Genomic DNA, 56,635 nt, shown 5'->3' with positions numbered 1-56,635 from the left:
ATGCTGTTGATGGCAGTGGCCATCAGCGAGCCCAGCAGGATCCCGGTGGTCAAGCCGCAGGTCAGCGTGCCGCAGGCATAGCCGACGTTGCGCCCCGGCACGTGCTCTGAGACGAACACCCAGGCCCCGGGTACTTCGCCGCCGATGGCCGCGCCCTGGATCACCCGCATCAACAGCAACAGGATGGGCGCAAAGATGCCGATCTGTGCGTAAGTGGGCAGTAGGCCCATGATCAGGGTGGGCACGGCCATCATGAAGATGCTCAACGTGAACATCTTCTTGCGCCCCAACAGGTCACCGAAGTGCGCCATGATGATGCCGCCCAGCGGCCGCGCCAGATAGCCAGCGGCGAAGATGCCGAAGGTTTGCATCAGCCGCAGCCACTCGGGCATGTCGGCAGGAAAGAACAACTTGCCCACCACCGCCGCAAAGAACACGAAGATGATGAAGTCGTAGAACTCAAGTGCACCGCCCAGGGCGGACAACGAAAGTGTCTTGTAATCACTGCGGGTCAGCGGACGCGAAGGCGGAGCGATACTCGAAGGCGCGGCGGTCATGTGATGTTCTCTTATATACAAATCCACAGCTTTGTTGCTGTTTTGGGTTTGGCAGTGCAGGCACGATAGCAAATTGCTAGAAAAAGCACATGGCCTGTATTGGCAATCGCAGTAATTGGACAGCGAACGGTCGTTATGGCGGTTCTGCGCCTATATACTGGCCTTAATTAAAGGGTCTTGTGCGAAAACGCAGCTAGCGTTGTAGCCGATTTCGCAGAGGTACCCTGTGTGCGCCAGTTGAAAGAAAAGCCGTGTAGGCTTTTGTCATTGGCGCCGATCAATGCGCCACTCCAATAAAGCGTCACGGGTCAGAGGCCCCCCCGGCATGATTGAACTCGAACAAGAAGATCCCATTCCCCAAGGCGACCTGGCCTTGCAGATCACCGCGCTGCCACGCGAAACCAACGGCTTTGGCGATATTTTCGGCGGCTGGCTGGTCGCCCAGATGGATCTGGCCGGAACGGCCATGGCCAGCAAGGTCGCCGGTGGACGGGTGGCGACGGTAGCCATCGATCGCATGGCGTTCCTGGTCCCGGTTGCCGTCGGCGCGCAATTGTCCTTCTATACCCAGACCCTGGAGATCGGCCGCAGCTCGATCCAGATGATGGTCGAGGTATGGAGCGACGATCCACTGTCGAGCGAATGGCGCAAGGTCACCGAGGCCGTCTTCGTGTTCGTCGCCATCGACGGCAGCGGCCGCACACGCGCGGTACCACCGCGGCGCTGATGCACCACCGGCGCATCAGCCGACTTTTTGAACCCATAGCGAGAACTCTTCATGTCTGAGCCGCAGGTCGAATCGGTCAAGCTCGATGAACTCAATTGCTGGCGCATCAGCACCGATCAGGCTGAGCTGCTGATCGCGCAACAGGGCGCCCAGGTAATCAGCTATCAGCGTCACGGTCAGCAGCCGCTGATCTGGCCCAACCCGGCCGCCCTCTACAAGCCGGGCAAGGCCGTTCGCACCGGCGTGCCGGTGTGTTGGCCATGGTTCGGCAACCTTGGGCGCAATCCCGAGGCGGTACAGGCCATGCGCACCGCCAGCGACGAGGCACCTGCCCACGGCCTGGTGCGGACGCTGGACTGGGAGTTGCTGGGTATCGACCAGCTCGAATCGGGCATTAAGGTCGAATTGAGCGTGCCGCAGGCAGCTCGCGGTGAATTGCCAGGGTGGCCGCACAAGGTCGAGGTCAGGCTGTGCGTGGTACTTGGCGAGGCGCTGGAGATCACCTTGCACAGTCGCAACCTGGACGACCATCCCGTCAGCCTGAGCCAGGCGCTGCACAGTTACTTTGCGGTGAGCGACGTGCGTCAGGCCACCGTCGAGTGCCTAGGCGGCCTGACCTACATCGAAACCCTGGACGGCTGGCAGCCCCGCCAGCAGGCTGGCGTGCTCGGGTTTGCCGGCGAAACCGACCGGATCTACCTGAATACTCCAGCGCAGCTGAGTTTCGTCGACCCGGGCTGGCAACGGCGGGTGACCCTCGCCTCCACCGGCTCGCGCAGCGCAGTGGTGTGGAACCCGTGGGTCGAGCGCGCCACGGCCTTGCCGGACATGGCCGACGACGGTTGGCAGGGCATGCTGTGCATCGAGACGGCGAACGTCTGGGATGACGTAGTGACGCTGGCACCCGGTGCGGCCTGTGCCATGGGCGTCAGGTTTACAGCTTCAGAGCTTTGATATTTGCAGGCAGGTCCGGCCTCTTCGCGGGCAGAGCCCGCTCCCACATGGACGCTGTATGCCCCACTGTGGGAGCGGGGCGGGCGGCGAGCCTTCTACCCGCGAAGAGGCCAGACCTGCAGAATCACAAATCCGACTCCTCTACCACCCGCACTTTCTGCGCATCCAGCGCATAAGCCGCATCGGCCAGGTCGTTGCTGACCTTCTCCACCTTGACCTTGCCCGTGACCCACAACGGCGTGTAGATATCGGCCAGCTTCAGCCCCTTGGGGTAGCGCACCAGGATCAACTGGTTCGGCGGCGGCGGCGGAACGTGAATGCACGCGCCTGGGTATGGCACCAGGAAGAACAGCGTGCTGTTGCCCTTGGCATCGCTTTCCAGCGGAACGGGGTAGCCACCGATGCGAATGTCCTTGCCGTTCATGGCCGCCACGGTCTTGGTGGAATACATCACCGCCGGCAGACCCTTGGCTTGCTTCATGCCACCCTTTTCGGTGAACGTGCCCTGCGCCTCGGGTGAGTCGTGGTCGATTTCGGGCATCCGCTCCAAAGCCTGCTGGTCGGCCTTGGGCATCAGCTGCAGCCAGTCGGTTTCCGGCAGTTCAGCATGCGCAGTGGCTGCGGCGAACATGAAGCAGAGCAGTAGAAGTCGGCGCATGGCAGGGCCCAGAGTGGAAAGTCGGCCATTCTAACCACAGCCCAGACGTGACGCAGCCCCCACCGAGGCAAGCTCGAGGGGGGCTGCGGTGCGACCAGTCAGGTACCTGCAGGGCTGCCGCAGGTATCAGGCGCGTTGAATCAACGCTTCTTGCTGACCATGCCGTAGATCACCAGCAGGATGATCGCGCCGACCAGCGCGCCGAGGAAGCCGGCACCTTCGCCAGCTCGGTAGATACCCAGCGCCTGACCACCGTAGGTCGCAGCCAGGGAGCCGGCGATACCCAGCAGAATGGTCATGATCCAACCCATGCTGTCATCGCCAGGCTTCAGAAAACGCGCCAGCAGACCAACGATCAAGCCGATGAAGATAGTCCCGATGATTCCCATGATATTCCCTCTGATATGAACAGGCTTGATGCCAAGCTGCGATAGCAGCCTTGGCGTACAGCCATCAGAGGGTTGATGGTCGGCAATGGTTCCTCAACCCTGGATAAGGGCCTGCACTTCGGCGATCTGGCGTTGCAACGTGGCGCGATCGGCACAGCGCACGGTGGCATGACCGACCTTGCGCCCGACCTTGAACGCCTTGCCGTAGTGGTGCAGATGGCAGTCGTCGATGGCCGCGACCTGCGCCACTGCCGGCACTTCGCCGATGAAGTTGAGCATGGCGCTTTCGCCGACCTTGGCGGTCGAACCCAATGGCAGCCCGGCCACGGCGCGCAGGTGGTTTTCGAACTGGCTGCACTCGGCGCCTTCGATGGTCCAGTGCCCGGAGTTGTGCACGCGGGGCGCGATTTCATTGGCCTTCAAGCCACCGTCCACTTCGAAGAACTCGAACGCCAGTACGCCAACGTAGTCGAGCTTTTGCAGCACACGACCAGCGTAGTCTTCGGCCAGCCCCTGCAGTGGATGCGCGGTGCTTGCCACCGACAGGCGCAGGATGCCGGCCTCGTGGGTGTTGTGCACCAGCGGGTAGAAGCGGGTCTCGCCATCGCGTGCGCGCACGGCGATCAGCGACACTTCGCCGGTAAAGGGCACGAAGCCTTCGAGCAGGCACGGCACGCTGCCCAGTTCGGCGAAGGTCCCGGCCACGTCGGTGGCGCTGCGCAGGACCTTCTGGCCTTTGCCGTCATAGCCCAGGGTACGGGTTTTCAGCACGGCGGGCAGGCCGATGCTGGCCACCGCGGCGTCGAGATCGGCCTGGGACTGGATGTCGGCGAACGTCGGCGTCGGCACGCCCAGGTCCTTGAACATGCTTTTTTCGAACCAGCGGTCACGGGCGATGCGCAGCGCGTCGGCGCTGGGATACACCGGTACGAATTGCGACAGGAACGCCACGGTCTCGGCCGGAACGCTTTCGAACTCGAAGGTGACCAGGTCGACTTCGTCGGCCAACTGGCGCAGGTGATCCTGGTCGCCATAGTCGGCCCGCAGGTGCTCGCCCAGGGGGGCGGCACAGGCATCGGGCGCCGGGTCCAGGAACGCGAAATTCATCCCCAGGGGGGTACCGGCCAAGGCCAGCATGCGGCCCAGTTGGCCGCCACCGATTACACCGATCTTCATGTCAAAGAACCTCAGGCCTGGCGCGGGTCGGGATTGTCCAGAACGTTGTCTGTCTGCTCGGCGCGGAACGTTTTCAGCGCAGTGTGGAACTGCGGGTGCTTGGCGCCCAGGATGCTGGCCGACAGCAGCGCGGCGTTGATCGCGCCGGCCTTGCCGATGGCCAGTGTGGCGACCGGAATGCCCGCCGGCATCTGCACGATGGACAGCAGCGAGTCGACGCCCGACAGCATGGACGACTGCACCGGCACACCCAGAACCGGCAGGTGCGTCTTGGCCGCGCACATGCCTGGCAGATGCGCCGCGCCGCCGGCGCCGGCGATGATCACCTCGATGCCGCGGCTTTCGGCCTCGTCGGCATACTGGAACAGCAGGTCCGGGGTGCGGTGGGCGGAAACCACCTTGACCTCGAAGGGAATACCGAGCTTTTCCAGCATATCGGCGGTGTGGCTAAGGGTGGACCAATCGGACTTGGAGCCCATGATCACGCCAACCAATGCACTCATCGTCGAGCCTCTTCTCTTGGGCGCCCGCAGGCGCGTCAAAAAACAACGAGCCACGCAGGAAGACCGGCGTGGCTCGTTATGCGAATAATGGCCGGAACAGACCGGCCGAAGGCCGCGCAGTATACCGTAAGAATGAAGATTTATTGCAGCCATCTCGACCGACCGTCAAATGGCTGCGAAGCGCGGGTTTGTTGACTTTCAGGTCAGTGAAATCGGCGGTGAACGCTTCGCGGCCACTGGCCGCTCCTACACGAAACACGATGGCTTTGCGTAGGAGCGGCCAGTGGCCGCGAAGGCAGCACCGCCGAATCGAGTCAGGCGCTGCCCGCCGCCGCACCCTCCAACCGCTTCCACAACAGCCGCACATTGGCCTTGCGCACCAACGCACAGCGATACACGCGAATCTCCAACGGCACGTGCCACTGCTGCCCGCCACACACCACCAGCTCGCCGCGAGCCAGCTCGGCGCGTACGCTCAGGCGCGGCACCCAGGCGATCCCCAGGCCTTCGAGCGCCATGCTTTTCAGGCTGTCGGCCATGGCGGTTTCGTACACCGTGGTATAGCGCAGGCTGCGCTGACGCAGCAGCAGGTTCACCGAGCGCCCGAGAAATGCGCCTGCGGTGTAAGCCAGCAGTGGAATGCTGCCCTCGCCTTCCAGGTCGAACAACGGCTGGCCCTGGGCGTCGCTGGCGCAGATGGGCAGCATCTCGGTGGTGCCCAGGTGCAGCGACGGAAATATCTCCGGGTCCATCTGCATCGCCGAATCGGGGTCGTAGAACGCCAGCATCAGGTCACAGCCGCCCTCGCGCAACGCATGCACGGCATCGCCGACGTTGGTGGCCACCAGGCGGGTCGCGATGGGCAGGCCATCATTGCGCAGTTTCGCGATCCAGCCCGGAAAGAACCCCAATGCCAGCGAGTGCGCTGCAGCCACCTGCATGACCTCGCCCTGCCCGCCCTCCAAGTGATGCAGATGACGCAACACCTCGCCCAGTTGGTCGACCACCGTGCGCGCCGTGACCAGAAACAACTGACCGGCCTCGGTCAACTCGACCGGCGTGCGCGATCGATTCACCAACGTCAGGCCCAGCGCAGCTTCCAGGCTGCGGATACGCCGGCTGAACGCAGGCTGGGTGACGAAGCGGCGTTCAGCCGCTTGTGAAAAGCTGCGGGTGGCCGCCAGTGCGCTGAAATCTTCCAGCCATTTGCTTTCCAGGTTCATGTCGGTTCTCGGTACGTTGATTCGGGCAGCGTGTAACAGCCGGACGCGGCTCGCGCCGCTGCTACAGGGATCCCTTGTAGCAGCGGCGCAAGCCGCGTCGGCGGACAACACCGACGTCATTGGAATACGCCGGATCACCCTTGCGCGTCACATGCGCCATTATGCCGATTATGCATACCCCAGCAAGCATCAGCATTAGCCGCAAATCTGCTACAGGCCTAGCATTGCAAGCATTCCGGCACTTGCCGGGCCTCTACAGAGATTATCTCTATCATGTCCTCCGCTGCATCACTGCGCACTGAAAAAGACCTGCTCGGCGTTCTCGAAGTCCCGGCTGAAGCCTACTACGGCATTCAAACCCTGCGCGCCGTGCACAACTTCCGCCTCTCCGGCGTGCCGTTGTCGCACTACCCCAAGCTGGTCGTGGCCCTGGCCATGGTCAAGCAGGCCGCCGCCGATGCCAACCACCAGTTGGGGCATCTGAACACAGCAAAGCATGCGGCAATCAGTGAAGCGTGTGCCCGCCTGGTGCGCGGCGATTTCCACGATCAGTTCGTGGTCGACATGATTCAGGGTGGCGCCGGTACGTCCACCAACATGAATGCCAACGAGGTGATCGCCAACATCGCCCTGGAAGTCATGGGCCATCAGAAAGGCGAATACCAGTACCTGCACCCCAACAACGACGTGAACATGGCGCAGTCGACCAACGACGCCTACCCGACGGCCATTCGCCTGGGTCTGCTGCTGGGCCATGACGCCCTGCTGGCCAGCCTCGACAGCCTCATCCAGGCATTTGCCGCCAAGGGCGTGGAATTCGCTCACGTGCTGAAGATGGGTCGGACCCAGCTGCAGGACGCCGTGCCGATGACTCTGGGCCAGGAATTCAAGGCCTTCGCCACCACGTTGACCGAAGACCTCAACCGCCTGCGCAGCCTGGCTCCGGAACTGCTGACCGAAGTCAACCTGGGTGGCACCGCCATCGGCACCGGCATCAACGCCGACCCGGGCTATCAGGCCCTGGCCGTGTCGCGCCTGGCCACCATCAGCGGCCAGCCGCTGGTGCCCGCCGCCGACCTGATCGAAGCAACCTCCGACATGGGTGCCTTCGTGCTGTTCTCCGGCATGCTCAAGCGCACTGCGGTCAAGCTGTCGAAGATCTGCAACGACCTGCGCCTGCTGTCCAGCGGCCCGCGTACCGGCATCAACGAGATCAACCTGCCGGCGCGCCAGCCGGGTAGCTCGATCATGCCGGGCAAGGTCAATCCGGTGATTCCCGAAGCGGTCAACATGTGCGCCTTTGAGATCATGGGCAACGACCTCGCCTTGACCATCGCCGCCGAGGGCGGGCAGTTGCAGCTCAACGTCATGGAACCGCTGATCGCCTACAAGATCTTCGACTCCATCCGCCTGCTGCAGCGCGCCATGGACATGCTGCGTGAACACTGCATCGTCGGCATCACCGCCAACGAACAGCGCTGCCGCGAGCTGGTGGAGCACTCCATCGGCCTGGTCACCGCGCTGAACCCCTACATTGGCTATGAAAACGCCACCCGTATCGCTCGCATCGCCCTGCAGACAGGTCGCGGCGTGCTGGAGCTGGTACGTGAGGAAGGCCTGCTCGACGACGCCATGCTGGCCGACATCCTGCGCCCGGAAAACATGATCGCGCCGCGCCTCGTGCCCCTCAAGGCCTGAGCCGGCCGTACGCTCACCAGGTCGAGGGACTAGACACCTCTCACCTTTTGAGGGCTCCGAGAGCAATTTCGGAGCCCTTTTTTTGTGCCGCTGTAACGCCCTGGGTCAAACATCCCACAAGATGAATATGCCCAGTCCTATGCACCAAAAAGCTGCGCGGCCTAACACCTATGGGTATAGTGCCGCCCTTTTGAACTTGACGAGGTAACCCCCATGCTTGAAGTCATCAACGACTTCCTCTCGGGAAAAGTCCTGATCGTGCTTATCGTCGGCCTCGGTGGCTATTTCACCGTGCGCTCGCGCTTCGTCCAACTGCGCCACTTCCTGCACATGTTCAGTGTGTTCCGCGACAGCCTGCGCAACAGTTCAGACCAGCTCAGCTCGTTTCAGGCACTGATGCTCAGCCTGGCCGGGCGAGTCGGCGCCGGTAACATTGCAGGCGTCGGCATTGCCGTGACCCTGGGTGGCCCGGGCGCGGTGTTCTGGATGTGGGTCACCGCCCTGGTGGGCATGGCCAGCAGCTTCTTCGAATGTACCCTGGCGCAGGCCTACAAGCGCTGCGACCCCGACGGCCAATACCGCGGCGGTCCTTCGTTCTACATTCAGCACGGCCTGGGCAAGCGCTGGCTGGGGATGGTCATGGCGGTGCTGTTGCTGCTGACCTTCGGCTTTGCCTTCAACGGCTTGCAATCGCATGCGGTCACCAGTTCGCTGAACGATGCCTTCGGCCTGTCCACCACTTGGACCGGCGTCGGCCTGGCCGCGTTGCTGGGCCTGGTGTTCTTCGGTGGTATCAAGCGAATCGCGGCGGTCGCCGACCTGCTGGTGCCGGTCAAGACCCTGGCCTACATCGCCGTCAGCCTCTATGTGATCGTGCTGCAGTTCGATCAGGTTCCGGAAATGCTGGCGACCATCGTGCGCAGCGCGTTCGGCCTGGACCCGGTATTCGGCGGCCTGCTCGGCAGCGCCATCGTCATGGGCGTGAAACGTGGTGTGTTCGCCAACGAAGCGGGCCTGGGCAGTGCGCCCAACGTAGCCGCCGTGGCACAGGTCGAGCACCCGGTTGCACAGGGCGTGGTGCAGGCGTTCAGCGTCTTCCTCGACACTTTCGTGATCTGTACCTGTACCGCACTGGTGATCCTGCTGTCGGGCTTCTACACGCCGGGCTTCGAGGGCGATGGCATTGCTCTGACGCAGAACTCGCTGGCCAACGTGGTGGGTGAATGGGGCCGGGTGTTCATCAGTGTCGCCTTGTCGCTGTTCGTATTCACCTCGATCCTCTACAACTATTATCTGGGCGAGAACAGCCTGCGCTTCCTCATCGGCGACAACCGCAAGGCGGTGCTGGTGTACCGCGCGATCGTGCTGTTGCTGATCTTCTGGGGCGCCATCGAAAACCTGGAAACGGTGTTTGCCTTCGCCGACATCACCATGACCCTGCTGGCCTTCGTCAACCTGATCGCTTTGGCCATGCTGTTCAAGACCGGCCTGCGCCTGCTGCGCGACTATGATGCGCAGCGCAGTGCCGGGATCAAGGTACCGGTGTTCGATTCGCGGCAGTTCGCCGACCTCGACCTGGACCTCAAGGCCTGGCCGGTGCCAAATCCGGCGGCAGCCGATGAAAAGGCCCAGGCACCCCTGCCCGTCCAGCGTTAAGGAGGCTTCTGCATGAGCATTGCATCCCCTGCCCGTCACGTACGGGTGCTGTACACCGGCGGCACCATCGGCATGCAGGCCAGTGCCAATGGCCTGGCTCCGGCTTCGGGCTTCGAGGCGCGCATGCGCGAACAGCTCGCCGCCCAGCCTGAACGGGTGGTGCCGCACTTCAGCTTCGAGGAACTGCTGCCGCTGATCGACAGCGCCAACATGACGCCGGCCTACTGGCAGCGTCTGCGCGAAGCCGTGGTTCGAGCGGTGGATGAGCAGGGTTGCGATGCCGTACTGATTCTGCATGGCACCGACACGCTGGCGTACAGCGCGGCGGCCATGAGCTTCCAGTTGCTGGGGCTCCAGGCACCGGTGCTGTTCACCGGTTCCATGCTGCCTGCCGGGGTGCCCGGCAGCGATGCCTGGGAAAACGTCAACGGCGCCCTGGCAGATCTCGCTCGGGGCCTGGAGCCGGGTGTGCACCTGCATTTCCACGGTGCGTTGCTGCCGCCGACCCGCTGCGCCAAGGTGCGCAGCTCGGGGCGCAATCCGTTTGCCGCATTGCGGCGCACGGGTGGCGCCGCCAGGGTCGCACCGATGCCGGCGGCGCTGGATTATCGCCAGCCACGTCAGCCTGCCAGCATCGGTGTATTGCCGCTGTACCCCGGCCTCGGTGTGCCGCTGTTGCAGGCGGTCGTGGACAGCGGGGTGCAGGCCTTGCTGCTCGAATGCTACGGCAGCGGCACCGGGCCGTCCGACAACGCGGCGTTCCTCGACGCGCTGCGGGCAGCTCAGGCGCGGGGCATCGTGGTCGTGGCGCTGACGCAATGCCAGGAAGGCGGCGTCGAACTGGATGTGTATGAAGCCGGTAGCCGCCTGCGCGATGCAGGCGTGCTCTCCGGCGGCGGCATGACCCGCGAGACGGCACTGGGCAAGCTGCACGCATTGCTGGGTGCAGGCTTGCCGGTGGAAGAAGTCCGCCGCCTGGTAGAACTCGACCTGTGCGGCGAACTGGCCTGATCGAAACCGCGGCGCGCCCTTCGCGCTGCTCCAAGGGTTGCGCACATCCGTAGGAGCGGTCAGCGGCCGCGAAACAGACGCTGCGGTGCATCAGACAGACTGCGGCGCGCCCTTCGCGGCCACGGACCGCTCCTACGAAGCTTGCACGATCCCGTAGGAGCGGTCATCGGCCGCGAAACAGGCGCTGCGGTGCATCAGACAGACTGCGGCGCGCCCTTCGCGGCCACGGGCCGCTCCTGCGAAGCTTGCACGATCCCGTAGGAGCGGTCAGCGGCCGCGAAACAGGCGCTGCGGTGCATCAGACAGACTGCGGCGCGCCCTTCGCGGCCACGGGCCGCTCCTGCGAAGCTTGCACGATCCCGTAGGAGCGGTCAGCGGCCGCGAAACAGGCGCCGCGGTGTCACTGTCACTCAGCAGCCGGTCAGGCGTTCCACGCGCGCTTCGTTGGGAAAGAACAACGGACGCAGGCGAACGCCAACGCTGTTGCCGATGAAGGCGGCGACCAGCCACAGCCAGCCATGCAGGCTGCCAGAGGCAATGCCGCTGAAATACGCACCGATGTTGCAGCCATAAGCCAGGCGCGACCCATAGCCCAGTAACAACCCGCCAATCACGGCCGCGATCAGTGACCGGCGCGGGATCTTCAAGCTGGGCGCGAAATGTCCGGCCAACCCCGCCGCCAGCAGTGCACCCAGCACGATACCGATGTCCATGACGCTGGTGATGTCCTCCCACACCGGCGCAGCCAGCGCCTTGGCGTTGGATGCGGTTTGCCAGAACGCCCAACTGCCCACGTCCACGCCCAACCCACTGGCCACTTTCGCCCCCCACAGCGCAAACGCCGAAGTGATGCCCCAAGGCCGCCCGGCCAGCGCCAACGTGGCGAAGTTCAGCAGCGCCAGCGCGACTGCTCCCCACACCAAGGGCCACGGCCCGCGCAGGAACCTGTTCGAACCAGGCGTCGCCCGCACGTCGGGTGTTTCCAGCGCACCATGCCGACGCCGTTCCAGGCCCACCGTCACCCACGCGATCAGCGCGAACACGCCCAAGCTCAGCAACAGCGCCGGCACCACGCCCAGGCTCTTGACGATCGAGATCGCCGGCAACGATGGCAAGGCAAACCACCAGTCCACATGGTGGGTCGCGATCAGTGAGCCACAGATGAAGAACAGCAGGGTCACCAGCATGCGTGCGTTGCCACCACCGACGGTGAACAGCGTCCCCGACGCGCAACCGCCACCCAGCTGCATGCCGATGCCGAAAATGAAGGCACCGAACACCACCGACAAACCGGCGGGCGCGACCAGCCCCACCACCGGCTGGCCGAACAGGCTGCCTACACCCAGAACCGGAAAGAACAGCAGCACCGCCAGCGCCAGCATGACCATCTGCGCCCGCAGCCCTGCGCCTCGGCGATCACTGATGAAAACCCGCCAGGCAGACGTGAAGCCGAACGCTGCGTGATAAAGCGTCAGACCCAGGGCCGCACCGACCGCCCACAACAGCACCTGGCGCGAACCCACCGCAGCGGCGAGAAACACCCCGCCGAGCACCAGCAGAGAGATCGCCACCAGCGGCGCACCCAGTGCACGCCGTGGGGCAACAGAAAAAGTCGAACTCATGGCAGCATCCGAATAGAGAGACAAGACAGCGCAGCAGTATAAAACCTAAAGCCAGGTGTTGATGCGTCTCTGCGACCAGAGCGACTTCAGGCCGCAGGTGATCGGTGCCAGGCACCCGCAGGATTTTGTGAACAACCTTCTTGCAACGTTCCCTCGACGCGCCGGTCAGAAACTGTCCAACCGAGGCTGAGCTAGCCATTTCACTGTATGTAATACCAGACGCTTAGCGCGATCTGTGGATAAACCTGTGTGTAACCTTGGGTATAACCCTGTGGATACTTGTGTGGATAATCTTCCGAGTGCTGTTGGATGCACTCGCTCGCACAAGATGCCAAGATGACCGTCACGACCCACCGGAGCACCACCATGTCCGACCTCGCCATTCGTCCTGTTACCGCAGCCGACCATCTTGCCTGGCTGAACCTCTGGCGGGCCTACCAGCTTTTCTACCAGACCGAGATCCCCGAAGCCGTGACCCAGGTCACCTGGCAACGCATGCTCGACGACGCCGAACCCATGCACGCGGCGCTTGCCTGGCGCGACGGCGTGGCCATCGGCATGGTTCACTACATCTATCACCGCTCGTGCTGGACCATTGAAAACTCCTGCTACCTGCAGGATCTGCTGGTGGATGCTTCGGTACGCGGTGGGGGCGTGGGTCGCCGGTTGATCGAGTTCGTCTACGCAACCGCCAAGACCGCCGGTTGCGCCAAGGTCCACTGGCTCACCCATGAAACCAACAGCACCGCCATCGGGCTGTACCGGAATATCGCCGAGCAGCCCGGTTTCATCCAATTTCGCAAGCCACTCTAGGAGCTGCCATGCCCACATCCGCCTCCGCATCCGACTGGAAGCCCGTCAAGGCACCCGTGGCGACCACCATGAACGGTCGCTTCATCCGCCTGGAGAAACTCGATCCCAAGCGCCATGGTGAAGACCTCTGGGAAGCCCTGCAGGGGCCGCAGTCCGACGCGCAGCTGTGGGACTACCTGCCCTACGGTCCCTTCAACGACCTGGAGCTGTTCTACATCTGGCTCGACGGCTATGCCATCAGCAACGATCCGCTGGGCTTCTGCGTGGTCGACCAGCACACCGGCAAAGCCGAGGGCATCCTCAGCCTGATGTCCATCGTGCCGGCGCACGGACGCCTGGAAGTGGGCCACGTGGCCTTTGCCGCCTCCATGCAGCGCACCCCCAAGGGCACCGAGGCGATCTACCTGGCGCTCAAGCTGGCATTCGGTCAGGGCTATCGCCGGGTCGAATGGAAGTGCGACAACGCCAACAAACGTTCGCGCCGCGCCGCCGAACGCGTCGGTTTCAGCCTCGAAGGTGTGTTCCGCCAGCACATGGTGGTCAAGGGTCGCAACCGTGACACGGCGTACTTTTCCATCACCCACAGCGAGTGGCCGGCAATCGAGGCAGCGTTCGAGGGCTGGCTGGCGGTAGACAACCAGCCTTCTTCCGGCCAGCGCAAACCCTTGGAACAGTTTCGCGTCGGCGTTTAAATAATTCTGTAAAGACCAGGGGCTATACAGGACGACCTCACTGCAATCAGGTCGTCCGCTCATGCCGTACTCTCCGCACCGCCTCGCCCTTGCCATCGCTCTGCTCGCCCCGGGCACGCCGATGTCGGCGGCCTTCGCCAAAGACCTGCAGATCGATACCGCCATTCAGGCGACGCAAAGCCTGAGCGATACCGATCGCCTGACGGTGAGCAAGGCTGGGAGCATCACGGCCAGTGCCGAGGCGATCAAGCTCAAGGGTTCGGCAGCGGGTACTGGCGTGGTTGTGGATAACTCGGGCCGGCTGATCTCCACTGCCGATCGAGCCATCGACAGCTCCAGTAGCGGCGCAGTGCGCAACTACACCCTGATCAATCGCGCGGGTGCGCTGATTCAAGGCTCGTCCGATGCCTTTCGCATCAAGGACGATTTCAGTCGTGGCGCCATCGTCATCGACAACAGTGGCACGCTGCGCTCGCTGAACAAGCGCGCTATCGATCTGGAAGCCCTGGAAAGCGCCGGCATTGCCACCACCCTCGACAACCGCGCCGGCGGGTTGATCCGCAGCGAAAAGAACGACGCGATGAAAACCGGCATCAATGCCACGATTATCAACCACGGCGAGATATCCACAGGCGACACCTTCAGCCTCGACGACAAGTACGACGGTATCGACATGGCAGCGGCCACTGGCGTGTCCGTGTACAACCATGGCTTGATCAGCGGCGGCCGCCACGGCCTGACCACGGACGAAGGTGTGCTGCTGTACAACGAAGGCACGCTGATCGGCCGCAATGGCTCGGGCTACGGTTCGGACGGCAACGGCACGGTCATCAACCACGGCCTGATCTCCGGCGATGTGTCCGGCCTGCAGGCCGTGGGTGACGGCGACGGTGTGGACATCGACTACATCGGCCATATCGAGAACTACGGCACCATTCGCGGCACCGGTGCATCCGGTGCCAAGCCAGGCGATCCCCTCAATGCCAGCGAAGGCATCGCCATGGGCGGCGGTTATATTTTCAATGCGGCAGGCGCCACCATCAGCGGCGCCGACAATGCCATCCTGATCGACGATGGCAGCAATGGCTCGGCCCATGGCGCCACCTATCTGGAGAACCATGGCAGCATCAGCGGGCTCAACGGCTTCGGCGTGCAGCTCAATGGCGCCTTCGCCGACACCGTCATCAACGCTGGCTCCATCGGCGGCAGCAATGGACAGGCCCTGCAAATGGGCGCAGGCGATGACCGTTTGACCGTACTTAGCGGTGGTCGCTTCAACGGTGTGGTCGACGGCGGCAGCGGCCGCGATCGTGTGATCCTGGAGGGCAATGCCGGCGGCAGTTTCGGCAACAGCCGCCACTTCGAAACCCTGGAAGTGCAGAGCGGCACCTGGACCCTCACCAGCATCGGCGACTTCAGCGCCGACAGTCGCATTGCCAACGGCGCCACGCTGATCAACCAGGGCAGTATTGCCGGCAACCTCAGCGTTGACCCGGGCGGCGTCTACGCCGGCGGTGGCGCAGTGGGCAACCTGCTCGTCAACGGCACCTTGTCGAGCAACAGCCAGCTGGGCACTGCCTTGGTCAACGGCGACCTGACACTGGCACGCGGCGCAACCCTGGCGTATGGGGTGAACGCCGATGGCAGCAGTGCGCCGCTGCAGGTGGCAGGCGCGGCCAATCTCGACGGCGCCACCCTGGCCGTTGTCCCGAGCAGTGGCGAATACCCCTGGCAAAGCCGCTACACCGTGCTGCAGGCGGGCAGCGTGAACGGTCGCTTCGGTACGGTGACGAGCGACTACGCCTTTCTGACCCCGACCCTGAGCTACGGCGCGACCGCGGTCGACCTCGACTACACCCGCAACGACATCGCCTTCGCCGACTTCGCCAGCACCACCAATGGCGGCAATGCGGCCCGCAGCCTGGCTGCCGCAAGCAGCGGCACCTTGTACAACGCCCTGCTCGGCACCAGTACCGCCAGCGCAGGGGCGGCCATCGAGCAACTGGCTGGCAGCAGCAACGCCAACCTGGCTGCCGCAACCCTGGCCGGTACCACCCAGGTCGGCAGCAGCATGCTCTCGGCCATGCGCCAGATGGGCAGCGGCAGCGGCCTGCTGGTGGGCCTGGGCGCACAAGACACGCCGGTGCTGGCCGCCAGCGGCATACCCGACCAGGCCCGCAACCTCAACGACCCCAACGCACAGGGCCGTGTCTGGGTCCAGGCACTGGGCAGCTACGGCAAGCTCGATGGCGAACACGGCAGCGATGGCCTCGAACAACGGACTTCGGGCGCCGTGCTGGGCACCGACTGGGCACTGACCCCGGACTGGCGCGTGGGCCTGCTGGGCGGTTATTCGCGTACCGACCTGGACGCATCCGGCGTGGACGGCAAAATCGACAGCTGGCACGCAGGCATCTACGCCCTGCGCCAGAACGGTCCGCTGGCCCTGCGCCTGGGTGCGGCCTACAGCCAGCATGATGGCAACAGCAAGCGCAGTGTCGACTTCGCCGGCTTCAGTGATCGTTTGCGCGGCGACTACGACGCCGACAGCCAGCAAGCCTTCGCCGAACTGGGCTACGACCTGGGCAGCGGCCGGCTCAGCGCCGAACCGTTCGCCAACCTGGGCTACCAGCGCTACAGCCGCGACGGCTACCGCGAAAAAGGCGGAGCCGCCGCCCTCGCCGTGGACGCCCAGACACAGGAAAACTTCACCAGCACCTTCGGCGTGCGCCTGGCTCACTTGAGCCAACTGGACAACGGCATGAGCCTGACCCCGCGTGGCAGCCTGGGCTGGCGTCATGCCTATGGAGACGTCGACAACAGCACCCGGCAGGCGTTTGCCAGTGGTGGCAATGCGTTCAGTGTCGAAGGCAGCGCCCTGGACCGCGACAGCCTGATGGTCGAAGCCGGCCTGGACCTGGGTGTCAGTGCGCGGCAGAGTGTCGGCATCGGTTACACCGGCGAGCTGGGTAGCAACAGTCGCAACCATGCTGTGGTCGGCCAGTGGCAGATGCACTTCTGATCAGTATCGCGGCTGCCGGGTGGACAAAAAAAAGGGGGCCACCCGGCCCCCAGAGGAAAACCTTGAAACCTGAGATCAGCCCTCGATCTCGATCAGTATCTCGCCGGGGTTCACGCGGTCGCCCTTGGCCACGTGGATCGCCGTGACCTTGCCTGCCACACCGGCCTGGACCTCGGTTTCCATCTTCATCGCCTCGGTGATCAACAGCGCCTGGCCGGCCTTGACCGAGTCACCCAGCTTGACCAGCACATCGACGATATTGCCGGGCATGGCGGTGCTGACATGGCCGGGTTCGCTGGCCTGCTTGCGTTTGCCGATACCGCTGCCGACGAACTCGTTCAACGGCTCGAACACCACCTCTTCAGGCATGCCGTCGATGGACAGGTAGAAGTGCCGCTTGCCTTCGGCCTTGACCCCGACACCGGTGATGTCGACTCGATAGCTCTCGCCGTGCACATCAATGACGAATTCGGTCGGTACCCCTTCACCGCTGCGCGCAACCTGCGCTCCGGCCTCGGGGATCGGCAGCAACACCTCGGGCACCAGCGTGCCGGCGGCACGCTCTTCGAGGAACTTGCGCCCGATGTCGGGGAACATCGCAAACGTCAGTACATCCTCCTCCGACTGGGCCAGCTCGCCGATGTCCTTGCGCAGCTTGTCCATCTCCGGCTTGAGCAGGTCGGCGGGACGTACGTCGATGACCTCCTCGCTGCCGATCGCCTGGCGCCGCAGTTGTTCGTTGACCTTGCCCGGCGCCTGGCCATAGCCGCCTTGCAGGTACAACTTCACTTCGTTGGTGATGGTCTTGTAGCGCTCGCCGGCCAACACGTTGAAGAATGCCTGGGTACCGACGATCTGCGAGGTGGGCGTGACCAGTGGCGGGAAGCCGAGGTCTTCGCGCACCTTGGGGATCTCGGCCAGCACCTCGTTCATGCGGTTCAGCGCGCCCTGCTCCTTGAGCTGGTTGGCCAGGTTGGAAATCATCCCGCCCGGCACCTGGTTGACCTGCACGCGGGTATCGACCGCGGTGAATTCGCTTTCGAACTGGTGGTATTTCTTGCGCACGGCGTAGAAATACAGGCCGATTTCCTGCAGCAGTTCCAGGCTCAGGCCGGTATCGAATTCGCTGCCCTTGAGCGCCGCGACCATCGACTCGGTGCCCGGATGGCTGGTGCCCCAGGCGAAGCTCGAGATGGCGGTGTCGATGTGATCGGCGCCATTTTCCACGGCCTTGAGCTGGCACATCGCGGCCAGGCCTGCCGTGTCGTGGCTGTGGATGAACACCGGCAGCGACTGCTCGGCCTTCAACGCCCTGACCAGCTCGCCGGTCGCATAAGGTGTCAGCAAGCCGGCCATGTCCTTGATCGCTACCGAGTCGCAGCCCATGGCTTCCATCTGTTTGGCCTGGGCCACGAACGCGGCCACGGTATGCACCGGGCTGGTGGTATAGGCGATGGTGCCCTGGGCGTGTTTGCCGGCTGCCTTCACGGCCTCGATGGCCACGCGCAGGTTCCGCACGTCGTTCATGGCATCGAAGATGCGAAACACGTCGATACCGTTGTCGGCCGCCTTGGCCACGAAGGCCCGCACCACGTCATCGCTGTAATGCCGGTAGCCGAGCAGGTTCTGCCCGCGCAGGAGCATCTGCAGACGCGTGTTCGGCAGCGCCTCGCGCAGCTTGCGCAGGCGTTCCCACGGGTCTTCCTTGAGAAAGCGCACGCAGGCATCGAAGGTGGCGCCGCCCCATACTTCCAGCGACCAGTAGCCCACCCGGTCGAGCTTGTCGCAGATAGGCAGCATGTCTTCGGTGCGCATGCGCGTTGCCAGCAAGGACTGGTGGGCGTCGCGCAGGATGGTGTCGGTAACGAATATTCGCTTGGAAACAGGCGTATTGGACATTGTTGTGTTCCTCACAGGCCGGCGTGGGCGGCGATGGCGGCGGCGATGGCCAGGGCCAGCTCTTCGGGTTTGCGCTTGATCGAGTACTGGGTCAGCTCGGGGTGGCTGTCGACGAAACTGGTGTTGAACTGGCCACTGCGAAACTCGGGGTTGCGCAGGATTTCCTGGTAGTACGCCGCAGTGGTCTTGATGCCTTGCAGGCGCATGTCATCCAGCGCACGCAGGCCGCGGTCCATGGCCTCCTCCCAGGTCAGCGCCCAGACCACCAGCTTCAGGCACATGGAATCGTAGAACGGCGGAATGGTGTAGCCGGTATAGATCGCCGTGTCGGTGCGTACGCCCGGCCCGCCAGGCGCGTAATAGCGGGTGATCTTGCCGAAGCTGGGCAGGAAATTGTTCTTCGGATCCTCGGCATTGATGCGGAACTGCAGGGCAAAGCCGCGGTGCACGATGTCTTCCTGCTTTACCGAAAGAGCCAGCCCCGAGGCGATGCGGATCTGCTCACGGACGATGTCGATGCCGGTGATTTCCTCGGTGATGGTGTGTTCGACCTGCACCCGGGTGTTCATCTCCATGAAATACACCTCGCCCTCGGCGAGCAGGAATTCCACGGTGCCGGCGTTCTCGTAACCCACCGCCTTGGCCGCTCGCACCGACAGGTCGCCGATGTAGGCGCGCTGCTCGGGGGTCAGCTGCGGGCTGGGCGCGATCTCGATGAGCTTCTGGTTGCGCCGCTGAATCGAGCAGTCGCGCTCGAACAGGTGCACCACATTGCCGAAGCTGTCACCCAGAATCTGTGCTTCGATGTGCTTGGGATTGACGATGCATTTTTCCAGGAACACTTCGGCCGAACCGAAAGCCTTGGTCGCTTCGGAAATCACCCGCGGGAACGCCTGCTCCAGCTCCTCGCGGCTGTTGCAGCGACGAATGCCGCGCCCGCCGCCACCGGAAGTGGCCTTGAGCATGACCGGATAGCCGATGCGTTCGCCCTCCTCCAGCGCTTCGCGGATGTCGGCCACGTTGCCCTCGGTGCCGGGCGTGACCGGCACGCCCGCCTTGATCATGCTGCGCCGGGCTTCGGTCTTGTCACCCATGCGGCGGATGACTTCGGCAGACGGGCCGATGAACTTCACCCCTCGCTCGGCGCAGATATCCGCCAGCTCGGCGTTCTCGGAAAGAAAGCCATAGCCTGGATGCAGGGCATCACAGCCGGTTTCCACCGCCAGGTTCACCAGCTTGCGTGGGTTCAGGTAACCGGCCAGGGGCTCGGCACCGATGCTGTGGGCTTCGTCGGCGCGCTTGACGTGCAGCGCATGACGATCGGCTTCGGAGTAGATCGCGACCGAACGAATGCCCATTTCGGCGCAGGCTCGTACGATACGTACGGCAATCTCACCTCGGTTGGCGATCAGGATCTTTTTTATCACTTGGAATTTCCTCGACCGATGAATCCATTCGGGTCGGTGCGTGGCCGACCCTTTGGGTAACCAGTTGTTTCCTGGTTGCCCCTGCAAGCTAGCGCGGCATGAGGATTAATAAAAATAAATCTTTGTTGGGTTACATATTAGTAAAAGCTTATATTTGAGGAACTGCCCACCGCACATCGGATTGAGAAATGCGTAAGTCATTGATGCGCCTGACGTTGCGTCAGCTGCAAGTGTTCAACGAAGTGTGCGACCTGCGCTCCTACAGCCGCGCGGCAGAAGAAATGTCGCTGACTCAACCGGCAGTCAGCTTGCAGATTCGTCAGCTGGAAGAGCTGGTGGGCCAGCCCTTATTCGACTATGTGGGCAAGAAGCTCTACCTGACCGAGGCAGCGCAAGCGCTGCAGGCCGCCAGCCGGGACATCTTCGGCCGCCTGGAAAACCTCGACATGCAGCTGTCCGACCTGCAGGGCTCGCTGCAGGGGCAACTCAAGCTGGCGGTCGAATCCAGTGCCAAATATTTCACGCCACACCTGTTCGCCGCCTTCCGCACGCTGCATCCGGAAGTCAATCTGCAGCTCACGGTGGTCAACCGTGCGCAGGTCATTCGCCGTTTGAGTGACAACCGCGACGACGTGACCATCATGTCGATGGTGCCGCAGGACATGGGGCTGGACTTTATGCCCTTCCTCAACAACCCGATCGTGGCGGTGGCTCCGCCCGAGCACCCGCTGTGCCAGCAGGAACGGGTGAACCTGCAGGAGCTGCAAGCCTATACGTTGCTGGTACGCGAACAGGGTTCGGGCACACGACGAGCGTGCGAGGAATATTTCAAGGAGAAGCGCGTGCATTTTGCGCAGACGCTGGAAGTGTCTTCCGCCGAGGCTCAGCGCGAATGCGTGATTGCGGGGCTGGGGCTGGCACTGCTGACACGCCACGCCGTCGCCAGGGAGTTATCCACAGGCACGTTGTGCGAATTGCGTGTGGAAGAGCTGCCGTTGCAGCGCAGTTGGTGCGTGGTGCAGGCCAAGGCACGGCGTCAGTCGCCGGTGGCGTTGGCCTTTGCCGCATTCATCCCCGCCGAACGTGCGCAGATCAAGGCGCTGGTCGAGCGCTTTGGCGGGAATCCGCCGATGCCGCCTGCCAGTAATTGAGCTCGGCATCGTCGCCGATTTCCTGGAGCAAGCGACGCTGCTCGGAATAGCTCTCGATCGCACGGCGAAACTCCATGCGGCGCTGATCTTCCTGCTGACGTTTGGTACGGGTAGCGCTGTTGCCCTGCGGTTGCGAGCCATCGAAGTAACGAGCCATTGCGTGTCTCCCAGTTCGAGTTCGGGAGTACAGGGTGGCGTGGCTATGTGAAGGTTTGGCGACGAGGCGGTGAACATCGGGTTAAACCGCAGCGGTCGCTCAGTCCTCGTGAGCCTCGTGGGCCTTCAACGACTTGGGCGACAGGCGCAGGCTGCGCAGACTGCGCTTGACGCTCTTCAAGTGATTGACCAGGTCTGGGCCGCGGGCCATTGCCACGCCCATGGCCAGTACGTCGATCACCACCAGGTGGGCGATGCGGGAGGCCAGCGGGGTGTAGATCTCGGTGTCTTCATGCACGTCGACCGCCAGGTTGACCGTCGCCAGTTCCGCCAACGGCGTCTGCCCCGGGCACAGCGAAATCAGGGTGGCGCCGGTTTCACGCACCAGGTTGGCGGTGATCAGCAGGTCCTTCGAGCGCCCGGATTGGGAGATGCACACGGCCACGTCGGTCGGCTTCAGTGTCACTGCCGACATGGCCTGCATGTGCGGGTCCGAGTACGCCGCCGCTGTCAGCAGCAGACGGAAGAACTTGTGCTGGGCATCGGCGGCCACTGCGCCGGATGCGCCGAAACCATAGAACTCGACACGCTGTGCGGTGACCATGGCGCTGATCGCCCGCTGCAGGGCTTCGGGGTCGAGCTTCTCGCGCACCTCCATCAGGGTATGCAGGGTGGTGTCGAAGATCTTCAGGCTGTAGTCGGCCACCGAGTCGTCTTCGTGGATGGCGAACTGACCGAAACTCGCCCCCGCCGCCAGGCTTTGCGCCAGCTTGAGTTTGAGGTCCTGGAAACCGGTGCAGCCGATCGCCCGGCAGAAACGCACGATGGTCGGCTCGCTGATGCCCACGCTGTGCGCCAGGTCGGCCATGGAGCTGTGCATCACCGCCGCAGGGTCCAGCAGCACATGCTCGGCAACCTTGAGTTCGGATTTGCGCAGCAGGTGGCGAGACTGGTCGATGTGTTGCAGCAGGTTCAAGGGACAGCTTCCGCTAAAGGGGTCGAAGGGCCGGGATGTAGCTAGTCTGCAGTTATACTACAGGCCTCTGTGATCGCCCAGTTAAACGTCTCAGCAAGGATGATCGGCCGCCAATCCGGCCCTTGCGAATGTCATCGGTACCCATGAGTCTCACCTGCGCGTACCCCGGCCCAGGCTAGCGGTGGTCACCGGTACGCGCCGACACGTCGGTGACCAGAACGATGGTCTGGTGAACTTCACCTCGGGCATTTCGCACGCCGATCAGTTGTAGCCATTGACCATACTGCTCCCCATTCAGTCGCGTCTCGGTCAGCGCTCCCTGCCATGAACCCTCGACGTCCATGGCATGCCGAATCGACGCCTCGCACCTGCGCGCATCGCGACTGCAAGGCAGTTGCCACCAGGATCGCCCGCAGAGTTGATCCGCAGCCAGCCCGGTAATACGGCTGAATGCCGGATTCGACGTCAGTACTTTGCAATGAGCATCGAGCACCAGGATGCCCTCGCTGGAATGGTCGAACACCAACCCCGCCAGCTCCAGCTGGCCGCTCAGGGCGATGTCGCGGCTGGCGTCGCGGCGGGTGCCGACCATGCGCAGGACACTGCCATCCGCCGCACGCTCCACGGCCCGACCGTGGTCTTCGATCCACAACCAGTGGCCTTCATGGTGGCGGATGCGGTACTGCACCAGGTAGTCGTCGCTGCGACCCTTGAGGTGGTCGATCATGGCGCGCTTCACCCGCGGCACGTCCTCCGGGTGCATGCGCGGGCGCAGTTGCTTGAGCATTGCCTGCATGAATTCCGGCTCCAGGCCGAACAGCTCCTTGAGTTGGGTGTGGTAGACCTCGTCAGTGCTCAGGTTCCAGTCCCACAGGCCCAAACCGCTCGCCTCCAACGCCAGGGCCAGACGCTGCTCGCTCTTGCCCAGCGCCTGGTTGGCCTGATCCAGTTCACGACTGCGCTGCTGCACGCGATTTTCCAGCTCCGCATGGGCTTGAGCCAATTGCTGCTGGGCCTCGCGGCGCTGGCCAACTTCGGTGGTCAGGGCCTGGTTCAGGCGCTCGCTGCGGCTTTGCGCCAACTGCAGGGTCTCGATCAGCTCCTGGTTGCGAAAGCGCCGCAACAGGCTGCGGTTGGTCAGGCGATTGACCTGCCAGGCGACCACCAGCAATGCCCCCAGGAAAATCAGCCCGAACCAGCCCCAGCCGCGCTGGGCGCCGTCGTTCCATACGAACAGGTAGGCGGTGGGCGGCAGCAGGCACGGCAAGGTATAGGCAAGAAAGGCCGGCAGGCTGACGGCGTAGGCCACGCTGGCCGACAGCGTCGCCGCGCCGAGCAGGCCGAACACCCAGGCCTGCTGGATGAGGTTGTCTTCGGACACCAGCATGATGGCCGCCGCCGCCAGGGTCGCGCCGCTGACGGCCGAGCCGAAGATGAACATGCGCCGCCAGTGGGCCTGGGCCTGCCGGTCCGGCATGGCCGCATCGAACGCCGCCACCTGGATGACCCGTCCGGCCACCAGCAGCAACAGCCACAACAACCCGATGCTGACCCCCAGGTAATGCTGCGGAATCCATAGCAGCCAGGCGCACAGGCCGCCGTTGAGCAGCATCAGCAAGGTCGGCAGCAACGAGCCCTGGTACAGCAGGCGCGTGCGCTCGGCGGCCAGTTGCGCGGCGTAGCGCTCCTGCAGGGCCTGCTGCTCCAGCGGCGAGTCCAGCGGGTTGAGGTTCGGCGTCATGGGCAATGTGCTTGTCGTGAGGTGCCATCCGTCGAGCCAGAATACACAAGCACAGGCGGCGCACTTGCACCTTATGTCCGACTCTGCAGGTATTTATCCAAAGACGCGCAACTCTTGTTTGCCCCAACTCCATCGCGCACCCTAAAATGCCCGGATGCGCGATGACCTCTCCCTTCTGCTGAACTCCCTCAACGATGCCCAACGCCAGGCCGTAGCGGCCTCCGTCGGCCGTCAGTTGGTCCTGGCCGGTGCTGGTTCCGGTAAAACCCGAGTGCTGGTGCACCGTATCGCCTGGCTGATCCAGGTCGAAAACGCCTCGCCGCACTCGCTGCTGTCGGTGACGTTCACCAACAAGGCGGCCGCCGAGATGCGCCAGCGCATCGAGCAGCTGATGGGCATCAACCCGGCCGGCATGTGGGTCGGCACCTTCCACGGCCTGGCCCACCGCCTGCTGCGCGCGCACTGGCAGGAAGCTGGCCTGAACCAGAACTTCCAGATTCTCGACAGCGACGACCAGCAGCGCCTGGTCAAGCGGGTCATGCGCGAGCTGGGCCTGGACGAGCAGAAGTGGCCGGTGCGCCAGGCGCAGTGGTTCATCAACGGGCAGAAGGACGAAGGTCTGCGCCCGCAGCACATCCAGCCTGGTGGCGACCTGTTCCTGGCGACCATGCGCTCGATCTACGAGGCGTACGAGGCGGCCTGCGCGCGGGCGGGGGTGATCGACTTCTCCGAACTGCTGCTGCGCGCCCTCGACCTGTGGCGCGACAACCCTGGCCTGCTGGCGCACTATCAGCGCCGTTTCCGCCATGTGCTGGTCGACGAGTTCCAGGACACCAACGCCGTGCAGTACGCCTGGCTGCGGTTGCTGGCACAAGGTGGCGACAGCCTGATGGTGGTAGGCGACGACGACCAGTCGATCTACGGCTGGCGCGGCGCCAAGATCGAAAACATTCACCAGTATTCCGCCGACTTCCCTGATTCGCAGCTGATTCGTCTGGAACAGAACTACCGCTCCACCGCCGGCATCCTCAAGGCCGCCAACGCCCTGATCGCCAACAACAGCGGGCGTCTGGGCAAGGAGCTGTGGACCGATGGCGGCGATGGCGAGCCGATCAGCCTGTACGCCGCGTTCAACGAACACGACGAGGCGCGCTATGTGGTCGAAACCATCGAGAGCGCGCTCAAGACCGGCCTGGCGCGCAGCGACATCGCCATTCTCTACCGTTCCAACGCCCAGTCGCGGGTGCTGGAAGAGGCGCTGTTGCGCGAGCGTATCCCTTATCGCATCTATGGCGGGCAGCGCTTCTTCGAACGCGCCGAAATCAAGAACGCCATGGCGTACCTGCGCCTGCTCGAAGGGCGCGGCAACGATGCCGCCCTGGAGCGGGTGATCAACGTCCCGCCACGCGGCCTGGGCGAGAAGACCGTCGAAGCCATCCGTCAGCATGCCCGTCATGCCGAAGTGTCGATGTGGGAAGCCGGCCGCCAACTGGTGGCCAACAAGGGCCTGACCGGGCGTGCCGCCAATGCCCTGGGCACGTTCATCGAGCTGATCGAGAACCTCGCCGCCAAGGTCATGCAGATGCCGTTGCACCTGATGACCCAGACGGTCATCGAGCAGTCCGGCCTGATCATCTACCACCAGGAAGAAAAGGGCGAAAAAGGCCAGGCACGGGTGGAAAACCTCGAGGAACTGGTCAGCGCTGCGCGCAACTTCGAAAACGGCGAGGCAGAAGCCGACCTGACGCCGCTGGCGGCATTCCTGGGCCATGCCTCGCTCGAGGCCGGCGACACCCAGGCCGAGGAGCACGAGGACAGCGTGCAGCTGATGACCCTGCACAGCGCCAAGGGCCTGGAGTTTCCCTACGTGTTCCTGGTGGGCATGGAAGAAGGCCTGTTCCCGCACAAGATGAGCCTGGAAGAGCCTGGCCGTCTCGAGGAAGAGCGTCGCCTGGCCTATGTCGGCATCACCCGGGCCATGCAGCAGCTGGTCATGACCTACGCCGAAACGCGCCGCCTCTACGGCAGCGAGACCTACAACAAGGTGTCGCGTTTCGTGCGCGAGGTGCCCGCCGGGCTGATCCAGGAAGTGCGCCTGTCCAACAGCGTGAGTCGTCCTTTCGGCGGTGGCCAAGCGCAGAACTCGAGCAGCCTGTTCGGTGCGGCCAACATTCCGGAAACCCAGTTCAACCTGGGCCAGCGGGTGCAGCATTCGGTGTTTGGCGAGGGTGTGATCCTCAACTTCGAAGGCTCCGGCGCGCAGGCGCGAGTGCAGGTCAACTTCGCCGAGGGCAGCAAGTGGTTGATGCTGGGGTACGCGAAGCTCGAGCCAGTGTAGCCACTGGCTGCAGGGCTTTGTCGCGGTGCCCGGCGGCCGCGAAAAAGCCGACACGGCCTTTCCAACCAGCAACGAATTTTCCTACGCCGCGCTTCGCATTTACGCAAAAGCTCGAAACATGTTGTCACTAGCTATGTACAGCACACCTGTGCAACATGACTCGCGTGCAATCCACCTAACGGAATGAACCTATGCAACGTTTTCTCAGCATGGCCCTGGCCCTGTGCATCGGCCTGACCATGAGCCTCGATGCCAGTGCCAAACGCTTCGGCGGCGGCAAGAGCATGGGCGCAGCCCCGACTCACCAGACTCGCCAGGCCGCGCCCACCACCCCAGGTGCCGCAGCAGCCGTCCCAGGCCGTGCAGCCCCAGCCGCCAGCGGTGCCTCGCGCTGGTTGGGCCCTCTGGCCGGCCTCGCCGCCGGTGGCCTGCTGGCGTCCATGTTCATGGGCGATGGCTTCCAGGGCATGCAGATCTTCGACTTCCTGATCATGGCGGTCATCGCCTTCCTGATCTTCCGCTTCATCGCCGCTCGCCGTCGCAAGCAGCAGCAGGGCCCGCAAATGGCCGGCGCCGGTGCTCCGTACCAGCGTGAAGCGATCGACCAGGCACCTGCCCAACCGTCGATCTTCGGTGGCGCCAGCGGTGCTTCCGCAGCCCGTCCGGTGATCAACGCGCCGGCCTGGTTCAACGAAGAAAGCTTCCTGAACGCAGCCCGCAGCCACTTCCAGTCGCTGCAGCAGCACTGGGACGCGAACGAGATGGACAAGATCGCCGAGTTCGTTACCCCGCAAATGCTGCAATCGTTGAAGCAGGAACGTGCCGAGCTGGGTGATGGCTTCCAGTCCACCTACATCGACGATCTGCAAGTGCAGCTGGAAGGTGTCGATGATCGCGCCGAGAAAACCATCGCTACCCTGACATTCGTCGGCGTATCGAAGACCTCGCGCTTCGACAAGGGCGAACCCTTCAGCGAAAGCTGGAACATGGAACGCGCCCAGGGCGAAAATCAGCCTTGGCTGGTCGCGGGTATCCGCCAGAACTGATACACGTCACGCTTTGCAAAGCCCCGGCCCTGGTCGGGGCTTTTGCATTTTGAACGTTGCATCCATTTCCAGCTAAGGTATAAACCGCAGCGCGTATTCTGGTCAGAGGAAAACATCGTGGAAGAAGTGATCGAGCAGCTCCGAGAAGCCAATGAGCCGGTACCGGTTCCCCTGGAACTGCCAGACGAAGACCTGCTGGTCGAGATCGAAGAGCAGTTGTTCATCAATATTCCGTTCGTCTTCAAGGAGTATCTGCTCACCGTCAGCGACGTCGTGTATGGCAGCCTGGAACCGGTCACCGTGACCGACCCGCAATCGCATACGTATCTGCCGGAGGTCGCCGCCAGCGCCTGGGACATCGGCGTACCACGCGAGCTGATCCCGATCTGTCAGGACGGCGAGGACTACTACTGTGTCGAAGAAGACGGCACCGTGGTGCTGTGGTCGGGCGAGGAAGAGCTGGTGACCGAGGAAAGCTGGGAGTCGGTCTGGCACTGGGTGCGAGACGTCTGGCTGGAAAGCTGATCGGTAGAGGCAGGTGTGACCTTTTCACAGCTCGATGGCGCGCCGCCAACCCTGTGGGAGCGGGTTCTACCCGCGAAGAGGCCAAACCTGCCTACCCAAATTCAATGCTCGACGTTGTTATCCAAGGTTTCCAGCAAAGCCACCTGCATTCGCGTATGCACGCGAATGAGCCAGCGCCACAACACGGCCACCACTGCAGCTGCAACCACCGCAATCAACAGCAGTAATTCCATGGTCGGCAATATGCTCGCCGACAGTGCCGCCAGCAGCACGAAAATCACCAGCAGCGACAGCAGCGGAATGACTTCGGCGATGACGCGCCGCACCCGCTGGGTATGCCTGCCAGCCATTTCAGGCTTCACCCCCATTTCCGCCAGCAGCATCGACAGTGCCTTGAGCTTGCGATAGGCGGCGATCAAAAACGGCAGCGACAGCAGCAAGGCTGCGCCCCAGATCAACGCCTTCTGCCCGCCGGGCTCGGCCACCCAAGTCGTCAGGTGACCGCCGATACGTTCGGCAAAATAGGCGCCAGCCAGAAAGATACCGATCACCAGCGCCAGGTTGACCCCTACCTGCAGGAGGATCTTGCGGATCATCAATGCCAGCATGGCGCCCTGCCCGCGCGGCTGGATGCTGCGCAGCCATTCCCCGTACATGCCCAGCACGCGTGCGACACGTTGCGGCACGATAGCGCCGAGGCGATGCGACAAGGGATCGGCTGCCCGGATCAGGTACGGCGTGGACAGCGTGGTCAGCACCGACACGGCCACGGCAACGGGATAGAGAAAATCGCTGGTGACCTGCAGGGTCATGCCCAGCGCGGCGATGATGAACGAGAACTCGCCGATCTGCGACAAGCCCATGCCCACCCGCAGCGATGTCTTGCCATCGTTGCCGGCAATGAACGCGCCCAGCCCGCAAGAGACGATCTTGCCGAGCACCACGGCCACGGTGATGACTGCAATCGGCCAGGCATAGTCGAGCAGGATGGCGGGGTCGAGCATGAGGCCGATGGCGACGAAGAAGATCGCGCTGAACATGTCGCGGATGGGTTCGATCAGACGCTCGATCTTCAGCAATTGCCGCGACTCGGCCATGATCGCCCCGATCAGGAAAGCCCCGAGCACCATGCTGTATTCAAGCTTGACCACCAGCAGGCAAAAGCCGAAGCACAGGCCCAGCACGGTCACCAGCAGCATCTCGTTGCTTTCGAAGGTGGCCACATAGGCCAGCAGTCGGGGCACCACCAGGATGCCCACGACCAGGGCAATGACCATGAACAGCGAGAGCTTGCCGACCGTCGAGAACACCTCGCCCGAACTGACCGCGCCGCTGACGGCGATCCCCGACAGCAGGGCGATGATGCCGATACCTAGAATATCCTCGACGATCAGCACGCCGAAGATCAACTGGGCGAAGCGCTCGTTCTTCATCTTCAGGTCGTTGAGCGCCTTGACGATGATGGTGGTCGAGGAAATGGCCAGGATAGCCCCGAGGAACAGCGAGTCCATGGTGCCCCAATCGAACCAGCGGCCGATTTCGTAGCCGATCCAGATCATCAGCACGATTTCCAGGAACGCAGCGATGAAGGCCGTGGCACCGACCTTGAACAGTTTGCGCAGGCTGAATTCCAGGCCCAGGCTGAACATCAGAAAGATCACGCCCAGTTCGGCCAGGGTCTTGATGGTGTCTTCGTCGTGGATCAAGCCGAACGGCGGCGTATGGGGGCCGATGATGAAGCCGGCAACGATGTAGCCCAGCACCACGGGTTGCCGTAGCCGGTGAAACAGAATCGTCACCACGCCGGCTACCAGCATGATCACCGCCAGGTCCTGGATAAAACTGATGGCATGCACGGTGATAGCCTCCATTGCTATTCAGAATTGCTGTACCAATTGTTTCAGAAAGGCAGATTAACACCGGCCATTGCAGGCGAACGTCAGTGCAATATGCGGAAACAGATCGCCGCTATGCCCTGCGTAATGGCACGATAGACGTGACGGCGCCCGTCCGTTCGGCGTCCGCTTCTGGATGCAACCCTTTGAAAGCGGCAAACGCCAATATAGGCGACGCCCCTGCACTTCTGCCAACCAACCGTGAGTTCACTATGGAACCTGGAAACGCCCAGCTGTCGATGACGGTGCTGATGACCCCCGACATGGCCAATTTTTCCGGCAATGTGCACGGAGGAACGCTGCTCAAATACCTCGACGAAGTGGCTTACGCCTGCGCCAGCCGCTATGCCGGCCGGTATGTGGTGACCCTGTCGGTGGATCAGGTGATCTTCCGCGAGCCGGTGCATGTCGGCGAACTGGTGACGTTCCTGGCTTCGGTCAATTACACCGGCAATACTTCGATGGAAGTGGGCATCAAGGTGGTCACCGAGAACATCCGCGAACGCTCGGTGCGCCACACCAACAGCTGTTTCTTCACCATGGTGGCAGTGGATGACCAGCGCAAGCCGGCCAGCGTACCGCCCCTGCAGCCGCAGGATGCCGAAGGCACGCGGCGCTTCATCCAGGCGCAGCAACGTCGGCAGATTCGCCAGGAGCTGGAAAAGCGCTACCGCGATCTCAAGGACGAGCCGATTTAAAGCGCCACGGCTTCGAACCGCAGGCGCGGATGGACGATGCGGTCCTGGGCACGCACCAGCTCCAGCTCGTAGCTGGCGCAGGCCTGGGTTTCCAGCAGCACTTCGTGCACCGCCGCCGCGGTGAATTCGAAAGCCGCCAGCCAGTCATCGCCCAGCAGCAGCCGGGCGAGGAACAGGCCGCTGGTCAAATCACCCACACCGACCGGTTGGCGCGGAAACGCCAGCAGCGGACGACGCAGGTGCCAGCTGCCCGCGGCAGTGACCAGAAGCATTTCGAAGTCTTCGGCCGATTTGCCCGGATAGGCCAGGTGCTTGACCAGCACCGCCTTGGGCCCGCGCGCCAGCAACGCCCGCGCCATGGCCACGCAGTCCGGGAGGGATTGGGCCTTGCGCCCGCTGAAGCTGTCGAGCTCCAGCTGGTTGGGACACAGCACGTCGGCAGCGGCAACGGCTTCATCGAGCAGAAAGTCGCTGACCTCGGCCGGCACCACGCAGCCTTTTTCCGCATGCCCCATCACCGGGTCGCACAGATACAGGGCCTTGGGATTGGCCGCCTTGACCCGACGTACCACGCCCAGGATCGCTCGCCCCTGCGCGGCGCTGCCCAGATAGCCACTGAGCACGGCATCGCAGTTGCCCAATTCGCCAATCGTCGCAATCCCTTCGACCAGTGCGGGAATGTGTTGCGGCGCCAACACTTCTCCCGTCCACTGGCCATACTGAGTGTGATTGGAAAACTGCACCGTATTCAGTGGCCAGACCTTGACCCCCACCCGCTGCATCGGAAAAACCGCCGCGCTGTTGCCGGCGTGGCCGAACACGACATGGGACTGGATGGCGAGCAGGTGTGGTGTACGTTTCATGCAAGGATTCCGGACCGGTGACAGGACTTCATGGCGCGCAGTATCGCGCGAAATGCAGCCTGTACGACAGACCGGAGACACAGTTAAGCTGCGAGCAACCGGTTGGAGCGCACTTCGATGTTGACCCTTGGCAATATGTTCATCCTGATGTTGATGGCCGCAGGTGCGGCTTGGCTGTGGCACAACCATGGCCTGCGTGAAAAGGCCCTGGCGCGGGTCAAGCAGCATTGCAGCAAGCTCGATCTGGAACTGCTCGACGACAACGTGGCCTTCAAGCGTTTTGCCTGGCTGGCCGATGCCAACGGCCGCAAGCGTCTGGCGCGTGTGTACAACTTCGAATTCACAGTAACCGGCGAGCAGCGCCATGCAGGCATCGCCACCCAATTCGGGCCACACGCGGTGCAGATCGAGCTGGCGCCCTACCCGTTCGAAGTGAAAACCGCGACCAGTGCCGAAGTCATCGAGATGAGTCAGTGGCGTCAGGAACACAAGCGCTGGCGTCCCTGAGCGACGTCAGTGCTGCGATGGGTCGTCCACGCGTGCCTGCTGCAAGTGATCCTGAAGAGCGGCTGCGTCCTGCGGCGTATCGAATATCAGCTCCAAACGTGAATCACGACGCCATTCACTGGTTTTCCACTGCACCGACTGCCCCGCCAGCAGGTTGCTCGAAAACCATCCACTCGGGCTGTGGATAACCAGCTTGGCCCTTCGCCAAGACCAAGTGGCCAATGCGCGCTCCACTGTTGGCAAATCGAACTGCGTTCGGGCTTGCCATCGCCAGCCGATGCTCCAGCCATCGCGGTGATCCTGCACCTGGCATTGCGGCTGGGACTTATCCACCCAGATTTCGCCCATGGCTTGCGGGGGCTCCCTCAGCCTGTCCACAACCAGTGGCGCTGAATTATCCACAAGGGGTAACTGCTCGAACCGCACCTGATCGACATCGAGCCACAGCAGTCGGTCTGTGGGTAACCCTGAAGTTATGCACACTCCTGGCGTCGGCTTTGCCTTGTTCATGATCACCAAGCCTGCCACTTCAGCTGCTTCGCGCTGTGCAGCTGGCAGCGCGACGCCTTTCGCAAGGGTCAGCGCGTCGAGCACCATCACCAGCGGTTGCACCGCCAGAACGCCGCGCCAGGGCGCTTCGCTCAGTTGCGAAAGGATCTGCAAAGGATGACCCAGACCCGAGGGTTCGATGAACAGGCGATCCGGCCGGGCTTTGCGCAGCAGACGGCCCAGGCCTATCTGAAACGGCGCACCGTTCACGCAGCACAGACATCCTCCGGCGATTTCGCCGATTGCGATACCATCATCAGTGGTGGCAAGCAGCGCGGCGTCGATGCCCACCAGGCCGAATTCGTTGATCAGCACGGCCCAACGCTGGTTTGCCGGCTTGCACGCCAGCAGACGACGAATCAGGCTGGTCTTGCCGGCACCCAAGGGGCCTGCAATGACATGGGTGGGGATGTTCTGCAGCATGGTCGGATATCTATGGAGGTTGAGCGATGCGTGTGTGGGGTTTGCTGGGGCTGCTGGCCAGTACTCAGGTGTGGGCCGAGGCCTGCGTGGTGCACAGCCAGGCAGAACGGGTAAGCGTCGAAGTGTGCCAGCAGAATCGCACTATACCGCCGAAGCTGTTCAAGGAAGGTTTTTGTCGACCCAACCTGCCGGGGCAGCAGGTCGAAGTGCAATTCCTGGCGCAGTGCCCGAAAGGCGCCTACGGCATCTGCCGCGGCGCTCGGGTCGAGCGCATGCCCTATGAACAGGACATCCACTACTACGGTGTGGCGAGCGACGCCGCCTACCTCAAGCCGTTCTGCGAACAGAACAGTCAGGGACAATGGATCTTGCCCTGAGCAATCTGGATCACGCCTGCTGGCCTTGATCGTGCCACTCGCCGAACGGATCCGGCCAGTGCACCCAGGCCTGTGCGCCCTGGGCCAGTTCCTCATCATCCAGCAGACACTGGTCCAGCGCGTGGCCCAACGCTGCGAAATCCATGTTCTGCCCGATGAATACCAGCTCCTGGCGACAGTCTCCGGTGTCGGCGTGCCACGTCTGCTGGATGGCAGCCACACTCTCGGCCTCCTGCGGCCATTGCGTTTGCGGCACGAAACGCCACCAGCGGCCAGCGAAGCCATAGCGCATCAACCCACCCGCCTGGGACCAGCTTCCTGCTTCCTGGGGTTTGCTGGCGAGCCAGAAAAAGCCTTTGGAGCGCAGCAGCCGACCGTTGGTCCAGGGTTTGTCGATGAAGTCATGGAAGCGCTGTGGGTGGAACGGACGCCGGGCGCGGTAGGCCGTGGATGCAATGCCGTATTCTGCGGTTTCCGCAACATGCTCTCCCCTGAGCACCTTCAGCCAGCCTGGCGCTTGCGCTGCGCGCTCGAAATCGAACAGCCCGGTGTCCAGAATGCGTGCCAGCGGCACCTGCCCCATGACCATGGGCATGACCTGCGCGCCGGGGTTGAGTGTGTGCAGTACTGCCATCAGCTCGGTGCGTTCAGCCTGACTGATCAGGTCGATCTTGCTGATGAGGATGACGTCGGCAAACTCCACCTGCTCCACCAACAGATCAGTGATGGCTCGCTCGTCGTCCTCTCCCAGGGTTTCGCCGCGCGTCGCCAAGCTTTCCGCTGCCTGATAGTCGAGCAGGAAATTGACCCCGTCGACCACCGTGACCATGGTGTCGAGCCGGGCCAGATCGGCCAGGCTCTGGCCGTGCTCGTCGCGGAAGGTAAACGTCTCGGCCACCGGCAGCGGCTCGGAGATGCCCGTCGATTCGATCAGCAGGTAATCGAAACGCCCCTCGGCAGCCAGCTTGGCCACTTCTTCGAGCAGGTCTTCGCGCAGGGTGCAGCAGATGCAGCCATTGCTCATTTCGACCAGTCTTTCTTCGGCCCGGTTGAGGCTGACGTTACGCTGCACTTCACTGGCGTCGATGTTGATCTCGCTCATGTCGTTGACGATCACGGCAACGCGCAGATCTTCCCGGTTGCGCAGGATGTGATTGAGCAACGTGCTCTTGCCGGCCCCCAGGAAGCCGGACAGCACGGTGACGGGTAAACGGTTGGGCATGACGGACCTCATCGGTGACAGGTGCAACGAACGCTGCATCGCTTATATTGTTATAACATAACATATAAGTCGTCACTGACTTGATTACATTGTGCTTTAAGCAACAATTGCGTGGCCGAGAAACGCGTGTTCCACGTGGAACACGCATTGCAGCTATCAGGTGCGAGGCTTCACTGACCCACAGTTGTTTCCCAACCAAACGGCGCGAGTGTTCATGCTGCCCTTCTGCGCGACGCCGGAGGCATTGAACGTGCCGTTGACCGTGGTAAGAAACTCTCTATCGCTGAGAAACTGGGCTTGCCCGGTACCCTGAGCCTTGGGGCAACTGAACTGAAATTTCCAGACATTGCCATTGCGCTCAGTGATCTTCTGCGTGCAGCCGGACTTTGCATCTTGCAACGGGATGTCGTTGGTTTTCACCTGTTCAGGCGTCAGGCACGAGCGAATGCCATTGCCGCCCACCGTGATGCCCTGGTTGGCAAGCACGCCTTCCATCATTGCCCTTTGCTCGGGTGGAAGCATCTTCAACTGACCCAGCATCACCTGCATGTCAGGCAGCGGCTTGCCATCGACTTGCATGTTACTGGTGGTCATTTCCCATAGGCCCGGCTGGAGCATCTGCGCCTGTGCCCCGGTTGCCGAAAGGCACACTACCAATGCAGCCATCGGCCATTTAAATCTCATCTGATTCCACTCCTCAAGAACGTTGGGAAAAGTGCGGGCATGGGTCTTTGACGTCGAAACGGGTGCCGAGTTGCGCGGTAATAAAAACGCGACAACCGCCACTGAACGTGGTCTGTTTAGCACAGCGCATCAAGGAGCCGCCGTGCAATGGATTATCACAGTCCGATTTTTTTTGGGTATCTATTTGGCCTGCTGCACGTGTTGGGCATCGCTGCCGCCGTTCATGCAGTTCTTACCGTACGCACCGCGCAGGGTTCGATTGCTTGGGCCTTATCGCTGTTGTTCATTCCCTACCTCACGTTGATCCCCTATCTGGTGTTTGGCCGCAGCACGTTCGACGCATACATCAAGGCCCGTCGGCATGCCAACAAGGAGATGCACACCGCCATCGCCGACATGGATTGGCGCCCTTGGATAGAGGAAGCACTTGCCGCACGCAAATCCACGTCTTACGCGTCACTCAGGGCCATGCCCAAACTTGGCCGGATGCCATGCCTGGCCAATAACCGGGTCGGTCTGCTGATCAATGGACACGCCACGTTCGATGCCATCTTTGCAGCCATCCGCGAAGCCCGGCGAGCGGTGTTGGTGCAGTTCTTCATCATCCACGACGATCATATCGGCCGGCAGCTGCAAGGCTTGCTGCTGCAAAAGGCCTCCGAGGGGGTCGAGGTCTACGTGCTTTACGACCGAGTGGGGAGCCACGCCCTGCCCCGCGAATACGTCGAGCGGCTGCGCGAGGGTGGCGTCAATGTGAAAGCATTCGCGACCCAAAGCGGCTGGTTGAACAGGTTTCAGGTCAATTTCCGCAACCACCGCAAGATCGTCGTGGTGGACGGAGTAAAAGGCTTCATCGGTGGCCATAACGTCGGCGACGAATACCTGGGCGGCAATCCCAAGCTCTCGCCTTGGCGCGATACCCATGTGAGCATCAGCGGGCCGGTGATCGCCTGCCTGCAAGAGTCGTTCGCCGAAGACTGGTTCTGGGCAGCACGGGAATTGCCACCCTTGATCCTCCCCGAAGCGTATGAGGAAGACGGTGTGCTGTGCCAAGTGCTGGCCAGTGGCCCGGCGGACCCCTATGAAACCTGCTCGTTGTTTTTCGTCGAGTCGATCCACGCCGCCAATGACAGGGTCTGGATTACCACCCCCTATTTCATACCGGATGAGGCCGTCTTTGCCGCACTGCGCTTGGCGGTACTGCGCGGTGTCGATGTCCGTATCCTGCTGCCGTCTCGCCCGGATCACAAAGTGGTGTATGCCGCGTCCAGCCTGTTCGCGTTCGAAGCAGTACGCGCCGGGGTGAAAATGTATCGCTACGGCCCGGGCTTTCTGCATCAGAAAGTGGTGCTGGTCGACGATGAAATCACGGCAATCGGCAGTGCCAATATGGACAACCGCTCGTTCCGTTTGAATTTTGAAATCATGTTGCTGACCGTCGATAAGGCATTCACCAGCGAAGTGGAACAGATGTTGCTCGACGATTTCGCCCAGTCACGAGAAATAGATGTCCGTGATAGCAAAGAGACACATCGTTTGGAAAAGCTTGGTATGCGAGTGGCGCGCTTGATTTCACCCATCCTGTAGCGCGCAGTCAGGCGAATTTGTCAGCTGATCGGCAACGAAGCCTGCCTTTAGACATATAAGGAAACATTGGAAACGCTTCGTGTACCATGAGCGGGCTTCGATATTACTAAAGGGAAGTGGACCTGCATGAACGCAGAGAAAGAGAGATTCATCGGTTTGGAATGGCTGCGGTTTTTCCTGGGCGTGTATCTGGTGATGTTCCACACGCTGCCGTTCTACGAGGAATACACACAGCTGAGTGGGTTGGTGGAATTCACCGAATTGGGTTTCTTTGCCACAAGCAGCTTTTTTGCGTTGTCCGGTTTTCTCCTCGCGCACGTCTACCTCGACGGTAACAAACTGCGGGAGCCGCCGGTCTCCTTCATGACCAAACGGTTTGCCAACCTCTATCCGATCCACATATTCGGCCTCGCCAGCTGCGTGGTTCTGATATCGCTGACAGGCCTGTTCGACAGCAACACTGACCTGAGTGTGGCGTATCGTTCCGATGACCTGCTCAAGCGTACCGCGCCCGAGCTGCTCAAATACAAACTCAGCGATTTCCAGATAGCCGTGAATGCTGTGCTGCAGGTTACCCTGCTGCAGGCCTGGAACCCGGTTTACCTGGCCTACAACGGCCCGCTGTGGTCGATCTCGGCGCTGTTCTTCTTCTACCTGACATTCCCCTGGTTTGCGCCACGCCTGGCAGCCGCCAAACATAAGGTAGGGTTGCTGCTGATCATCTGGGCCGCCTGCCTGATCCCTCCATTGCTGGTGGTCCTCAATGACGACTACAGCTCGATCTGGATTGGCTTCCTGCACCACTTCCCGTTGCTGCGGCTGCCGGTCTTTTTAGCAGGCATCGTCGCCTACCTGCTGTTTCGCGATTATCGGCTGATGGGTACCGGCCTGCGCGGGCCTCGCAAATTGATGGCGGTGATTGCCCTGGGGTTCGGTGTGGCGATCGCCGCCGAGGTCAACTGGCGAGGCGAGAGCCATTGGTATGTGCTGCTGCACAATGGCTTGCTGCTGCCGATGGTGCTCAGCGTCATCATCCTGTGCGCCATGGCCTCGAGTGCGCAAAGCGAGCGGCATATCAAATGGGCTCGCCGGCTGGGCGCCGCGTCACTGCCGATGTTCGCCCTGCACACGCCGATCTTCATCGTCTTCCGTCGCTTGGAAATGCTGGCGAACATCGACGTGAACCTGTGCTTCACCAATGCGGCGGCGTGCGTGGCAGAGGCCAAGGGGCATCCATTGTCGCTGACTTACTACCCGCTGCTGCTGCTGGCGTGCATCATTCTGTGCGTGATCTTTCAGGAGCAGATTGGCAACCGCACGCGGCAGTGGCTGTTGCAGGGTCCGTTGAGTCGCTGGGTGGTGAAGAGCAAGCGTGAGACGTCGGGCAACACCAACGCCCTGCGCGCAGCCTGAAAATCGGGTGACTGTCCTTGCAGTTCAGGCGCTGCCTGAGCTGCAAGGGACCCACGCGCCGTTCCTAGCCCTGTACAGACTTCCAAAGGGCAAGCGGCAAAGGCTGATGTTGCAGGCACGGGACGGTTCGCCCGACAAGGTGGACATTCAGCCGCTGCGGTTCAGCCCACTCTGTCCAGCTCAACCACGCACACCTGCGCGGCCGTACCCTCCAGGCTGTAACGCTGGCGCCGGCCGCTTGCGTTGGTGCAGCGCAACGTTGCCCGCGAGATTAACTCGTGTCTGCGTCCATCACTCGCGTCGGTCACCTGGACAGCATCTGAAGAGGCGTTGAAGAAGATCACCTCGGCCGCCACCGAGCTCAACACCACCACCGGATGGCAATCCACCCAGCGCAACGATGCCTGGATCCGATCGTGGCGGTAGATCAGGTTGAAGTCCTCGATGGGTGAACCCAGCAACCGACACCGTACCTTCGCCCCACCGTCGAAACTCATAGGCTGGATGGGACCCAGCGCCCTGCTCTCCACCCCGTTCACTTCCAACACCATGCCATCGCCGTGCAGCACGGTGATGATCCGGCTATAACCGGCGAACACGGAGAAAGGTCCGTCGGCGCTGATCTGGGCAATCGACAGGCGCCAGTCATACCCGCTGTCATCGACGGAGCGCTGCCGGACAATTTCCAGGGTACTGCCGCCGCCGTTCTTCCACGGCATGGACGCGTAATCTTCGGGGCGGTATACGTGCGCATCGGTCATCGGAATCTGGCTACCAAAGGAATGTCAGGCAGGCTTGAACGCCATGAATCGCTCGATCAGTGCACGCAGTACCGGCTGGAGAGTCTCGACCTTGTCTGCTTGCAACCCATAGGGGGCGGTTTCCTGCATGTAGGCTCGCTGCGCCAACTCCAGCTGTACGGCGTGAACCCCTTGGGCCGGGTGGCCGTACTGGCGAGTGATGTAGCCGCCTTTGAAGCGGCCATTGAGTACCGCCGGCAACTGCGGAGCCAACCGCTCGGCCACGGCGAGCAGCTGCTCCCCGATGCCGGGTGCGCAGGCGCTGCCGTTGGCGGTGCCGAAGTTGAACACCGGTAACTGGCCTTCGAACAGGTGCGGGATGACCGAACGGATCGAGTGGGCGTCCCACAGCAGGGCGTAGCCATGGATCGCCTTGATTCGGTCCAATTGCTGCTGCAACGCTCGATGGTACGGCTGCCAGTAATGCTCCAAGCGCTGTGCGATTTGCGCATCGTCTGGTTCGTGCCCCGGCTGGTACAGCGGCACGTCGTCGAATGTCGTCAGCGGGCATAGCCCGGTGGTGTTCTGGCCCGGATACAGGCTGGCACCATCGGCAGGCCGGTTCAGGTCGATCACGTAGCGCGAAAATCGTGGACGCAACGTCGACGCGCCCAGAGCGACAGCGAAGTCGTACAACTCATGAATATGCCAATCGGTGTCATCCACCGCCTGGCCGACCAGGCTGTAATGCGCTTTCAGCTCGTCCGGCAGCAAGGTGCCGACGTGAGGCATCGATATCAGCAGAGGGCCGACGCCCTGATGCAGCTCGAAGGTAGGTTCCCGATTCATAGCGTATGCTCCAGTAAATCGGCCAGGGTGGCGCGGTAGCCTTGCAGAGCCTGCACTTGCAGGGCGTGCTGGCCGTCATCGATGACCTGCCTGCCGCCGACGAAGACGTCGCGTACCAGATTGTTGCCGTGCTCGCAGAACACCAGCGAGGACAACAGCTGGGCTGGATGGGCCGGGGCGATATTGACGGCGTCGGAATCGATGACGACCAGGTCGGCACGCTGCCCCACCATCAGCCCGGCTACCGAGCGGCCGGTCGCCTGGGCCCCGCCCTTGACCGCCTGATCGAACAGGCGATCCGCCACCACCGGCGCGTCGGGGCTGGCCAGCACATTGCGCCGACGGTGCAACAGGCGCTGGCCGTATTCCAGCAGGCGGAGCTCCGCCCAGGGGTTGACGGCTACGTTGCTGTCCGAACCGATACCCCAACGGCCCTTGTCTGTCAGAAACCGCTGAGCGTCGAACAATCCATCGCCAAGATTGGCTTCGGTGCTCGGGCATAGCCCTACGGTGGCACCACTGCGCGCCAACGCTGCGTATTCAGCGTCGTCCATGTGGGTGGCGTGCACCAGGCACCAACGCGGGTCCAAGGGTTGGCGGTCCAACAGCCACTGCACCGGTCGCTGGCCGAGGATTGCCTCGCATTCCTCGACCTCGCGGGTCTGCTCGGCAATATGGATATGCACGGGCGCGCGCGGATCGTCGGCATCCAGGCCATCCATCAGTCTCGACAGGGACGCTTCGCTCACGGCACGTAACGAATGCGGCGCGACGCCATAACGCCGATTGCCGTTCTGCGGCATGGCTTTTTGCAGGTGCTGACGCAGCTCCAGAATCCACTCCGGTGAATTGATGAAACGACGTTGGTGCGGCAAGGGTTCTGCCTGGCCTAGCCCACCGTATTGGTAAAGCACCGGAAGCAGGGTCATGCCGATGCCTACTTCTTCGGCCGCCCGCACCACGCGCAGGGACAATTCGGCGGGGTTCGCGTAACGCTGGCCGTCAGCGTCGTGGTGCACGTAATGAAACTCGCACACCGAGGTGTACCCGGCCTTGAGCATTTCGATGTACAGGTGCCGACCGATGGCCTGCAAGTGCCGAGGCTGCAGGCGCTGGGCAAATCGATACATCAGGGTACGCCAGCTCCAGAAGGAGTCGGCGGGGTCGCCCAGGGTTTCGGTCAAGCCGGCCATGGCGCGCTGGAACGTGTGGGAGTGCAGGTTGGGCATGCCACTGATCACCGGGCCACGCGCCACCGGCGTGCCAGCCAAGGGCACGGCATCGCAGGCCACGGTGGTCAGATCGCCAGCGGCGTTCCAACTCAGCAGTACATTGCGCTGCCAGCCACCAGGCAGCAAGGCGCTGTGGGCAAACAGACTGCCCTGGGCTTGGCTGGCAACTGAATCGATTGGTATATCCACAAAAACCTCTGGGCAGTGGCGCAAGCGCAAGCCATCAAAGAACAGGCGCTGCGTCTCGCGACAGCACGCTGTGCAGGAAACTGCGGGTCCGCGCTTCACGCGGTGCGGTGAACAGCTGCGCCGGTGGCGCGGCCTCGACAATCGCGCCTTGATCCATGACCACCACCACGTCGGCCACTTCCCGGGCAAATCCCATTTCGTGGGTAACGATGATCATGGTCATGCCTTCGCTCGCCAGGGTCTTCATGACCTGCAATACCTCGCCCACCAGCTCCGGATCCAGCGCCGAGGTAGGCTCGTCGAACAGCATGACCTTGGGCTCCATGGCCAATGCGCGGGCAATCGCAACGCGCTGCTTCTGCCCACCGGACAAAGTGCCGGGGTAAACCTGCGCCTTGTGCTCCAGGCCAACCTTGTTCAACAGGCGCAGCCCCTGCTCTTCGGCCGCTTGGCGCGATCTGCCGCGCAGGGCCATGGGCGCCAGGATGATGTTGTCCAGCACGCTGAGGTGCGGGAACAGGTTGAACGACTGGAACACCATGCCGACTTCGCTGCGCAGGGCGTCCAGTTTGCTCTCCGACATCATCCTGCCCTGCTCCACCACGGTATGGCCACACGCGCGCAGCGTCCCGCCTTCGGCGGTTTCCAAGCCGTTCATGCAACGCAGGAAAGTGCTCTTGCCCGACCCGCTGGGCCCGATCACCACCACGACCTGGCTGGCCTGTACGCTGAAGTCGATGTTGTGCAGCACCTGATGCGTGCCAAACGATTTGCTCAGGTTTTGAATATCGATAATGGCGGTGCTCATCACACTCTCCCGTCGGCGCGCAGCACTTTCTCGGTGCGGCGCAGGATCAAGGTGGTGATGCTGGTCAGCATCAGGTAGATGACGGCAATGGCGAGGTACACTTCGAGCGAACGGTAGGACACGCTGATGATCTTCTCGCCTTCGTGCATCACGTCGGCGATGGTGAGCAGTGACACCAGCGCCGAGTTCTTGATCAACGCGATGAATTCGTTGCCCAGGGCGGGGATCATGCGCACGAAGGCCTGGGGCAGGATGACCTTGCGCATCGCCAGTTTGTGCGGCAGACCCAGCGAGCGGGCGGCTTCCATCTGGCCCTTTTCCACCGACTGGATCGAACCCCTGACAATCTCCGAGACATAGGCCGCACTGTAGATGCCCAGGCCGAAAATTCCGCACACATAAGCGGGTAACTGAATGCCGAAGTGCGGCAGGCCAAAGAACAGAATGAACAGCTGCACCAGCAGCGGCGTGCCGCGGACCAGCGTCAGGTAGGTGGTGCACAGCCCGTAGATCAGCGTGCGCTTGGGATTCAGCCGCCCCAACCCGATCAACAGGCCCAGGACACAGCCCAGCACCAACGCTGCAGCGGTGATTTCGATGGTGGTCAGGGTACCGGAGGCGAGCGCGCGCCAGCCGTCCCAGACCGGGGAAAAGTCGAGATCCATGAGGTACTCCGCAGAGGCTTACGGTTGAAGGCGTAAAGTGTGCAGGCTCGTCGCAGCATCGGCCGAACCTGCAGCGGCGGTTTATTCTTTGGTGGTGCCGAACCACTTCTGGGTCAGTGCGGCGTATTCGCCATTGCTGCGCAGGGTTTTCAGCGCCTGGTTCATCTGCTGTTGCAGCGCGGTGTCATTCTTGCGAACGGCAAAACCGTACAGTTCGGTGGTCAAGCCTTCGTCCAGCACGCGGACCTTGGGCTGACGCTTGGCATATTCCACCGCCGCCGGGCGCCCGGTCACTGCAGCGTTCACCCGGCCAATGGCCAACAGGTCGAACATGGCCTGGTTCTTTTCCACTTCCACCACGCTCACTGCGGGGTAGTTGGTTTTCAGAAAGTCGATCGACTTGGTACCTACCTGGGCTGAAACCTTCTTGCCCGCGACCAGATCGCCGGGTTTATCGATGCTGGTGTCATCCTTCAGGACCAGCACAGCGAGGCCGCCGCGATAGTAGGAATCAGTGAAGTTGACCACCTTCTGCCGTTCTTCGGTCATGTAGATGGCCGACGCCGCCACGTCGAAGCGGTTGGAAATCAAGCCGGGGATCAGCCCCTTGAAGCCGATGTCGATCCACTCGACCTTCTTGTTCAGTTGCTTGCCGATGGCTTCGATCAATTCGATATCGAAGCCGGTGCGCTTGCCATCCTGCACGAACTCCATGGGTGGAAAGGTCGCATCGGTGCCGACACGCATCACTTCATCGGCTGCCTGGGCCGAGGTGCACAGCGAAGCCATCAGCGTCAGCGCGGCAGCCAGGGGGGTGAATAACTTCAACGCTTTCATCACGAATTCCTTCGGCAAGGGTAGGTCCGGTCAGGACCTGAAACATGGATTGGGCGGCAGTTAGAAGCGATTGCAGATGCGGCTGGCTGCTTTTCTGGTGAGGCTGATCAGTTCAGCCTCCCGTGGGCCAACGCGCAATGACGGCGCCATCAACGTAATGGTGCCTTCCAGGGCACCGTCCGCTGAAATCAGCGGGACGCTCACGCCCCAAACACCCAGATCGACCTCACTGTCACTGGTGGCATAGCCATTCTTGCGAATTCGGGCGATCTCCTTTTCCAGCGCCGCGACGTCCACGGCGCCCTGTTGCGCTTGCTCTGCGAGCAACTGGCGCTGCACCGGCTCGGTCAGAAACGCCAGCAAGCTCTTGGCCGATGCACCCTGCATCATGGAGTGGGCGCGGCCCTTGGTGAACGAGCAACGCAGCGAGCTGCTGCTCTCCTCCATGGCGATGCACACCATCTGGCCGTTGCTGTACACCAACAAGCCGACGCTTTCTCCCGTGCGCTCAGCCAGGGCACTGATCTCGTCGCGGCTCTGGCTGATCAGGTTGGAGGTCTGATCGAAACCCCACGCCAACTGCACGCCGGTCGCGCCTGGCTCGTACAGCCCCGTGGTCATGTGTTCTTGCAGCAGGCCCCACTTCTTCAACGACGCCAGGTGCCGGTAGACCGTGCTCAATGGCATCTGCACCTGCGCGGCAATGCGCTTGGCCGCAATCGGTTGCCCAGCCTTGGCCACGCAGGTCAGCACCTGCAGCACACGGTCGACAATGCTGGTGGTTCGTGGGTCGTTCATGACTGCACTATAAGAACAAATTCTCGATTCTGAAGGGGGATTCTCATTGAGCGGGAAAAAAACCTCCATGTCGCTGAAATGGCACTGCATGGGCCACTGGTGAAATTTCACCGAACGCGCGGTGCCACAGGCACATCCGAGCATTCAGCGCTGCCGAATTCCATGGGATAGTGTCCGTCTTTCTCCCCATCTGAAGACCCTGCCCCATGGCCACCAAGCACCCACTTGAACCTCTGGCTCAACGCTTCCTTGGCAAACACCCCCATCAGCTCGAACCTGAAGAAATACATGTTCTGGAGCAGATGAAAAAGCGTCTGCCCGTCAGTCGCGATGCCAGTGACGCCTCCGACGAAGTCGCAACGTTCGGCGAAAGACTGTCTGATCGGGTTGCGGCGATCGGCGGCTCATGGGCGTTCATCATCGCCTTTACCATCATCCTGTTCGGCTGGATGCTGCTCAATACCGATGTGCTCGATCACTTCGGCCTGGCCTTCGACCCTTACCCGTACATCTTTCTCAACCTGATGCTCTCTACCGTCGCGGCCATCCAGGCGCCGGTGATCATGATGAGTCAGAACCGCCAGTCGGCCAAAGACCGCCTGGCCGCGAGCCTGGACTTCGAGGTGAACCTGCGCGCGGAGCTGGAAATCATGCGGCTGCATGAAAAGATCGACAAGGAGATCCTGGAGCGGCTGGATCGGATCCTGGCGAGTGTGGAGCCCAAGGGCAGCGTGTGAATGTGCGCTTGGGCGTCCGGAGGTAGGATCGGCTGATTTCTACGATGAAGGCGCTTACCGCCTCACACCCCCCTCACTCCACCGTCACCGACTTCGCCAAATTACGCGGCTGATCCACGTCCGTACCCTTGAGCACCGCCACATAGTACGAAAGCAGCTGCAAAGGAATGGTGTAGAGGATCGGCGCCAGTGCATCGATGATGTGCGGCATGGCCACCACATGGGTGCCGGGACCATTGCTAAGTTGCGCCTGCTCATCGGCGAAGACCACCAGCTCACCGCCGCGGGCACGGACTTCCTGCAGGTTGGACTTGAGCTTTTCCAGCAGCTCGTTGTTCGGCGCCACGGTTACCACGGGCATGTCCTTGTCCACCAGCGCCAGCGGCCCGTGCTTCAGCTCACCGGCCGGATAGGCTTCGGCATGAATGTAGGAGATTTCCTTGAGCTTCAGCGCGCCTTCCATCGCCACCGGGAATTGCGCGCCGCGGCCCAGGAACAGCGTGTGGTGCTTCTCGGCGAACAGCTCGGCGATGCGCTCGATGGTGGTGTCCATGGCCAGCGCTTCGCCCAGGCGTGTCGGCAGACGGCGCAGTTCGGCCACCAGCTCGGCTTCCACGCCCTCCTCCAGCGTTGCGTGCACTTGGCCAAGCGACAGCGTCAGCAGCATCAACGCAACCAGTTGAGTGGTGAAGGCCTTGGTCGAAGCGACACCGATTTCCGGACCTGCCTGGGTCAGCAAGGTCAGGTCGGACTCGCGCACCAAAGAGCTGATGCCGACGTTGCAGATCGCCAGGCTTCCGAGGAAGCCCAATTGCTTGCCGTTGCGCAGCGCGGCCAGGGTGTCGGCCGTTTCACCGGACTGTGAAATGGAAACGAACAGCGTGTCGGGCTGCACCACGACCTTGCGATAGCGGAACTCGCTGGCCACTTCGACCTGGCAGGGGATGCCGGCCAGGCCCTCGAGCCAATAGCGCGCAACCATACCGGCGTGATAGCTGGTGCCGCACGCCACGATCTGCACATTGCGCACCTTGGCGAACAGCTCGGCGGCCTGCGGACCGAAGGCCTGCACCAGCACCTGGTTCTGGCCCAGGCGACCTTCCAGGGTGCGCTGTACCACGGTGGGCTGCTCGTGGATCTCTTTCATCATGAAGTGGCGATACTCGCCCTTGTCGGCCGCCTCGGCGCCTTCGTGATACTGCACGCTTTCACGTTGCACAGGCATGCCGGCGGCATCCCAGATCTGCACGCTTTCACGGCGGATCTCGGCAATGTCACCTTCCTCCAGGTACATGAAACGGTCGGTCACCTGACGCAGCGCCAACTGGTCTGAGGCGAGGAAGTTCTCGCCCATGCCCAGGCCGATGACCAGTGGGCTGCCGCTGCGGGCGGCCACCAGACGGTCGGGTTGGTGCACGCTGATGGCCGCCAGGCCGTAGGCGCCGTGCAGTTGCTTGACCGTCGCCTTGAGAGCGTCGGCCAGGTCGGGCAATGCCTTGAGGGTGTGATGCAACAGATGCGCGATGACTTCGGTATCGGTCTGCGACGTGAATACGTAGCCCAGCTCCTTGAGCTGGGTGCGCAGGACTTCATGGTTTTCGATGATGCCGTTGTGCACCACTGCCACTTCAGCAGTGGAAAAGTGCGGGTGGGCGTTCTGTTCGGTCGGCGCACCATGAGTGGCCCATCGGGTATGGGCGATGCCCAGCTTGCCGAGCAGAGGCTCATCAGCCAGCGCGGCCTGCAGTTCGGCAACCTTGCCGACGCGACGGCGGCGCTGCACGCTGCCATCCTCGCTCAACACGGCTACGCCGGCGCTGTCGTAACCGCGATATTCCAGGCGCTTGAGGCCCTCGACCAGAATGGCAGTGATGTTGCGCTCCGCGATGGCGCCGACGATTCCACACATGTTCGCTTCTCCTAGCTGGTAGCGGCGAGCACGAGATCTATCCCGCGCGCCTGAATCTGATCGCGTGCTTCGAGGGGCAGGCGATCATCGGTAATGAGGGTGCTGATGCGGCCCCAGGGCAGCTCCAGATTGGGGATCCTGCGTCCGACCTTGTCGGACTCGACCATGACGATCACTTCGCGAGCGACTTCGGCCATCACTCGGCTCAGGCCCAGCAACTCGTTGAAGGTCGTGGTGCCGCGCTCCAGATCGATGCCGTCGGCACCGATGAACAACTGGTCGAAGTCATAGGAGCGCAGCACCTGCTCGGCCACCTGGCCCTGGAACGATTCGGAGTGCGGATCCCAAGTGCCGCCGGTCATCAGCAAGACGGGCTCATGCTCCAATGCACTCAGGGCATTGGCGACGTGCAGCGAGTTGGTCATGACCACCAGGCCCGGCTGTTTGCCCAGCTCGGGAATCATCGCAGCGGTGGTGCTGCCACTGTCGATGATGATGCGCGCGTGCTCCTTGATGCGCATGACGGCGGCGCGGGCGATGGATTGCTTGATGGCCGAGACGCGCTGGCTCGGTTCGCCGATCAGCTCCTGCGGCATGGTCACCGCGCCGCCATAGCGACGCAGCAGCAGGCCGTGGCTTTCCAGGGCGGCAAGGTCCTTGCGGATAGTGACTTCGGACGTTGCGAAATGCCTCGCCAAGTTATCCACAGTCACTTCGCCCTGTTCATTGAGCAGGGCAAGGATGCTGTGACGACGTTGGGGCGTATTACGCTTTGACATGGCCTAAGTTTCGATTCGAAAGATAACGAAGGCAATAGAAACCTAAACTGAAAGGTTCGTCAATGGTGTAGCCGTATTTCTCATGGCCTCTTCGCAGGCAGAGCCCGCTCCCGCAGGGTCCTACCTGAAATTTTGTAGGAGCGGGCTCTGCCCGCGAAGGGCCTTATACAATAGTTACGCCTGTGGATAACTAAGGCTTCTTGACCTTCACCGGTCGCTTCCACCCTTCGATGTTACGCTGCCGCGCACGTGCCACGCCCAATTGCCCTGCAGGCACCTGTTGGGTGATGGTCGAACCTGCAGCAGTCGTCGATCCCGCCAAGATATCCACAGGTGCGACCAGCGCATTGTTGGAACCGATGAAAACGTCCTCACCAATGGTGGTTTTCCATTTGTTCGCGCCGTCGTAGTTGCAAGTGATGGTACCGGCGCCGATGTTGCTGTTGGCACCGATGTCCGCATCGCCCAGATAACTCAAGTGACCGGCCTTGGCGCCCTTGCCCATACGGGCATTCTTCAGCTCGACGAAGTTACCCACATGCGCCCGGGCTTCCAGCACCGTGCCGGGTCGCAGGCGCGCAAAGGGGCCAGCATCGCTGCCTTCGTGCAGCACTGCACCGTCGAGGTGGCTGTTGGCCTTGACCACCACGCCTCTGCCCAGCGTACTGTCCTTGATGTAGCAGTTGGGCCCGATGACCACATCGTCTTCGATCACCACCCGCCCTTCGAGCACCACATTGACATCGATCAACACGTCCCGACCCACGCTGACTTCACCGCGCACATCGAAGCGCGCCGGGTCGCGCAAGGTCACGCCCTGGGCCATCAACCGACGCCCTTCGCGCAACTGGTAGTGACGCTCCAATTCCGCAAGTTGACGGCGGTCATTGGCGCCCTGCACCTCCATCGGATCCTGGGCGGTTTCAGTGGCCACCACCAAGCCATCGCTGACAGCCATGGCGATCACATCGGTCAGGTAATACTCACCCTGAGCGTTATTGTTGGACAGGCGCGCCAGCCACTCGGCCAGACGCTTGCCAGGCACTGCGAGAATGCCGGTGTTGCCTTCTCGAATGGCTTTCTGTGCATCGCTGGCGTCCTTGTGCTCGACGATGGCCTGCACCTGGCCATCCGCATCGCGCACGATGCGGCCGTAGCCCGTGGGATCGGCAAGCTCGACGGTGAGCAGGCCTAGCTGGTCGGCACTGACTTTCTGCAACAGGCGCTGCAACGTCGCCACTTCGATCAGCGGAACGTCGCCGTAAAGTATCAATACATTGTCGGCTGTCAGGCCTGGCACAGCCTGGGCGACCGCATGGCCGGTGCCCAACTGCCTGTCCTGCAGCACGAAATTCAGGTCGTCAGCGGCCAGGCGTTCACGTACCGCATCCGCACCGTGGCCAATCACCACGTGGATGTTCTGCGGCTTGAGCTGGCGGGCGCTGTGGATAACATGGCCGAGCATTGAATTGCCGGCGACCGGGTGCAACACCTTGGGCAAGGCCGAGCGCATGCGCGTGCCTTGGCCGGCGGCGAGAATGACGATATCGAGAGACATGAACGGCTACCAGTCCGGAGAATGGCCAGCAGGCTGACCGGGGAGAAAGTGCTGAAAAAGAAAAAGGGTAGCCGAGGCTACCCTTTTACTCAATCGCAAGTGAGTCGACGCATCAGCCGCCGAATTTCTTGCGGATCTGCTGGACGGTGCGCAGCTGGGCTGCAGCCTCGGCCAGGCGTGCGGCGGCAGATCCGTAGTCGAAGTCTGCGCCTTTTTCGTTCAGGGCCTTCTCAGCAGCCTTGACGGCTTCCTGAGCGGAAGCTTCATCCAGGTCGGCAGCACGCTGCACGGTGTCGGCAAGAACCTTGACCATGTTCGGCTGAACCTCGAGGAAACCACCAGAGATGTAGAACACCTCGGCTTCGCCACCCTGCTTGATCAGGCGGATCGGACCTGGCTTGAGATCGGTGATCAGCGGGGCGTGGCCTGGAGCGATACCGATATCACCCAGGTTACCGTGCGCAATCACCATCTCGACCAGACCGGAAAAGATTTCTCCTTCCGCGCTGACAATATCGCAATGGACTGTCATAGCCATACTTGCCTCAACCTGATTAGCGCCCGTCGCCGGGCGCCAGGATTACAGTTTCTTGGCTTTCTCGATCGCTTCTTCGATGCCGCCGACCATGTAGAACGCTTGTTCCGGCAGGTGGTCGTAGTCGCCGTTGAGGATGCCTTTGAAGCCTGCGATGGTGTCTTTCAGGGAAACGTATTTACCCGAGGCACCGGTGAAGACTTCAGCCACGAAGAACGGCTGCGACAGGAAGCGCTGGATCTTACGAGCGCGGGATACCAACTGCTTGTCGGTTTCCGACAGCTCGTCCATACCCAGGATCGCAATGATGTCCTTCAGCTCTTTGTAGCGCTGCAGCACATACTGAACGCCGCGAGCGGTGTCGTAGTGCTCCTGGCCGATCACGTTCGGGTCCAGCTGGCGCGAAGTCGAGTCCAGTGGATCGACCGCTGGGTAGATACCCAGGGAGGCGATGTCACGGGACAGTACGACGGTGGCGTCCAAGTGGGCGAAGGTGGTCGCAGGCGACGGGTCGGTCAAGTCATCCGCAGGTACGTATACCGCCTGGATCGAGGTGATCGAACCTTCCTTGGTCGAAGTGATGCGTTCCTGCAGAACGCCCATCTCTTCGGCCAGGGTCGGCTGGTAGCCTACTGCCGATGGCATACGGCCCAGCAGTGCGGACACTTCGGTACCGGCCAGGGTGTAACGATAGATGTTGTCGACGAACAGCAGAACGTCGTTACCTTCGTCACGGAATTTCTCGGCCATGGTCAGACCGGTCAGGGCGACGCGCAGACGGTTGCCCGGCGGCTCGTTCATCTGGCCGTAGACAAGGGCTACCTTGTCCAGAACGTTGGAGTCCTTCATCTCGTGGTAGAAGTCGTTACCCTCACGGGTACGCTCGCCCACACCGGCGAACACGGAATAACCGCTGTGCTCGATGGCGATGTTACGGATCAGCTCCATCATGTTCACGGTCTTGCCGACACCGGCACCACCGAACAGACCGACTTTACCGCCCTTGGCGAACGGGCAGACCAGGTCGATGACCTTGATGCCGGTTTCCAGCAGGTCGTTGCCGCCTGCCTGGTCCGCGAAGGAAGGTGCCGGACGGTGAATGCCCCAGCGCTCTTCGGTGTCGATCGGGCCCGCTTCGTCGATCGGGTTGCCCAGTACGTCCATGATCCGGCCCAGAGTGGCCTTGCCAACGGGTACGGAAATGGCTGCGCCGCTGTCGAGTACGTTCAGGCCGCGTTTGAGGCCTTCGGTGGAACCCATGGCAATGGTACGAACCACGCCGTCGCCCAGCTGCTGCTGGACTTCGAGGGTGGTTTCAGCGCCTTGTACCTTCAGCGCGTTGTAGATGCTCGGTACGCTGTCGCGTGGAAATTCCACGTCGATAACGGCGCCGATGATTTGAACGATACGTCCGCTACTCATAGCTGGATCCTCTGAATATTTGAACCGTTAAACCGCGGCAGCGCCGCCGACGATTTCCGAGATCTCTTGGGTGATCGCAGCCTGACGCGCCTTGTTGTAGATCAGCTGCAAATCGCTGATCAGGTCGCCGGCGTTGTCGGTTGCATTCTTCATCGCGATCATCCGCGCCGCTTGTTCAGCAGCGTTGTTCTCGACCACCGCCTGGTACACCTGCGACTCCACGTAACGCACCATCAGGCCTTCCAGCAGCTCTTTGGCGTCGGGTTCGTACAGGTAATCCCAGTGGTGCTTGAGTTCTTGATCCGGGGTTGCCTCCAACGGGATCAACTGCTCCACCGTCGGTTGTTGCGTCATGGTATTGATGAACTTGTTGGACACCACGGACAGGCGATCGATACGGCCTTCCAGGTACGCGTCCAGCATCACCTTGACGCTGCCGATCAGATCATTGATCGACGGCTCTTCGCCCAGATGGCTGATCGCTGCCACGACGTTGCCGCCGAAGTTGCGAAAGAACGCTGCACCCTTGCTGCCGATCACGCACAGGTCGATTTCGACGCCGCGTTCGCGATTGGCCGCCATGTCCTTGACCAGGGCCTTGAACAGGTTGGTGTTCAAGCCGCCGCACAGACCACGGTCACTGCTCACCACGATATAGCCGACGCGCTTGACGGCGCGTTCGATCATGAACGGGTGGCGGTATTCCGGGTTGGCGTTGGCCAGATGTCCAATCACCTGGCGGATACGTTCCGCGTAGGGACGGCTGGCTGCCATGCGCATTTGTGCCTTGCGCATTTTGCTGACCGCCACTTTTTCCATGGCGCTGGTAATTTTTTGCGTGCTTTTGATGCTCGCAATCTTACTGCGAATCTCTTTTGCGCCTGCCATGTAACACCTATCAGGTTAGCAAGCAGGGGCCTTGCGGCCCCTGCTGCGGCTTACCAGGTTTGGGTGGCCTTGAACTTCTCGATACCGGCCTTGAGGCCCGCGTCGATTTCGTCATTGAAGTCACCCTTCACGTTGATCTTCGCCAACAGGTCGGCGTGATCGCGGTTGAAGTAAGCAATCAGGGCCTGCTCGAAGCTACCTACCTTGGCGATCTCGACGTCAGTCAGGAAACCACGCTCGGCGGCATACAGCGACAGCGCCATGTCGGCGATCGACATTGGCGAGTACTGCTTCTGCTTCATCAGCTCGGTCACGCGCTGGCCGTGTTCGAGCTGCTTGCGGGTGGCTTCGTCCAGGTCAGACGCGAACTGGGCGAATGCCGCCAGTTCACGGTACTGAGCCAGAGCGGTACGGATACCACCGGACAGCTTCTTGATGATCTTGGTCTGAGCGGCACCACCTACGCGGGATACCGAAACACCGGCGTTCACTGCAGGGCGGATGCCCGAGTTGAACATGGCCGATTCCAGGAAGATCTGACCGTCGGTGATGGAAATCACGTTGGTCGGAACGAACGCGGAAACGTCGCCAGCCTGGGTTTCGATGATCGGCAACGCGGTCAGGGAACCGGTCTTGCCGGTCACTGCGCCGTTGGTGAACTTCTCGACGTACTCTTCGGAAACGCGCGAAGCACGCTCCAGCAAGCGGGAGTGGAGATAGAACACGTCGCCTGGGTAGGCTTCACGACCTGGTGGACGGCGCAGCAGCAGGGAAATCTGGCGGTAGGCCACTGCTTGCTTGGACAGATCGTCGTAGACGATCAGTGCGTCTTCACCGCGGTCACGGAAGAACTCGCCCATGGTGCAGCCGGAGTACGGCGCGAGGAACTGCAGCGCAGGAGATTCCGAGGCACTGGCAGCCACCACGATGGTGTTGGCCAGGGCGCCGTTTTCTTCCAGCTTGCGTACCACGTTGGCGATGGTCGACTGCTTCTGACCGATGGCGACGTAGACGCAGAAGATACCGGAGTTCTTCTGGTTGATGATCGCGTCGATCGCCAGAGCGGTCTTGCCGATCTGACGGTCGCCGATGATCAGCTCGCGCTGGCCACGGCCGACAGGGATCATGGCGTCGACGGCCTTGTAGCCAGTCTGCACAGGCTGGTCTACCGACTTACGCCAGATAACGCCCGGTGCAACCTTCTCGACCGCGTCGGTCTCGGTGTTGCCCAGCGGACCCTTGCCATCGACAGGGTTGCCCAGTGCGTCGACGACGCGACCCAGCAGTTCCTTGCCAACCGGAACTTCCAGGATGCGGCCGGTGCACTTGGCGCTCATGCCTTCGGCCAGACTGGTGTACGCGCCCAGTACCACGGCGCCTACGGAGTCCTGCTCCAGGTTGAGTGCCATGCCGAAGACGCCGCCTGGAAACTCGATCATTTCGCCGTACATGACGTCGGCCAGACCGTGGATCCGTACGATACCGTCGGAAACGCTGACGACGGTGCCTTCGTTACGGGCTTGGGAAGTCACATCGAGCTTGTCGATGCGACCCTTGATGATTTCACTTATTTCGGAAGGATTGAGTTGCTGCATTGCTCTGCTGCCCCTTCAAACTCAAGATTTCAATGCTTCGGCCAGTTTCGCGAGTTTGCCGCGAATCGAGCCATCGATAACCAGGTCGCCGGCGCGGATGACGACGCCACCTATCAGGCTGGCATCCTCCGCAACTTGCAGGCGCACTTCCCGGTCGAGTCGTGCACTGAGAACCTTGGCGAGTTTGTCTTGCTGTTCTTGGTTCAATGCGAAGGCACTGGTGACTTCCACGTCGACCGATTTTTCCTGCTCGGCCTTGTACAGGTCGAACAGCTCGGCGATCTCCGGCAACAGCAGGAGACGGTCGTTTTCGGCAACGACGTGGATGAAATTCTGTGCCTTGGCATCGAACTTGTCGCCGCACACGTCAATGAACGTGGCGGCCTTGTCTGCGCTCGTCAGTCGCGGGGCCTTGAGCAGGCTCTGCATGGTGGCGTCTTGCGCCACCGCTGCAGCCAGGCCGAGCATGGCTGACCAATTGGCCAGCTGCTGGTGGGCCTGAGCGTGCTCGAAGGCCGCCTTAGCGTAAGGTCGGGCCAACGTGGTCAGTTCTGCCATGATCGCCCTCGCTTAGATTTCAGCAGCCAGTTTGTTAACCAGCTCCGCGTGCGCGTTTTGATCGATTGTGGCGCCCAGAATCTTCTCGGCACCGCCCACGGCCAGCATACCCAGTTGGGCACGCAGCGCGTCTTTGACGCCGTTCAGTTCCTGCTCGATCTCGGCTTGAGCCTGCACTTTCACACGGTCAGCGTCGATACGGGCCTTTTCAACGGCCTCTTCGACGATCTGGTTGCCGCGTTTCTTCGCCTGCTCAATGATTTCGGCTGCCTGAGCTTTCGCTTCGCGCAGTTGATGACCCACTTTCTCTTGGGCCAACTCCAGGTCGCGAGCTGCTCGGCTGGCAGCGTCCAAACCATCAGCGATCTTCTTCTGACGTTCGTGCAAAGCCGCGATGACCGGAGGCCACACGAACTTCATGCAGAACAGCACAAAAATGAAGAACGCAACGGTCTGGCCAATCAGGGTTGCATTAATGTTCACGCCAACACCTCGCTCGTTCTTTGTCCATCACACCAATCCACTCGAAGGTTCGAGAGATCAGCCAGCGAGTTGACCAACGAAGGGGTTCGCGAAGGTGAAGAACAGAGCGATACCAACACCGATCATGGTCACGGCGTCGAGCAGACCGGCGACGATGAACATTTTCACTTGCAGCATCGGAACCATTTCTGGCTGGCGAGCAGCGCCTTCCAGGAACTTGCCGCCCAGCAGGCCGAAGCCGATAGCGGTACCCAGTGCGCCCAGGCCGATCAGCAGAGCAACAGCGATAGCGGTTAGACCAACTACAGTTTCCATCTTTCCTCCCGACTTTTTACGTCGTCTTTTGCTTGGTTTTTAGGTTTTAAAGCGGTGTTACAAACCGGTGTTTCGGCCCGGAGGGGCCTCCCTCGCGCCAGGGCGCGAGGGGCATCAGACTCGCCAGGCGGGTCTCAATGATTTTCTTCGTGTGCCATCGAAAGGTAGACGATGGTCAGCATCATGAAGATGAATGCCTGCAGCGTGATGATCAGGATGTGGAACACGGCCCACGCCCACTGCAGCACGACGCCCAGGCCGCTGAGCCACAACAGGCCACTGCCGAACATCACGGCGATCAGGATGAACACCAGCTCGCCGGCGTACATGTTGCCGAACAGTCGCAGTGCCAGCGAGATCGGCTTGGCGATCAGGGTGACGAATTCGAGCAGGAAGTTCACCGGGATCAGCAGGATCTTGGCGAAGATGTTCTTGCTGCCGAACGGATGCAGGGTCAGCTCGCCGATGAAGCCGCCCAGGCCCTTGACCTTGATGCTGTAGAAGATGATCAGCGCGAACACAGACAGGGCCATGCCCAGGGTCGCGTTCGGATCGGTGGTCGGCACGGCGCGGAACGGGATGTGCGAGTCGCCGGAGATCCAGGCCGCAGCCATCGGGATCCAGTCGACCGGAATCAGGTCGATGGCGTTCATCAGGAACACCCAGACGAAGATCGTCAGCGCCAGCGGTGCGATTACCGCACTGCGGCCGTGGAAGCTGTCACGCACGCTGCCATCGACGAACTCGACCAGCACCTCGACGAAGTTCTGCAGGGCGCCCGGCTGACCGGACGTTGCCTTCTTCGCCGCCATGCGGAAGATCAGGATGAAGATCAGGCCCAGGGCAACCGACCAGCCAAGGGTATCGACGTGGAACGCCCAAAACCCCATTTCCTTGGCTTCTGCAGCGGTGTGGGCAAAGCCCCAGCCGCCTTCTGGTAGCTGACCGAAGGTCAAGTTCTGCAAGTGGTGCTGGATATAGCCCGAAGCGGTTGTTTCTGCCATGGTTGCCTCAAACGCCCTAAGGTCTCGAAAGTCTTGTTTTCATGAGCAGGGGTGCGAACCAGCTGACCAGTTGGGTCAACCCGAAGACGCCGAATACAGCCAGCGGCGCCAGTGGTTTCACTCCTGCGAACGTCAGTGCGAACAGCACTGCCGTCAAAATCAGCTTGCCAGCCTCGCCGGCGTAGAACGACCGGACGATGGCTTGTGCGGCCCGGGCTCCGGTGAACCGGAATGCCTTCCAGGCGAAATACAGATTGGGCAACCAGGCGATCAGGCCTCCGCAGAGACCCGAATAACCGCTGACCGCCCCGAGCCATTGCCACAGCACCAGAGCTGCCAGCAACGCGACGACACCTTGCGCCAACAACATCGGGAAAACGACCCACTGATGGAACGGCAGGCGGTTTGGCGTGCGGGTTTCCATCGTGGCGACTCCTCAATGGTCGACGTGCCATAAGCCTTAACTTGGCATAAATTGTGCCGACAAAATGCGCGCAGAGTATAGGGGCGCTTCCGCCCCTATTCAACTGCCGGGTAGTGATTTCCGACTGCGCGC

At 62.0% G+C, this 56,635-nt stretch carries 53 protein-coding genes and 1 pseudogene (1 of these 54 cut by a window edge); 18 read left to right on the top strand and 36 right to left on the bottom strand.

Translation table 11 applies throughout. The features are described from left to right. Positions 1 to 557: the beginning of an MFS transporter gene (locus H7993_RS13170; protein WP_122479989.1), read on the bottom strand. 733 nt of this gene lie to the left of the window's left edge; the window shows 557 of its 1,290 coding nt (coding positions 1-557); its start codon is at positions 555 to 557; the stop codon falls past the left edge of the window. 325 nt (positions 558 to 882) lie between these two features. Here H7993_RS13170 and H7993_RS13165 point away from each other — a divergent pair, with 325 nt between their 5' ends. Further along, complete coding sequence (locus H7993_RS13165; protein ID WP_043192132.1) at positions 883 to 1,284, top strand: acyl-CoA thioesterase; 402 nt, start codon at positions 883 to 885, stop codon at positions 1,282 to 1,284. Between the two features lie 51 nt (positions 1,285 to 1,335). After that, on the top strand, positions 1,336 to 2,238 hold the full coding sequence (locus H7993_RS13160; protein ID WP_185794653.1) for a D-hexose-6-phosphate mutarotase: 903 nt from the start codon (positions 1,336 to 1,338) through the stop codon (positions 2,236 to 2,238). Positions 2,239 to 2,362: 124 nt separating this feature from the next. Here H7993_RS13160 and H7993_RS13155 read toward each other — a convergent pair whose 3' ends face one another. The 5 genes from H7993_RS13155 to H7993_RS13135 all read right to left on the bottom strand — a co-directional run bounded on the left by H7993_RS13155 (position 2,363) and on the right by H7993_RS13135 (position 6,187). Further along, on the bottom strand, positions 2,363 to 2,896 hold the full coding sequence (locus H7993_RS13155) for a DUF3299 domain-containing protein (RefSeq protein WP_122479991.1): 534 nt from the start codon (positions 2,894 to 2,896) through the stop codon (positions 2,363 to 2,365). Positions 2,897 to 3,036: 140 nt separating this feature from the next. Next, entirely contained in the window at positions 3,037 to 3,285 is a 249-nt protein-coding gene (locus H7993_RS13150) for a GlsB/YeaQ/YmgE family stress response membrane protein (RefSeq protein ID WP_122479992.1), read from the bottom strand. Between the two features lie 93 nt (positions 3,286 to 3,378). Then, positions 3,379 to 4,461, bottom strand: a complete 1,083-nt coding sequence (locus tag H7993_RS13145; protein WP_185794652.1) for a 5-(carboxyamino)imidazole ribonucleotide synthase — start codon at positions 4,459 to 4,461, stop codon at positions 3,379 to 3,381. A gap of 11 nt (positions 4,462 to 4,472) precedes the next feature. Next, positions 4,473 to 4,964 (bottom strand): 5-(carboxyamino)imidazole ribonucleotide mutase, encoded by a 492-nt coding sequence (gene purE / locus H7993_RS13140; RefSeq protein WP_122479994.1) that lies wholly within the window; start codon positions 4,962 to 4,964, stop codon positions 4,473 to 4,475. A 314-nt stretch (positions 4,965 to 5,278) separates the two neighbouring features. Beyond that, entirely contained in the window at positions 5,279 to 6,187 is a 909-nt protein-coding gene (locus H7993_RS13135; protein ID WP_185794651.1) for a LysR substrate-binding domain-containing protein, read from the bottom strand. A gap of 273 nt (positions 6,188 to 6,460) precedes the next feature. On the opposite strand from H7993_RS13135, the gene H7993_RS13130 reads away from it, so the two are divergent. The 3 genes from H7993_RS13130 to H7993_RS13120 all read left to right on the top strand — a co-directional run bounded on the left by H7993_RS13130 (position 6,461) and on the right by H7993_RS13120 (position 10,552). After that, positions 6,461 to 7,885 carry an aspartate ammonia-lyase gene (locus tag H7993_RS13130; protein ID WP_122479996.1) on the top strand — a complete coding sequence of 475 codons (1,425 nt, stop codon included), beginning with the start codon at positions 6,461 to 6,463 and terminating at the stop codon, positions 7,883 to 7,885. Between the two features lie 213 nt (positions 7,886 to 8,098). Then, the gene (locus H7993_RS13125) at positions 8,099 to 9,541 is read left to right on the top strand and encodes an alanine/glycine:cation symporter family protein (protein WP_185794650.1); all 1,443 of its coding nucleotides are present in this window, start codon (positions 8,099 to 8,101) and stop codon (positions 9,539 to 9,541) included. Positions 9,542 to 9,553: 12 nt separating this feature from the next. Then, positions 9,554 to 10,552, top strand: a complete 999-nt coding sequence (locus H7993_RS13120; protein ID WP_185794649.1) for an asparaginase — start codon at positions 9,554 to 9,556, stop codon at positions 10,550 to 10,552. A gap of 410 nt (positions 10,553 to 10,962) precedes the next feature. On the opposite strand, the gene H7993_RS13115 is transcribed toward H7993_RS13120, so the two are convergent. Next, positions 10,963 to 12,174, bottom strand: a complete 1,212-nt coding sequence (locus tag H7993_RS13115) for a YeeE/YedE family protein (RefSeq protein ID WP_185794648.1) — start codon at positions 12,172 to 12,174, stop codon at positions 10,963 to 10,965. A gap of 366 nt (positions 12,175 to 12,540) precedes the next feature. On the opposite strand from H7993_RS13115, the gene H7993_RS13110 reads away from it, so the two are divergent. The 3 genes from H7993_RS13110 to H7993_RS13100 all read left to right on the top strand — a co-directional run bounded on the left by H7993_RS13110 (position 12,541) and on the right by H7993_RS13100 (position 16,701). Next, positions 12,541 to 12,987, top strand: a complete 447-nt coding sequence (locus tag H7993_RS13110) for a GNAT family N-acetyltransferase (RefSeq protein ID WP_185794647.1) — start codon at positions 12,541 to 12,543, stop codon at positions 12,985 to 12,987. Between the two features lie 8 nt (positions 12,988 to 12,995). Further along, a complete protein-coding gene (locus tag H7993_RS13105; protein ID WP_122480001.1) occupies positions 12,996 to 13,679 on the top strand; it encodes a GNAT family N-acetyltransferase in 684 nt (227 codons plus the stop codon). Positions 13,680 to 13,740: 61 nt separating this feature from the next. Further along, positions 13,741 to 16,701 carry an autotransporter family protein gene (locus tag H7993_RS13100; protein ID WP_185794646.1) on the top strand — a complete coding sequence of 987 codons (2,961 nt, stop codon included), beginning with the start codon at positions 13,741 to 13,743 and terminating at the stop codon, positions 16,699 to 16,701. Between the two features lie 75 nt (positions 16,702 to 16,776). Here the strand turns inward: H7993_RS13100 and oadA are convergent, their stop codons facing one another. Further along, a complete protein-coding gene (gene oadA, locus H7993_RS13095) occupies positions 16,777 to 18,600 on the bottom strand; it encodes a sodium-extruding oxaloacetate decarboxylase subunit alpha (RefSeq protein WP_185794645.1) in 1,824 nt (607 codons plus the stop codon). 11 nt (positions 18,601 to 18,611) lie between these two features. Then, complete coding sequence (locus tag H7993_RS13090) at positions 18,612 to 20,027, bottom strand: acetyl-CoA carboxylase biotin carboxylase subunit (RefSeq protein WP_122480004.1); 1,416 nt, start codon at positions 20,025 to 20,027, stop codon at positions 18,612 to 18,614. 188 nt (positions 20,028 to 20,215) lie between these two features. Between H7993_RS13090 and H7993_RS13085 the strand changes: the two genes are divergently transcribed. Next, positions 20,216 to 21,178 carry a LysR family transcriptional regulator gene (locus H7993_RS13085; protein ID WP_185794644.1) on the top strand — a complete coding sequence of 321 codons (963 nt, stop codon included), beginning with the start codon at positions 20,216 to 20,218 and terminating at the stop codon, positions 21,176 to 21,178. Here H7993_RS13085 and H7993_RS13080 read toward each other — a convergent pair. From H7993_RS13080 to H7993_RS13070, 3 genes and pseudogenes are all read right to left on the bottom strand, one after another. Continuing rightward, positions 21,120 to 21,335 (bottom strand): PA3496 family putative envelope integrity protein, encoded by a 216-nt coding sequence (locus H7993_RS13080; protein ID WP_122480006.1) that lies wholly within the window; start codon positions 21,333 to 21,335, stop codon positions 21,120 to 21,122. The two genes, H7993_RS13085 and H7993_RS13080, sit on opposite strands and share 59 nt — an antisense overlap. Before the next feature lie 99 nt (positions 21,336 to 21,434). Beyond that, a complete protein-coding gene (gene hexR / locus H7993_RS13075) occupies positions 21,435 to 22,310 on the bottom strand; it encodes a transcriptional regulator HexR (RefSeq protein ID WP_122480007.1) in 876 nt (291 codons plus the stop codon). A gap of 193 nt (positions 22,311 to 22,503) precedes the next feature. Continuing rightward, a pseudogene (locus H7993_RS13070) lies at positions 22,504 to 24,051 on the bottom strand (PAS domain-containing protein); the annotation flags it as partial. A 154-nt stretch (positions 24,052 to 24,205) separates the two neighbouring features. Between H7993_RS13070 and uvrD the strand changes: the two are divergent. The 3 genes from uvrD to H7993_RS13055 all read left to right on the top strand — a co-directional run bounded on the left by uvrD (position 24,206) and on the right by H7993_RS13055 (position 27,960). Next, positions 24,206 to 26,389 (top strand): DNA helicase II, encoded by a 2,184-nt coding sequence (gene uvrD / locus H7993_RS13065; RefSeq protein ID WP_185794642.1) that lies wholly within the window; start codon positions 24,206 to 24,208, stop codon positions 26,387 to 26,389. Between the two features lie 191 nt (positions 26,390 to 26,580). Next, a complete protein-coding gene (locus tag H7993_RS13060; RefSeq protein ID WP_122480010.1) occupies positions 26,581 to 27,435 on the top strand; it encodes a Tim44 domain-containing protein in 855 nt (284 codons plus the stop codon). Positions 27,436 to 27,552: 117 nt separating this feature from the next. Continuing rightward, positions 27,553 to 27,960, top strand: coding sequence for an SMI1/KNR4 family protein (locus H7993_RS13055; protein ID WP_122480011.1), 408 nt, complete (start codon positions 27,553 to 27,555; stop codon positions 27,958 to 27,960). Between the two features lie 101 nt (positions 27,961 to 28,061). Here the strand turns inward: H7993_RS13055 and H7993_RS13050 are convergent, their stop codons facing one another. Continuing rightward, a complete protein-coding gene (locus H7993_RS13050) occupies positions 28,062 to 29,816 on the bottom strand; it encodes a cation:proton antiporter domain-containing protein (protein ID WP_185794641.1) in 1,755 nt (584 codons plus the stop codon). Between the two features lie 251 nt (positions 29,817 to 30,067). On the opposite strand from H7993_RS13050, the gene H7993_RS13045 reads away from it, so the two are divergent. Next, entirely contained in the window at positions 30,068 to 30,553 is a 486-nt protein-coding gene (locus tag H7993_RS13045; RefSeq protein WP_122480012.1) for an acyl-CoA thioesterase, read from the top strand. On the opposite strand, the gene pdxY is transcribed toward H7993_RS13045, so the two are convergent. Further along, positions 30,550 to 31,416: a pyridoxal kinase PdxY gene (pdxY, locus tag H7993_RS13040; RefSeq protein ID WP_122480013.1), complete on the bottom strand. Its 867-nt coding sequence runs from the start codon at positions 31,414 to 31,416 to the stop codon at positions 30,550 to 30,552. The two genes, H7993_RS13045 and pdxY, sit on opposite strands and share 4 nt — an antisense overlap. Before the next feature lie 117 nt (positions 31,417 to 31,533). Between pdxY and H7993_RS13035 the strand changes: the two genes are divergently transcribed. Continuing rightward, complete coding sequence (locus tag H7993_RS13035) at positions 31,534 to 31,923, top strand: DUF3301 domain-containing protein (RefSeq protein WP_122716071.1); 390 nt, start codon at positions 31,534 to 31,536, stop codon at positions 31,921 to 31,923. Between the two features lie 6 nt (positions 31,924 to 31,929). Here the strand turns inward: H7993_RS13035 and H7993_RS13030 are convergent, their stop codons facing one another. Continuing rightward, positions 31,930 to 32,895, bottom strand: a complete 966-nt coding sequence (locus tag H7993_RS13030; protein ID WP_185794640.1) for a CobW family GTP-binding protein — start codon at positions 32,893 to 32,895, stop codon at positions 31,930 to 31,932. A gap of 26 nt (positions 32,896 to 32,921) precedes the next feature. Here H7993_RS13030 and H7993_RS13025 point away from each other — a divergent pair, with 26 nt between their 5' ends. Beyond that, positions 32,922 to 33,272, top strand: a complete 351-nt coding sequence (locus H7993_RS13025; RefSeq protein WP_122480016.1) for an NADH:ubiquinone oxidoreductase — start codon at positions 32,922 to 32,924, stop codon at positions 33,270 to 33,272. 10 nt (positions 33,273 to 33,282) lie between these two features. Here H7993_RS13025 and zigA read toward each other — a convergent pair whose 3' ends face one another. After that, on the bottom strand, positions 33,283 to 34,494 hold the full coding sequence (zigA, locus tag H7993_RS13020; RefSeq protein ID WP_185794639.1) for a zinc metallochaperone GTPase ZigA: 1,212 nt from the start codon (positions 34,492 to 34,494) through the stop codon (positions 33,283 to 33,285). 156 nt (positions 34,495 to 34,650) lie between these two features. After that, positions 34,651 to 35,178: a DUF3617 domain-containing protein gene (locus tag H7993_RS13015; protein WP_185794797.1), complete on the bottom strand. Its 528-nt coding sequence runs from the start codon at positions 35,176 to 35,178 to the stop codon at positions 34,651 to 34,653. 147 nt (positions 35,179 to 35,325) lie between these two features. Here H7993_RS13015 and cls point away from each other — a divergent pair, with 147 nt between their 5' ends. Together cls and H7993_RS13005 are read left to right on the top strand one after the other, a co-directional pair. Further along, positions 35,326 to 36,765: a cardiolipin synthase gene (gene cls / locus H7993_RS13010; RefSeq protein WP_122480019.1), complete on the top strand. Its 1,440-nt coding sequence runs from the start codon at positions 35,326 to 35,328 to the stop codon at positions 36,763 to 36,765. 126 nt (positions 36,766 to 36,891) lie between these two features. Next, on the top strand, positions 36,892 to 38,178 hold the full coding sequence (locus tag H7993_RS13005) for an acyltransferase family protein (RefSeq protein WP_185794638.1): 1,287 nt from the start codon (positions 36,892 to 36,894) through the stop codon (positions 38,176 to 38,178). A 161-nt stretch (positions 38,179 to 38,339) separates the two neighbouring features. On the opposite strand, the gene H7993_RS13000 is transcribed toward H7993_RS13005, so the two are convergent. The 7 genes from H7993_RS13000 to H7993_RS12970 form a co-directional block, all read right to left on the bottom strand. Beyond that, entirely contained in the window at positions 38,340 to 38,939 is a 600-nt protein-coding gene (locus H7993_RS13000; protein WP_274603821.1) for a HutD/Ves family protein, read from the bottom strand. 24 nt (positions 38,940 to 38,963) lie between these two features. After that, entirely contained in the window at positions 38,964 to 39,767 is an 804-nt protein-coding gene (gene hutG / locus H7993_RS12995) for an N-formylglutamate deformylase (RefSeq protein ID WP_185794636.1), read from the bottom strand. Then, entirely contained in the window at positions 39,764 to 41,188 is a 1,425-nt protein-coding gene (locus tag H7993_RS12990) for a formimidoylglutamate deiminase (protein WP_342345046.1), read from the bottom strand. Before H7993_RS12990 ends, hutG begins: the two co-directional genes overlap by 4 nt. Before the next feature lie 34 nt (positions 41,189 to 41,222). Then, entirely contained in the window at positions 41,223 to 41,984 is a 762-nt protein-coding gene (locus tag H7993_RS12985) for an amino acid ABC transporter ATP-binding protein (protein WP_264382888.1), read from the bottom strand. Between the two features lie 11 nt (positions 41,985 to 41,995). Beyond that, positions 41,996 to 42,661: an amino acid ABC transporter permease gene (locus tag H7993_RS12980; protein WP_122796681.1), complete on the bottom strand. Its 666-nt coding sequence runs from the start codon at positions 42,659 to 42,661 to the stop codon at positions 41,996 to 41,998. A gap of 81 nt (positions 42,662 to 42,742) precedes the next feature. Continuing rightward, positions 42,743 to 43,498, bottom strand: coding sequence for a transporter substrate-binding domain-containing protein (locus tag H7993_RS12975; protein WP_185794634.1), 756 nt, complete (start codon positions 43,496 to 43,498; stop codon positions 42,743 to 42,745). Positions 43,499 to 43,558: 60 nt separating this feature from the next. After that, positions 43,559 to 44,296 carry an IclR family transcriptional regulator gene (locus tag H7993_RS12970; protein ID WP_185794633.1) on the bottom strand — a complete coding sequence of 246 codons (738 nt, stop codon included), beginning with the start codon at positions 44,294 to 44,296 and terminating at the stop codon, positions 43,559 to 43,561. A gap of 206 nt (positions 44,297 to 44,502) precedes the next feature. Here H7993_RS12970 and H7993_RS12965 point away from each other — a divergent pair, with 206 nt between their 5' ends. Further along, positions 44,503 to 45,033 carry a DUF1003 domain-containing protein gene (locus H7993_RS12965; RefSeq protein WP_122480027.1) on the top strand — a complete coding sequence of 177 codons (531 nt, stop codon included), beginning with the start codon at positions 44,503 to 44,505 and terminating at the stop codon, positions 45,031 to 45,033. Between the two features lie 73 nt (positions 45,034 to 45,106). Here the strand turns inward: H7993_RS12965 and glmS are convergent, their stop codons facing one another. From glmS to H7993_RS12905, 12 genes are all read right to left on the bottom strand, one after another. Continuing rightward, a complete protein-coding gene (glmS, locus tag H7993_RS12960; protein WP_185794632.1) occupies positions 45,107 to 46,942 on the bottom strand; it encodes a glutamine--fructose-6-phosphate transaminase (isomerizing) in 1,836 nt (611 codons plus the stop codon). 11 nt (positions 46,943 to 46,953) lie between these two features. Next, positions 46,954 to 47,721, bottom strand: coding sequence for a DeoR/GlpR family DNA-binding transcription regulator (locus H7993_RS12955; protein WP_122480029.1), 768 nt, complete (start codon positions 47,719 to 47,721; stop codon positions 46,954 to 46,956). A 190-nt stretch (positions 47,722 to 47,911) separates the two neighbouring features. Then, positions 47,912 to 49,279, bottom strand: a complete 1,368-nt coding sequence (gene glmU, locus H7993_RS12950; protein ID WP_185794631.1) for a bifunctional UDP-N-acetylglucosamine diphosphorylase/glucosamine-1-phosphate N-acetyltransferase GlmU — start codon at positions 49,277 to 49,279, stop codon at positions 47,912 to 47,914. A gap of 112 nt (positions 49,280 to 49,391) precedes the next feature. Next, positions 49,392 to 49,817, bottom strand: coding sequence for a F0F1 ATP synthase subunit epsilon (locus H7993_RS12945; protein WP_043192055.1), 426 nt, complete (start codon positions 49,815 to 49,817; stop codon positions 49,392 to 49,394). 42 nt (positions 49,818 to 49,859) lie between these two features. Further along, positions 49,860 to 51,236 (bottom strand): F0F1 ATP synthase subunit beta, encoded by a 1,377-nt coding sequence (gene atpD / locus H7993_RS12940; RefSeq protein ID WP_122480031.1) that lies wholly within the window; start codon positions 51,234 to 51,236, stop codon positions 49,860 to 49,862. 27 nt (positions 51,237 to 51,263) lie between these two features. Beyond that, positions 51,264 to 52,124 (bottom strand): F0F1 ATP synthase subunit gamma, encoded by an 861-nt coding sequence (gene atpG / locus H7993_RS12935; RefSeq protein ID WP_043192052.1) that lies wholly within the window; start codon positions 52,122 to 52,124, stop codon positions 51,264 to 51,266. A gap of 50 nt (positions 52,125 to 52,174) precedes the next feature. Further along, complete coding sequence (atpA, locus tag H7993_RS12930; RefSeq protein ID WP_122480032.1) at positions 52,175 to 53,719, bottom strand: F0F1 ATP synthase subunit alpha; 1,545 nt, start codon at positions 53,717 to 53,719, stop codon at positions 52,175 to 52,177. Between the two features lie 21 nt (positions 53,720 to 53,740). Further along, positions 53,741 to 54,277 carry a F0F1 ATP synthase subunit delta gene (locus H7993_RS12925; RefSeq protein WP_043192047.1) on the bottom strand — a complete coding sequence of 179 codons (537 nt, stop codon included), beginning with the start codon at positions 54,275 to 54,277 and terminating at the stop codon, positions 53,741 to 53,743. A 12-nt stretch (positions 54,278 to 54,289) separates the two neighbouring features. After that, positions 54,290 to 54,760 carry a F0F1 ATP synthase subunit B gene (locus H7993_RS12920; protein WP_122480033.1) on the bottom strand — a complete coding sequence of 157 codons (471 nt, stop codon included), beginning with the start codon at positions 54,758 to 54,760 and terminating at the stop codon, positions 54,290 to 54,292. Positions 54,761 to 54,817: 57 nt separating this feature from the next. Then, positions 54,818 to 55,075: a F0F1 ATP synthase subunit C gene (atpE, locus tag H7993_RS12915; protein ID WP_002555987.1), complete on the bottom strand. Its 258-nt coding sequence runs from the start codon at positions 55,073 to 55,075 to the stop codon at positions 54,818 to 54,820. A 134-nt stretch (positions 55,076 to 55,209) separates the two neighbouring features. Continuing rightward, entirely contained in the window at positions 55,210 to 56,079 is an 870-nt protein-coding gene (gene atpB / locus H7993_RS12910) for a F0F1 ATP synthase subunit A (protein WP_185794630.1), read from the bottom strand. A gap of 16 nt (positions 56,080 to 56,095) precedes the next feature. After that, the gene (locus H7993_RS12905) at positions 56,096 to 56,503 is read right to left on the bottom strand and encodes a F0F1 ATP synthase subunit I (protein ID WP_122796674.1); all 408 of its coding nucleotides are present in this window, start codon (positions 56,501 to 56,503) and stop codon (positions 56,096 to 56,098) included. Positions 56,504 to 56,635: the final 132 nt, after the last annotated feature.

Source organism: Pseudomonas baltica, from assembly GCF_014235765.1.
In the GTDB taxonomy this organism is placed as follows: Bacteria; Pseudomonadota; Gammaproteobacteria; order Pseudomonadales; family Pseudomonadaceae; genus Aquipseudomonas; species Aquipseudomonas baltica.
The sequence above is the reverse complement of the archived record's forward strand: the minus strand, read 5'-3'. Positions and strand labels throughout refer to the sequence as shown.

What these genes read in the sequence shown, in the direction of transcription:
- H7993_RS13165 (WP_043192132.1), top strand. Translation starts at nt 883, where the DNA reads ATGATTGAACTCGAACAAGAAGATCCCATTCCCCAAGGCGACCTGGCC.
- H7993_RS13160 (WP_185794653.1), top strand. Translation starts at nt 1,336, where the DNA reads ATGTCTGAGCCGCAGGTCGAATCGGTCAAGCTCGATGAACTCAATTGC.
- H7993_RS13155 (WP_122479991.1), bottom strand. Translation starts at nt 2,896, where the DNA reads ATGCGCCGACTTCTACTGCTCTGCTTCATGTTCGCCGCAGCCACTGCG.
- H7993_RS13150 (WP_122479992.1), bottom strand. Translation starts at nt 3,285, where the DNA reads ATGGGAATCATCGGGACTATCTTCATCGGCTTGATCGTTGGTCTGCTG.
- H7993_RS13145 (WP_185794652.1), bottom strand. Translation starts at nt 4,461, where the DNA reads ATGAAGATCGGTGTAATCGGTGGCGGCCAACTGGGCCGCATGCTGGCC.
- purE (WP_122479994.1), bottom strand. Translation starts at nt 4,964, where the DNA reads ATGAGTGCATTGGTTGGCGTGATCATGGGCTCCAAGTCCGATTGGTCC.
- H7993_RS13135 (WP_185794651.1), bottom strand. Translation starts at nt 6,187, where the DNA reads ATGAACCTGGAAAGCAAATGGCTGGAAGATTTCAGCGCACTGGCGGCC.
- H7993_RS13130 (WP_122479996.1), top strand. Translation starts at nt 6,461, where the DNA reads ATGTCCTCCGCTGCATCACTGCGCACTGAAAAAGACCTGCTCGGCGTT.
- H7993_RS13125 (WP_185794650.1), top strand. Translation starts at nt 8,099, where the DNA reads ATGCTTGAAGTCATCAACGACTTCCTCTCGGGAAAAGTCCTGATCGTG.
- H7993_RS13120 (WP_185794649.1), top strand. Translation starts at nt 9,554, where the DNA reads ATGAGCATTGCATCCCCTGCCCGTCACGTACGGGTGCTGTACACCGGC.
- H7993_RS13115 (WP_185794648.1), bottom strand. Translation starts at nt 12,174, where the DNA reads ATGAGTTCGACTTTTTCTGTTGCCCCACGGCGTGCACTGGGTGCGCCG.
- H7993_RS13110 (WP_185794647.1), top strand. Translation starts at nt 12,541, where the DNA reads ATGTCCGACCTCGCCATTCGTCCTGTTACCGCAGCCGACCATCTTGCC.
- H7993_RS13105 (WP_122480001.1), top strand. Translation starts at nt 12,996, where the DNA reads ATGCCCACATCCGCCTCCGCATCCGACTGGAAGCCCGTCAAGGCACCC.
- H7993_RS13100 (WP_185794646.1), top strand. Translation starts at nt 13,741, where the DNA reads ATGCCGTACTCTCCGCACCGCCTCGCCCTTGCCATCGCTCTGCTCGCC.
- oadA (WP_185794645.1), bottom strand. Translation starts at nt 18,600, where the DNA reads ATGTCCAATACGCCTGTTTCCAAGCGAATATTCGTTACCGACACCATC.
- H7993_RS13085 (WP_185794644.1), top strand. Translation starts at nt 20,216, where the DNA reads ATGCGTAAGTCATTGATGCGCCTGACGTTGCGTCAGCTGCAAGTGTTC.
- H7993_RS13080 (WP_122480006.1), bottom strand. Translation starts at nt 21,335, where the DNA reads ATGGCTCGTTACTTCGATGGCTCGCAACCGCAGGGCAACAGCGCTACC.
- uvrD (WP_185794642.1), top strand. Translation starts at nt 24,206, where the DNA reads ATGCGCGATGACCTCTCCCTTCTGCTGAACTCCCTCAACGATGCCCAA.
- H7993_RS13060 (WP_122480010.1), top strand. Translation starts at nt 26,581, where the DNA reads ATGCAACGTTTTCTCAGCATGGCCCTGGCCCTGTGCATCGGCCTGACC.
- H7993_RS13045 (WP_122480012.1), top strand. Translation starts at nt 30,068, where the DNA reads ATGGAACCTGGAAACGCCCAGCTGTCGATGACGGTGCTGATGACCCCC.
- pdxY (WP_122480013.1), bottom strand. Translation starts at nt 31,416, where the DNA reads ATGAAACGTACACCACACCTGCTCGCCATCCAGTCCCATGTCGTGTTC.
- H7993_RS13035 (WP_122716071.1), top strand. Translation starts at nt 31,534, where the DNA reads ATGTTGACCCTTGGCAATATGTTCATCCTGATGTTGATGGCCGCAGGT.
- H7993_RS13030 (WP_185794640.1), bottom strand. Translation starts at nt 32,895, where the DNA reads ATGCTGCAGAACATCCCCACCCATGTCATTGCAGGCCCCTTGGGTGCC.
- H7993_RS13025 (WP_122480016.1), top strand. Translation starts at nt 32,922, where the DNA reads ATGCGTGTGTGGGGTTTGCTGGGGCTGCTGGCCAGTACTCAGGTGTGG.
- zigA (WP_185794639.1), bottom strand. Translation starts at nt 34,494, where the DNA reads ATGCCCAACCGTTTACCCGTCACCGTGCTGTCCGGCTTCCTGGGGGCC.
- H7993_RS13015 (WP_185794797.1), bottom strand. Translation starts at nt 35,178, where the DNA reads ATGAGATTTAAATGGCCGATGGCTGCATTGGTAGTGTGCCTTTCGGCA.
- cls (WP_122480019.1), top strand. Translation starts at nt 35,326, where the DNA reads ATGGATTATCACAGTCCGATTTTTTTTGGGTATCTATTTGGCCTGCTG.
- H7993_RS13005 (WP_185794638.1), top strand. Translation starts at nt 36,892, where the DNA reads ATGAACGCAGAGAAAGAGAGATTCATCGGTTTGGAATGGCTGCGGTTT.
- H7993_RS13000 (WP_274603821.1), bottom strand. Translation starts at nt 38,939, where the DNA reads ATGACCGATGCGCACGTATACCGCCCCGAAGATTACGCGTCCATGCCG.
- hutG (WP_185794636.1), bottom strand. Translation starts at nt 39,767, where the DNA reads ATGAATCGGGAACCTACCTTCGAGCTGCATCAGGGCGTCGGCCCTCTG.
- H7993_RS12980 (WP_122796681.1), bottom strand. Translation starts at nt 42,661, where the DNA reads ATGGATCTCGACTTTTCCCCGGTCTGGGACGGCTGGCGCGCGCTCGCC.
- H7993_RS12975 (WP_185794634.1), bottom strand. Translation starts at nt 43,498, where the DNA reads ATGAAAGCGTTGAAGTTATTCACCCCCCTGGCTGCCGCGCTGACGCTG.
- H7993_RS12970 (WP_185794633.1), bottom strand. Translation starts at nt 44,296, where the DNA reads ATGAACGACCCACGAACCACCAGCATTGTCGACCGTGTGCTGCAGGTG.
- H7993_RS12965 (WP_122480027.1), top strand. Translation starts at nt 44,503, where the DNA reads ATGGCCACCAAGCACCCACTTGAACCTCTGGCTCAACGCTTCCTTGGC.
- glmS (WP_185794632.1), bottom strand. Translation starts at nt 46,942, where the DNA reads ATGTGTGGAATCGTCGGCGCCATCGCGGAGCGCAACATCACTGCCATT.
- H7993_RS12955 (WP_122480029.1), bottom strand. Translation starts at nt 47,721, where the DNA reads ATGTCAAAGCGTAATACGCCCCAACGTCGTCACAGCATCCTTGCCCTG.
- glmU (WP_185794631.1), bottom strand. Translation starts at nt 49,279, where the DNA reads ATGTCTCTCGATATCGTCATTCTCGCCGCCGGCCAAGGCACGCGCATG.
- H7993_RS12945 (WP_043192055.1), bottom strand. Translation starts at nt 49,817, where the DNA reads ATGGCTATGACAGTCCATTGCGATATTGTCAGCGCGGAAGGAGAAATC.
- atpD (WP_122480031.1), bottom strand. Translation starts at nt 51,236, where the DNA reads ATGAGTAGCGGACGTATCGTTCAAATCATCGGCGCCGTTATCGACGTG.
- atpG (WP_043192052.1), bottom strand. Translation starts at nt 52,124, where the DNA reads ATGGCAGGCGCAAAAGAGATTCGCAGTAAGATTGCGAGCATCAAAAGC.
- atpA (WP_122480032.1), bottom strand. Translation starts at nt 53,719, where the DNA reads ATGCAGCAACTCAATCCTTCCGAAATAAGTGAAATCATCAAGGGTCGC.
- H7993_RS12925 (WP_043192047.1), bottom strand. Translation starts at nt 54,277, where the DNA reads ATGGCAGAACTGACCACGTTGGCCCGACCTTACGCTAAGGCGGCCTTC.
- atpE (WP_002555987.1), bottom strand. Translation starts at nt 55,075, where the DNA reads ATGGAAACTGTAGTTGGTCTAACCGCTATCGCTGTTGCTCTGCTGATC.
- atpB (WP_185794630.1), bottom strand. Translation starts at nt 56,079, where the DNA reads ATGGCAGAAACAACCGCTTCGGGCTATATCCAGCACCACTTGCAGAAC.
- H7993_RS12905 (WP_122796674.1), bottom strand. Translation starts at nt 56,503, where the DNA reads ATGGAAACCCGCACGCCAAACCGCCTGCCGTTCCATCAGTGGGTCGTT.